54 protein-coding genes (2 of these 54 cut by a window edge) are annotated in these 57116 nt (G+C 64.6%); 18 read left to right on the top strand and 36 right to left on the bottom strand.

The annotated features are described in order from the left end of the window. Positions 1–25 carry the 3' portion of an acid phosphatase gene (locus tag NCS02_RS17210; protein ID WP_250502963.1) on the top strand. It extends 1673 nt beyond the left edge of the window, so only the last 25 of its 1698 coding nucleotides appear in the window; its start codon lies off the left edge, out of view; its stop codon occupies positions 23–25. A 3-nt stretch (positions 26–28) separates the two neighbouring features. Here NCS02_RS17210 and NCS02_RS17205 read toward each other — a convergent pair whose 3' ends face one another. After that, complete coding sequence (locus NCS02_RS17205) at positions 29–421, bottom strand: RidA family protein (RefSeq protein ID WP_008353398.1); 393 nt, start codon at positions 419–421, stop codon at positions 29–31. Between the two features lie 137 nt (positions 422–558). Between NCS02_RS17205 and NCS02_RS17200 the strand changes: the two genes are divergently transcribed. Further along, the gene (locus tag NCS02_RS17200; RefSeq protein ID WP_250523242.1) at positions 559–1455 is read left to right on the top strand and encodes an NAD-dependent epimerase/dehydratase family protein; all 897 of its coding nucleotides are present in this window, start codon (positions 559–561) and stop codon (positions 1453–1455) included. A gap of 58 nt (positions 1456–1513) precedes the next feature. On the opposite strand, the gene NCS02_RS17195 is transcribed toward NCS02_RS17200, so the two are convergent. The 3 genes from NCS02_RS17195 to NCS02_RS17185 form a co-directional block, all read right to left on the bottom strand. After that, a complete protein-coding gene (locus NCS02_RS17195) occupies positions 1514–2623 on the bottom strand; it encodes a malate/lactate/ureidoglycolate dehydrogenase (protein ID WP_008353401.1) in 1110 nt (369 codons plus the stop codon). A 179-nt stretch (positions 2624–2802) separates the two neighbouring features. Then, positions 2803–4272 (bottom strand): M20 family metallopeptidase, encoded by a 1470-nt coding sequence (locus tag NCS02_RS17190; protein WP_034471776.1) that lies wholly within the window; start codon positions 4270–4272, stop codon positions 2803–2805. A 98-nt stretch (positions 4273–4370) separates the two neighbouring features. Next, complete coding sequence (locus NCS02_RS17185) at positions 4371–6821, bottom strand: penicillin acylase family protein (RefSeq protein WP_250502961.1); 2451 nt, start codon at positions 6819–6821, stop codon at positions 4371–4373. Positions 6822–6963: 142 nt separating this feature from the next. Here NCS02_RS17185 and NCS02_RS17180 point away from each other — a divergent pair, with 142 nt between their 5' ends. Continuing rightward, on the top strand, positions 6964–7149 hold the full coding sequence (locus NCS02_RS17180) for an oxidoreductase-like domain-containing protein (protein ID WP_372492483.1): 186 nt from the start codon (positions 6964–6966) through the stop codon (positions 7147–7149). Positions 7150–7241: 92 nt separating this feature from the next. Then, entirely contained in the window at positions 7242–7751 is a 510-nt protein-coding gene (locus NCS02_RS17175) for a DUF1993 domain-containing protein (RefSeq protein WP_008353409.1), read from the top strand. A gap of 18 nt (positions 7752–7769) precedes the next feature. On the opposite strand, the gene NCS02_RS17170 is transcribed toward NCS02_RS17175, so the two are convergent. Next, on the bottom strand, positions 7770–9065 hold the full coding sequence (locus NCS02_RS17170) for a virulence factor family protein (RefSeq protein WP_250435742.1): 1296 nt from the start codon (positions 9063–9065) through the stop codon (positions 7770–7772). Beyond that, on the bottom strand, positions 9062–11656 hold the full coding sequence (gene mprF / locus NCS02_RS17165) for a bifunctional lysylphosphatidylglycerol flippase/synthetase MprF (RefSeq protein WP_250502960.1): 2595 nt from the start codon (positions 11654–11656) through the stop codon (positions 9062–9064). Before mprF ends, NCS02_RS17170 begins: the two co-directional genes overlap by 4 nt. Positions 11657–12067: 411 nt before the next feature. Between mprF and NCS02_RS17160 the strand changes: the two genes are divergently transcribed. Next, a complete protein-coding gene (locus NCS02_RS17160) occupies positions 12068–12424 on the top strand; it encodes a hypothetical protein (RefSeq protein WP_250502959.1) in 357 nt (118 codons plus the stop codon). A gap of 16 nt (positions 12425–12440) precedes the next feature. Here the strand turns inward: NCS02_RS17160 and NCS02_RS17155 are convergent, their stop codons facing one another. Further along, positions 12441–12962, bottom strand: a complete 522-nt coding sequence (locus NCS02_RS17155; RefSeq protein WP_250502958.1) for a hypothetical protein — start codon at positions 12960–12962, stop codon at positions 12441–12443. A gap of 145 nt (positions 12963–13107) precedes the next feature. Then, positions 13108–13803, bottom strand: a complete 696-nt coding sequence (locus tag NCS02_RS17150) for a response regulator transcription factor (protein WP_033536135.1) — start codon at positions 13801–13803, stop codon at positions 13108–13110. A gap of 195 nt (positions 13804–13998) precedes the next feature. On the opposite strand from NCS02_RS17150, the gene NCS02_RS17145 reads away from it, so the two are divergent. Further along, positions 13999–14451 (top strand): response regulator, encoded by a 453-nt coding sequence (locus NCS02_RS17145; RefSeq protein WP_008353416.1) that lies wholly within the window; start codon positions 13999–14001, stop codon positions 14449–14451. Between the two features lie 111 nt (positions 14452–14562). On the opposite strand, the gene NCS02_RS17140 is transcribed toward NCS02_RS17145, so the two are convergent. From NCS02_RS17140 to NCS02_RS17095, 10 genes are all read right to left on the bottom strand, one after another. Then, positions 14563–15498, bottom strand: a complete 936-nt coding sequence (locus NCS02_RS17140) for an aldose epimerase family protein (RefSeq protein ID WP_250502957.1) — start codon at positions 15496–15498, stop codon at positions 14563–14565. Next, a complete protein-coding gene (locus NCS02_RS17135; protein WP_033536134.1) occupies positions 15495–16403 on the bottom strand; it encodes an ABC transporter permease in 909 nt (302 codons plus the stop codon). The genes NCS02_RS17140 and NCS02_RS17135 overlap by 4 nt, the downstream gene beginning before the upstream one ends. Next, positions 16403–17266, bottom strand: coding sequence for an ABC transporter permease (locus tag NCS02_RS17130; protein WP_175979312.1), 864 nt, complete (start codon positions 17264–17266; stop codon positions 16403–16405). Before NCS02_RS17130 ends, NCS02_RS17135 begins: the two co-directional genes overlap by 1 nt. Next, the gene (locus NCS02_RS17125; protein ID WP_008353423.1) at positions 17263–18339 is read right to left on the bottom strand and encodes an ABC transporter ATP-binding protein; all 1077 of its coding nucleotides are present in this window, start codon (positions 18337–18339) and stop codon (positions 17263–17265) included. The genes NCS02_RS17130 and NCS02_RS17125 overlap by 4 nt, the downstream gene beginning before the upstream one ends. An 80-nt stretch (positions 18340–18419) precedes the next feature. Continuing rightward, a complete protein-coding gene (locus tag NCS02_RS17120) occupies positions 18420–19592 on the bottom strand; it encodes an ABC transporter substrate-binding protein (RefSeq protein WP_008353424.1) in 1173 nt (390 codons plus the stop codon). A gap of 313 nt (positions 19593–19905) precedes the next feature. Then, positions 19906–20856, bottom strand: coding sequence for a dihydrodipicolinate synthase family protein (locus tag NCS02_RS17115; RefSeq protein WP_250502956.1), 951 nt, complete (start codon positions 20854–20856; stop codon positions 19906–19908). Between the two features lie 133 nt (positions 20857–20989). Further along, the gene (locus NCS02_RS17110) at positions 20990–21682 is read right to left on the bottom strand and encodes a FadR/GntR family transcriptional regulator (protein ID WP_250502955.1); all 693 of its coding nucleotides are present in this window, start codon (positions 21680–21682) and stop codon (positions 20990–20992) included. A 229-nt stretch (positions 21683–21911) separates the two neighbouring features. Beyond that, positions 21912–22748 (bottom strand): 3-oxoadipate:acetyl-CoA acetyltransferase, encoded by an 837-nt coding sequence (locus NCS02_RS17105; protein WP_250502954.1) that lies wholly within the window; start codon positions 22746–22748, stop codon positions 21912–21914. Between the two features lie 176 nt (positions 22749–22924). Then, positions 22925–23206, bottom strand: a complete 282-nt coding sequence (locus NCS02_RS17100) for a DUF3303 domain-containing protein (protein WP_008353429.1) — start codon at positions 23204–23206, stop codon at positions 22925–22927. A 118-nt stretch (positions 23207–23324) separates the two neighbouring features. After that, positions 23325–23675: a hypothetical protein gene (locus tag NCS02_RS17095; RefSeq protein ID WP_250502953.1), complete on the bottom strand. Its 351-nt coding sequence runs from the start codon at positions 23673–23675 to the stop codon at positions 23325–23327. 259 nt (positions 23676–23934) lie between these two features. Here NCS02_RS17095 and NCS02_RS17090 point away from each other — a divergent pair, with 259 nt between their 5' ends. From NCS02_RS17090 to NCS02_RS17080, 3 genes are read left to right on the top strand one after another with little or no spacing between them, the layout of a single operon-like run. Beyond that, entirely contained in the window at positions 23935–24237 is a 303-nt protein-coding gene (locus tag NCS02_RS17090) for an EF-hand domain-containing protein (RefSeq protein ID WP_008353431.1), read from the top strand. Positions 24238–24249: 12 nt separating this feature from the next. Further along, positions 24250–24963 (top strand): response regulator, encoded by a 714-nt coding sequence (locus NCS02_RS17085; RefSeq protein WP_008353432.1) that lies wholly within the window; start codon positions 24250–24252, stop codon positions 24961–24963. Beyond that, positions 24960–26294, top strand: coding sequence for an ATP-binding protein (locus NCS02_RS17080; RefSeq protein WP_175979309.1), 1335 nt, complete (start codon positions 24960–24962; stop codon positions 26292–26294). The genes NCS02_RS17085 and NCS02_RS17080 overlap by 4 nt, the downstream gene beginning before the upstream one ends. Before the next feature lie 2 nt (positions 26295–26296). On the opposite strand, the gene NCS02_RS17075 is transcribed toward NCS02_RS17080, so the two are convergent. Beyond that, positions 26297–27670, bottom strand: a complete 1374-nt coding sequence (locus NCS02_RS17075; protein ID WP_250502952.1) for a polyhydroxyalkanoate depolymerase — start codon at positions 27668–27670, stop codon at positions 26297–26299. Positions 27671–27844: 174 nt separating this feature from the next. On the opposite strand from NCS02_RS17075, the gene NCS02_RS17070 reads away from it, so the two are divergent. Further along, complete coding sequence (locus NCS02_RS17070) at positions 27845–28498, top strand: glutathione S-transferase family protein (protein WP_250435728.1); 654 nt, start codon at positions 27845–27847, stop codon at positions 28496–28498. 75 nt (positions 28499–28573) lie between these two features. Continuing rightward, positions 28574–29278, top strand: coding sequence for a Crp/Fnr family transcriptional regulator (locus tag NCS02_RS17065; protein ID WP_008353439.1), 705 nt, complete (start codon positions 28574–28576; stop codon positions 29276–29278). Between the two features lies 1 nt (position 29279). Here the strand turns inward: NCS02_RS17065 and NCS02_RS17060 are convergent, their stop codons facing one another. Beyond that, complete coding sequence (locus tag NCS02_RS17060) at positions 29280–30269, bottom strand: zinc-dependent alcohol dehydrogenase family protein (protein WP_250502951.1); 990 nt, start codon at positions 30267–30269, stop codon at positions 29280–29282. Positions 30270–30845: 576 nt separating this feature from the next. On the opposite strand from NCS02_RS17060, the gene NCS02_RS17055 reads away from it, so the two are divergent. Beyond that, positions 30846–31220: a DUF3564 family protein gene (locus tag NCS02_RS17055; protein ID WP_033536165.1), complete on the top strand. Its 375-nt coding sequence runs from the start codon at positions 30846–30848 to the stop codon at positions 31218–31220. 18 nt (positions 31221–31238) lie between these two features. On the opposite strand, the gene NCS02_RS17050 is transcribed toward NCS02_RS17055, so the two are convergent. Continuing rightward, positions 31239–31430, bottom strand: coding sequence for a DUF2964 family protein (locus tag NCS02_RS17050; protein WP_033536164.1), 192 nt, complete (start codon positions 31428–31430; stop codon positions 31239–31241). A 296-nt stretch (positions 31431–31726) separates the two neighbouring features. Here NCS02_RS17050 and phaP point away from each other — a divergent pair, with 296 nt between their 5' ends. Continuing rightward, positions 31727–32149, top strand: coding sequence for a phasin family protein (gene phaP, locus NCS02_RS17045; RefSeq protein ID WP_008353443.1), 423 nt, complete (start codon positions 31727–31729; stop codon positions 32147–32149). 71 nt (positions 32150–32220) lie between these two features. After that, positions 32221–33033, top strand: a complete 813-nt coding sequence (locus NCS02_RS17040) for a class I SAM-dependent methyltransferase (RefSeq protein ID WP_008353444.1) — start codon at positions 32221–32223, stop codon at positions 33031–33033. Between the two features lie 7 nt (positions 33034–33040). Here NCS02_RS17040 and NCS02_RS17035 read toward each other — a convergent pair whose 3' ends face one another. Then, the gene (locus NCS02_RS17035; protein WP_033536133.1) at positions 33041–35185 is read right to left on the bottom strand and encodes a serine/threonine-protein kinase; all 2145 of its coding nucleotides are present in this window, start codon (positions 35183–35185) and stop codon (positions 33041–33043) included. 441 nt (positions 35186–35626) lie between these two features. Here NCS02_RS17035 and NCS02_RS17030 point away from each other — a divergent pair, with 441 nt between their 5' ends. After that, positions 35627–35848 (top strand): hypothetical protein, encoded by a 222-nt coding sequence (locus NCS02_RS17030; protein ID WP_250502950.1) that lies wholly within the window; start codon positions 35627–35629, stop codon positions 35846–35848. A 36-nt stretch (positions 35849–35884) separates the two neighbouring features. Here NCS02_RS17030 and NCS02_RS17025 read toward each other — a convergent pair whose 3' ends face one another. Then, positions 35885–40252, bottom strand: coding sequence for a DEAD/DEAH box helicase (locus NCS02_RS17025; protein ID WP_250523241.1), 4368 nt, complete (start codon positions 40250–40252; stop codon positions 35885–35887). Here NCS02_RS17025 and NCS02_RS17020 point away from each other — a divergent pair. Beyond that, the gene (locus NCS02_RS17020; RefSeq protein WP_250519898.1) at positions 40230–41684 is read left to right on the top strand and encodes a glycosyltransferase family protein; all 1455 of its coding nucleotides are present in this window, start codon (positions 40230–40232) and stop codon (positions 41682–41684) included. The two genes, NCS02_RS17025 and NCS02_RS17020, sit on opposite strands and share 23 nt — an antisense overlap. Positions 41685–41859: 175 nt before the next feature. After that, positions 41860–44259 (top strand): phosphoketolase family protein, encoded by a 2400-nt coding sequence (locus NCS02_RS17015; protein WP_175979301.1) that lies wholly within the window; start codon positions 41860–41862, stop codon positions 44257–44259. A 129-nt stretch (positions 44260–44388) separates the two neighbouring features. On the opposite strand, the gene NCS02_RS17010 is transcribed toward NCS02_RS17015, so the two are convergent. The 8 genes from NCS02_RS17010 to amaB all read right to left on the bottom strand — a co-directional run bounded on the left by NCS02_RS17010 (position 44389) and on the right by amaB (position 52748). Next, positions 44389–45726: an MFS transporter gene (locus tag NCS02_RS17010; RefSeq protein WP_250502947.1), complete on the bottom strand. Its 1338-nt coding sequence runs from the start codon at positions 45724–45726 to the stop codon at positions 44389–44391. A 33-nt stretch (positions 45727–45759) separates the two neighbouring features. Further along, on the bottom strand, positions 45760–46698 hold the full coding sequence (locus tag NCS02_RS17005; protein ID WP_250502946.1) for a hydroxymethylglutaryl-CoA lyase: 939 nt from the start codon (positions 46696–46698) through the stop codon (positions 45760–45762). Further along, entirely contained in the window at positions 46695–47888 is a 1194-nt protein-coding gene (locus tag NCS02_RS17000) for a CaiB/BaiF CoA transferase family protein (protein WP_250502945.1), read from the bottom strand. Before NCS02_RS17000 ends, NCS02_RS17005 begins: the two co-directional genes overlap by 4 nt. Before the next feature lie 125 nt (positions 47889–48013). After that, positions 48014–48931: a LysR family transcriptional regulator gene (locus NCS02_RS16995; RefSeq protein ID WP_250519897.1), complete on the bottom strand. Its 918-nt coding sequence runs from the start codon at positions 48929–48931 to the stop codon at positions 48014–48016. Then, complete coding sequence (locus NCS02_RS16990; RefSeq protein ID WP_250502944.1) at positions 48931–49317, bottom strand: PaaI family thioesterase; 387 nt, start codon at positions 49315–49317, stop codon at positions 48931–48933. Before NCS02_RS16990 ends, NCS02_RS16995 begins: the two co-directional genes overlap by 1 nt. A gap of 296 nt (positions 49318–49613) precedes the next feature. Next, on the bottom strand, positions 49614–49805 hold the full coding sequence (locus tag NCS02_RS16985) for a hypothetical protein (protein ID WP_175979298.1): 192 nt from the start codon (positions 49803–49805) through the stop codon (positions 49614–49616). 263 nt (positions 49806–50068) lie between these two features. Then, entirely contained in the window at positions 50069–51241 is a 1173-nt protein-coding gene (locus tag NCS02_RS16980) for an NAD(P)/FAD-dependent oxidoreductase (RefSeq protein WP_250502943.1), read from the bottom strand. Positions 51242–51248: 7 nt separating this feature from the next. Continuing rightward, the gene (gene amaB, locus NCS02_RS16975; protein ID WP_033536131.1) at positions 51249–52748 is read right to left on the bottom strand and encodes an L-piperidine-6-carboxylate dehydrogenase; all 1500 of its coding nucleotides are present in this window, start codon (positions 52746–52748) and stop codon (positions 51249–51251) included. 198 nt (positions 52749–52946) lie between these two features. On the opposite strand from amaB, the gene NCS02_RS16970 reads away from it, so the two are divergent. Continuing rightward, the gene (locus tag NCS02_RS16970) at positions 52947–53582 is read left to right on the top strand and encodes a helix-turn-helix domain-containing protein (RefSeq protein WP_008353462.1); all 636 of its coding nucleotides are present in this window, start codon (positions 52947–52949) and stop codon (positions 53580–53582) included. Between the two features lie 5 nt (positions 53583–53587). On the opposite strand, the gene NCS02_RS36310 is transcribed toward NCS02_RS16970, so the two are convergent. From NCS02_RS36310 to NCS02_RS16950, 5 genes are all read right to left on the bottom strand, one after another. Then, the gene (locus NCS02_RS36310; protein WP_284502551.1) at positions 53588–53719 is read right to left on the bottom strand and encodes a hypothetical protein; all 132 of its coding nucleotides are present in this window, start codon (positions 53717–53719) and stop codon (positions 53588–53590) included. Between the two features lie 142 nt (positions 53720–53861). Continuing rightward, positions 53862–54683 (bottom strand): IclR family transcriptional regulator, encoded by an 822-nt coding sequence (locus NCS02_RS16965; protein ID WP_175979296.1) that lies wholly within the window; start codon positions 54681–54683, stop codon positions 53862–53864. 58 nt (positions 54684–54741) lie between these two features. Then, entirely contained in the window at positions 54742–55563 is an 822-nt protein-coding gene (locus tag NCS02_RS16960; protein WP_250456726.1) for a sugar phosphate isomerase/epimerase family protein, read from the bottom strand. Between the two features lie 13 nt (positions 55564–55576). Next, positions 55577–56188: an NIPSNAP family protein gene (locus NCS02_RS16955; RefSeq protein ID WP_250502942.1), complete on the bottom strand. Its 612-nt coding sequence runs from the start codon at positions 56186–56188 to the stop codon at positions 55577–55579. Further along, on the bottom strand, positions 56185–57116 hold the 3' portion of the coding sequence (locus NCS02_RS16950) for an FAD-dependent oxidoreductase (protein WP_250502941.1). 808 nt of this gene lie beyond the right edge of the window; the window shows 932 of its 1740 coding nt (coding positions 809–1740); the start codon falls outside the window, past its right edge — the gene reads right to left on this strand; it ends in the stop codon at positions 56185–56187. Before NCS02_RS16950 ends, NCS02_RS16955 begins: the two co-directional genes overlap by 4 nt.

Here is a 57116-nt window from a genome sequence, read left to right as displayed (position 1 = left end):
GACAAAATCGCTCGATCTCGCGTAACGGCTAGACGCGTTCGACCCACGCTCGCGCGGAAATTTCCAGCAGATAGCCGTAGTGCAGCGCGCCGACCGGCACGACGGCGCGTGCCGGTTTCCAGGCGCCGAAGTGACGCGCGTAGATCTCGTTGAACGCTTTCCAGTGTTCGACGCCGACGAGATACACCGTCACCTCGATGCAATCCGCGAGGCTCGCACCCGCGGCTTCGAGCACGGTGCGCAGATTCGAAAGCGTCTGTTCGGCCTGCTCGTCGAACGGGAGATCGCCGGTATGCGTGCCGTCCGCGCGCATCGGCAATTGACCCGAAACGCAGACGAGATTGCCGGCGCGCGTCGCGTGGCTGTAGTGTCCGGCGGGAATCGGCAGGCCCGGAGCGTTGATGAGTTCGATCGGTGGCATCGTCGGTCGCGTTGGGTGGATGGCCTCGGATTATTGATTCCGAGTCAAGTTTCATTTGAGACTATCACCGTTTTTGCGAAAGTCGAAGCGGCTCATACTGTGTTCATCGCAGTTTGAACATTCAACGGAGCAAGAACATGAACGTTTTCATCACGGGCGCGGGCGGTTTCATCGGCGGCTCGATCGCGGCGGGACTCGCGCGGGACGGACATCGCGTGCGCGGCCTCATCCGTCGCGCGGAACAGGCCGACGAACTGAAACGCCTGAACATCGAACCGGTGATCGGCAGTCTCGACGACGCGGCCTTGCTCGCCGCCGAAGCGCACGCGGCCGATGCCGTCATCAACGCGGCGAGCAGCGATCATCGCGGCGCGGTCGAAACGCTGATCGGCGCGCTCGAAGGCACGAACAAGCCGTTTCTGCATACGAGCGGATCGAGCATCGTCGGCGACGCATCGGGCGGCGAGGCATCGCAGAAGATCTATACCGAGGACGACCTGCCGGAGCCGACGCCCGACAAGGCGCCGCGCGTAGCGATCGACAATCTCGTGCTCGACGCCGCCAAGCGTGCCGTGCGCTCGACGGTGCTCTGCAACACGCTGATCTACGGCCACGGCGCGGTGCGCGATACCGCGAGCGTGCAGTTGCCGCGTCTGGAACGACAGGCGCGCAAGAGCGGCATCGTGCGCCATGTGGGGCGTGGCCTCAACATCTGGTCGAACGTGCATATCGACGATGTCGTGACCATCTATCGGCTCGCGCTCGAAAAGTCGCCTGCGGGCACGTTCTACTTCGTCGAAAGCGGCGAGGCGCAATTCCGCGACATGACCGTCGCGATGGCGAAGGCGCTCGATCTGCGCGGGCCGGAAGACTGGCCGCTCGAAGAAGCGATCAAGGAATGGGGCTACGAGATGGCCTCGTACGGCCTCGGCTCGAACAGCCGCGTGCGCAGCAAGCGAACCCGCGAGATTCTGGGCTGGCAGCCGTCGCGCACGTCGGTGGTCGAATGGATCGAGAAGGAATTGACTGCTTGAGTGAATTTAGCGCGGCAAATTGGCTTGACCAATTTGCCGCGCCTACCGCTTCGCGCAATTACTGCAGCGCGGCCGCGAACTTTTCGATTTCCGCTTCCGGCATGCCCGATTTCGTCGCCGAATCGCGGATTTGCTGCCACGTCGTCGGATCGATTGCGATGCCGTTCGCGCCGCGGTCCGCACGACGCGCCTCTTCCGGCTCGCCCGGCGCGTAGATCGCATCGACGCCTTCCGCGCGCGGCGACGCCTTCATCCATTCGAGGAACGCTTCGGCCTCTGCTTGCGCGGCGGGCGCATCGAACGCGTTCGGATCGACGATCACCGAAGTCATGCAGTTGATGATCGCACTCGATTTCTCCAGCGTCTCTTCGTGCGTCGTGTAGCCGCCCGAGAGCGCGCCGCCGAAGATCTCGCACAGCGCGGCCAGGCCCGAACCCTTGTGCAGGCCGAACGCGGTGAGGGAGCCGAACGGCTCCTCGTGCATCACCTTCGGCTCGATCGTCGGCTTGCCCTCATGATCGAGCAACATGCCCGGCGCGACCTTTACGCCCTTGTTGTAGGCGACGCGCGTCTTGCCGTACGCGATGCCCGCCGTCGCGAAATCGAGCACGAGCGGGCTCTTGCCGTCGCGCGGATAGGCTGCGCAGAACGGATTGGTGCCGAAGCGCCGGTCGATGCCGCCGAAGGGCGCGACGAGCGGATCGCCCGCCACGTTCACGAAGTGGAACGATACGAGTCCGGCCTTCGCGCACTGTTCCGCCCAGTGGCCGATACGCCCGATGTGGTGCGCGTTGCGCAAGCCGACCGCGCATACGCCGAGCTTCTTCGCGCGCTCGATGCCGTGCTCCATCGCCTCGTAGGCGACGACCTGACCGAAGCCCTTGCGGCCGTCGACGGTCAGCACCGCGCCCGCATCGCGCACGATTTCGGCGTGCGTGTTGAGCTGCAACTGACCTTCGGAGAGCGACGCGACATAGCGCGGGATCATGCCGACGCCGTGGGAATCGTGGCCCGAAAGGTTCGACATCACGAGGTGATCCGCGACCAGTTCCGCCTCGCGCGGCGCGCTGCCTGCCGACTCCCAGATGGCGCGGACGTACGCGTGCAGCGTGTCGGCGGCGATGCGCCGTTCAGTGGCGGATGGGGTGGACGTGGGGGATGCATTCATTGCGACACTCGTCTCCATAGTTGATGGCTCGCGCTCTGCTTTTCGAGATGCGCGCGGATTATCACTTTACAGACGATCAACTGGCCTTACCACTTTGTTTTTACGAAATCGCTGAAATCGGCCGAAAAAAAGCCCGGACGAACCGGGCTTTCTCCAGACAGAAGTTCGGCCGCCCGGCCTCAGGGCGCTGCCGCGATGACCTCGGCCACCGACGCCGTCAGCTTCTTCGCGTACGGCACGTGCAGGAATTCGTTCGGACCGTGCGCGTTCGATTTCGGACCGAGCACGCCGCACACCATGAATTGCGAGCGCGGGAAGCCTTCCTTGAGCGTATTCATCAGCGGAATCGTGCCGCCCTGCCCGATGTATGCGACATCCGCGCCGAAGTGCCGTTTCGACGCCTCATTCAGCGACGAGCGCAGCCACGGCGCGAGATCCGGCGCATTCCAGCCCGTCGCCGCGCCCGCTTCGGGCTTGAACGTCACCTTGGCGTTGTACGGCGGATCCATTTCGAGCAGCCGCTGCAGGCGGACGATCGCACTGGCAGCGTCGACGAGCGGCGGCAAGCGCAGCGACAGCTTGAACGCCGTGCGCGGCGCAAGTACGTTGCCGGCATCGGCCAGCGGCGGCAGGCCCGACGCGCCCGTCACCGTGAGCGACGGCCGCCAGGTCGAATTGAGCAGTGCCTCGCGCGGATCGGTCGTCGTGGGCAGAACGCTGCCGCCATCGGCGCCGCACGCCCACGGCAGCTTCTTCCAGACATCGTCGCCGAGAATGCGCGCGGTCATTTCGGCTTCGCGCCGGCGCAGCATCGGAATCGGGCAATGAAAACTTTCCGGCAGCAGATTGCCGGTGCTCGAATCTTCGAGGCGCTCGAACAGTTGCCGCAAGATTCGAAATGCCGACGGCGCGATGCCGCCATAGCCGCCCGAGTGAATGCCCTCGTCCAGCACCTGCACTTCGAGATCGCCGGCGACGAGGCCGCGCAGGGACGTCGTGAGCCAGAGCTGATCGTAATTGCCCGCGCCCGAATCGAGACAGATCACGAGGCCGACATCGCCGAGCCGGTCGCGCAAGGCATCGATATACGGCAAAAGATCGTAGCTGCCCGATTCCTCGCACGTCTCGATGATACCCACGCAACGCGGACGCTCGACGCCCTGCGCATCCAGCGCCGCCAGCGCGGTGATGCTCGCGTAGGTCGCGTAGCCGTCGTCGGCGCCGCCGCGGCCGTACAGTTTGTCGTCTTCGAGCTTGGGCGTCCACGGACCGAGATCGCTGCGCCAGCCTTCGAATTCCGGCTGCTTGTCCAAATGGCCATACAGGACGACCGTTTCGGTGCTGCCCGAGCGCGTGGCGGGGGCTTCGAAGAAAATGACCGGCGTGCGCTCCGGCAAGCGGACGATTTCGACCTTCAGGCCTTTGACCGGCTGCGTTCTGATCCAGTCGACGGCGTCCGTGACCACGCGTTCGATGAAGCCGTGACGCGCCCAGTCGCTGTCGAACATCGGGCTTTTCGCGGGCACGGCGATGTAGTCCGTCAGCGCGGGCACGATTTCGTCATTCCATTTGCGATCCACGAAATCCCGCAGCGCGACGGAATCGAGCCGTACCGCTTCGTCGTGATGCGTGCTGTCGCCGATAGTCATGACCGTGTTTCCCTCCGAGGCAAACTTCCATAATAGACGCGATTTGCCCGCGGTTCGACCGCCGCCGCGCCGCGCGCGCACGTTTTCCGCGACTTTTTTCAACGTTTCGGCGCGCCCGGCCCTCCGTCGCGCGTTCCCGAAACGACAACGCGCGTCACCGCCGGATCGGAGTCGATCGACTGTTCGGTGAAGGGAAAGCGCGCCCAGCGTTTCGCCGCGAACGCGCGCGTCGCGTCGCCCGAATGGGGCGATGCCGGATCGTCCGATTCGGAGTGCGACAGCATCGTGTCGGCTTCGACGCCGTTTTCGCCGAAGGTGACGACTTGCACGTAGCTGTCGCCCTGGCCGCTTGAGTCCATCGGATAGCCCTTGGGATCGAGCGGACGCCGCGCGCAGACGATCGTGAAATAGCCCGCTTCGTCGCAGCCGCCGTAAAGCGGCACGCGCGCGCCGTTGCGCGTCGTGTAGAGGATGTCGCCGCGCCGCGAATCGAGCGCGAAGCCGTTCAGCTTCAGCGCGAGCGCCGCGCCGCCCAGCGCCTGACGCAAGTCCTGCACGACGGCAGGATTGTCGATGTTGAAGCCGCCCGGCGTCGCGAGCGGCTTGTTCGGATCGAAGCCGGATTCGTACAGGCGCTCGGGCGCGATCTGCATCGCGCGCTGCCAGAACTCGTCCCACAGGTTCGCGCCGCGCGCGTCGATATCCGCCGTGCCGTTCCACTTGCGCAACACCTCGCAGGCTTCGTGCAGCGGCCCGCCCGCTTCATTCACCGTGCACACGGCGTCGAGCAGCGGCCGGCGGAACAGCCGCTCGGACATCGAGTGCGTCTCGAGCACCGCCGATTCGAGCGCCTCGCGCGTCACGCCGCCGCGTTCGCGCTGCAGACGCGCCGCGAGCAGATGGCCGTAGCGCGTGCGCAGCGATTGTTCGACGCGCGCCGCGCCCGCAATACGCGGATAGCCAGACATCGGCGCATTCGCATTGGTGAGCCAGTAGCTGTCGTTGAAGTTGCCGACGTAGTCGCCGCGCACGGCGCTCGGCAGTTGCTCCAGCGGCAACGCGCCCGGCTGCGCGCTCGTCGCATCGACGCGCCACGCGCACGCGCTTTTCGAGCCGTCGAGGAACGGCACGCCCGGCGCGCGGGCCGCGAACGCGCGTCCGGCGGGCGGCGTGCACGATTGCGCGAGCGCGTCAGGCACGTTCGGGATCGGGCCGATGTCCGCGAACCAGACGCGCACGTCGTCGCGACCGATCGCGAACGTGTTGACCCACGGCATGCCGGCGTAGCGCTTCTGGATCGCCATGAAATCGGCGAGCGAGCGCGCCTGATTCCACGCGAAGAAGTTCTGAAAGGCGCGCGTGTTGTCGGCGTTCACGTCCGCGATCGCGAAGGCGGTTTGCGCGGTCCAGCCGAGGCCTTGCGCCATCGCGGACAGATCGACGACCGGCCCGAAGCGCGTCCTGTACAGCGTGCGCGACACGGACTCATACGTGCCGTCGGCGCGGCGCGCGCGCACGGTGAGCGGCACGGGCGTCATCGCTTCGCTCTGGCCATCGACGAGATAGCGCGTCGGATCGGCGGGATCGAGCGTCAACTGAAAGATGCCGAAACGCCGCGCGCTCGACACCGTATGCGTCCACGCGATGTTTTCGTTGAAGCCGAGGACGATCAGCGGCACGCCGAGAAAGGACACGCCCGCGACGTTCATCTGGCCGGGAATCGTCAGTTGCGCCTGATAGAAACGGTCCGGGCCGCGCCAGAACCAGTGCGGATTGCCGAACAGGATGCTGCGCCGGTCGCGCGTGATCTGCGCGCCGAACGCGAGCGCATTGCTGCCGATGCCCGGATTTTCGCCGATCGGAAACCGCAGCGAATCGAGCGCGGTCCGCGCGGTGTCGGCGTCGGCGTTGTCGCCGCGCGGGGCCGCCGCGCCCGGTTTCGGCGGATGCGCCAACGCGATCGGCGTCACGAAACGCGCCGAGCCGCCCGCGAGATTCGCCGCGATCAGACGCAGGTAGATATCGTCGGCGCTGATCTTGTCGACCCACGGCTTGCCCCGGCACGCCGCATGTGCCTCGGGAAATTTGCCGGCGTTGAGGTCGTCGAGATAGCGGTCGTAGCCGTTCGCGAAGCCGTCGATGAGATCGCGCAATTCGGGCGATTGCGCCGCACGGTAACGCTCGACGGCCGCCTGATCGCCGACCAGACGAAAGAAGAAATCGGCGTCGATGTTGCGCGGCTGACCGAACGTCGCCGCCGACGTCGGGCCTGCATCCGCGCCGAAATACGCCGAGCGCTCGCCGCGATACGTGACGAAGCCATCGGCGAGCGTGCAGAGATTGTCCTGCGCCTGCGCGTAGCCGAAACCGAAGCCGAGGCTGCCCCAATCGGCCGCTCGGATATGCGGAATGCCGTCCTGCGTGCGGCGGATTTCGGCGTGCCAAGCCGTTTGAGCGCCGGACTCCGGCTGCTGGCCGGGCGCCGCGCAGCCGCCAAGCAAAGCGCTCGCGAGCGCAGCGGAGATCGCAAGGCTGACGATCTGATTCATCGCGTGAGTTCCTCGATCCGATCGACGTGATGACGGGGCGCAATCGCCGCCCCGCGCGCAGTATCGCATTGCGCATGACGCGCGCCGCAGCCAAAGTCTAGCCGCCCGCGTCCGCTCAGCGAAGCCGATGCACAATGAAGCGATGAACGATCCATCCCGCCCCGCCGACGATCCTCGCCCGACGCCGCCCGAGCGTCCGCTGCCGGAAGACTGCTGCCGCAGCGGCTGCAATCAGTGCGTGTTCGAGTTGTACAGGGAAGCGCTGGAGCGCTACGAGGCCGACGTGCGCGCGTGGGAAGCGCGGCATGCGCAGGCTTCCCGTTCGTGAGTGACTCCGGCCGATTCGAGCAGGCAACCGGGCGCGGCGCTATGCTTGTGACCCCTGTCGCTGTCGAATCCGAACCTCAAGGAGCGCAACCCATGTCCCTCACGATGTATCGCGCATCGATTCCGGTCTTCATTCGCGGACTCGAAGTCTGTGCGGACCTGCTGAAGAAAGGCGCCGCCTTCGCCGATGAAAAAGGCCTCGCTCACGCCGATGTGATCAACGCGCGCCTCGCGCCCGACATGCTGCCGCTCGCCGCGCAGATCCAGCGCGCGAGCGACACGGCGAAGCTCTCGGCGGCGCGTCTCGCGGGCATCGAGGCGCCGCGCTTCGAGGACAACGAGGACAGCTTTCCGGCGCTGCAGGCGCGCATCGAGAAGACGATCGCGTTCCTGAAGAGCATCGACAAGGCTTCGCTCGCCGGCTGCGAAACGCGCACCGTCACGCTGAAGTTCCCGGATTTCTCGCCTTCGTTCTCAGGCGACGATTATCTGTTCGGCTTCGGCTTGCCGAACTTCTATTTCCACGTCGTCACGACCCACGACATCCTGCGCCATCTCGGCGCGCCGATCGGCAAGCGGGATTATCTCGGCCCGCTCAAGTAAGCCGGTCGCGGCGCTGCGTTATTGCTGCCGCGCCGCGATCTGCTTGCGCCAGCCCGCGAGAATCCGCCGCGCGAGCACATCGTAGTCGCCGCCGAAGTGATGATCGCCCGGCAGCTTCACCACTTCGATGCCCGTCTTCGTCAGCGCGGGACACAGCGTGTCTTCTTCGTTCGCGCCGTAGATGCACTGCACCATCGATGGCGGCAGTTTGTCGAATTCCGGCCGCACCTTCAGCGCCTTGTCGCTCGCCTTCATGCCGAGCCAGCCCGTCACGCGAATCTGGAAGTCGGCGTCGGGCGCGAAGCCCATCAGCGAGATATACGACACCTGCGCGCGGACTGCGTCCGGCAGACGGTTGTACGCGAACGGCATCACGTCCGCGCCGAACGAATAGCCGACGAGCGCGACATGGCTCGTATGCCAGCGCGCGTTGTACGTGCGGATGATTCGCGCCAAATCGTCGGCGGTTTGCTGCGGCGACTTCTCGCTCCAGAAGTAACGCAGCGAGTCGACGCCGATCACCGACACGCCATCGCGTTGCAGCGCCAGCGCCATCGTTTTGTCGAGATCGCGCCAGCCGCCGTCGCCGGAAATCACGATCGCCAGCAAGTCGGTCGGTTGCGCGGCGCGCAGTTCGATCAGCGGGAGATCGGAGACATCGTTCTCGGTCGGACGCCCGGCTTTTTTCAGACGCGGCGCCGTCATCGCGACGAGCGCGTCGGCCTTCGAGCGGTTCGCTTCCAGCACGGCCGTGTATTCGAAGAAGCCCGGCAAACCCTTTGCGTGGATGATGGTCGCATCCGGCGCGCACGGATTGAAACGCGGGTCGAGCATCGGGTCGGCCGCAAGCGAGACCGCGCCCGCGACGGTGTTGTCCGGCGCCTGCTTCAGCGCGCTTTCCGCGACCATCGCGCCCTGCCCGGTGCCGACGAGAATCGGCGAAAAATATCGATTCGACTGAACGGTGCGTTCGAGCTGATGGCTCATGTTTTCCGCATCGCCGACGAGGTTGTGGCAGGACTTCTCGGTCTTGTCGGCGGCGAGGCGCGCGGCATAGCGCGGCGTGTCGACGCCGATGACCATCGCGCCCTTGGCAGCGAGCGCGTCGGCGGCCTGCTGATCGGCCGGCGTCCAGCCGCTCTTCTCGGAAAACAGCACGACGAAGCCGGTCATGTCGCCCGCAGGCTTCGTGAGTTGGACCTGACCGTAACGTCCGCCGGAGATCGACTCGGCGGCATGCGCCATACCCGTCACGGACACACCACAGACGGCGGCCACCACGAGCGCCGCCGCTTTCTTGCAAAGGAATTTCATGAACGCCAGCCGCCCGCGAGGAGCGAAAGATCCGCCAAAGTGAAAAATACGCCGACCGAGCCGGACGCCGCCAGATAGCGCGGCTCCCAGCGCGGCTGGAACTTGCTTTTGAATCCGCGCAGACCGCGGAAGTTGTAGAAACGGCCGCCGAAGCGCCACACCAGTCCGGCCATCCGATGCCACGGCGATGCGAGCGGCGTCGGCTCCATGCCCGACAGCGGCGCAATGCCGAGCGACAGCGACTTGAAACCCGCTTCCTTCAGATGCAGCGCGAGCTTGGTGAAGAGATATTCCATCGCATAGGGTGACGCGGCCGAAACATGGCGCATCACACCGACGGTCGCTTCGGTGTTCATGTCGGTCGTCATGAAAGTGACGAACGCGACCGGCTCGCCCTGCTGGCGCACGAGCAGCACCGACTGCGCCGCGAGGTATTCCTCGTTGAACGCCGCGACCGAGAAGCTCTTCTCGCGCGCCGAGCGGCTGCCGAGCCAGTCGTCGGAGATGGCGCGCAACATCGGCATGCTTGCTCCGATGCGCTCCGGTCCGATGACTTCGGTGTCCAGACCGTCGCGCTCGCCCCGTTTGATCGCATAGCGCAAATGCGAGCGATGCGAGCCCTTCAGATCGAAGTCGGACAGAGCGACATGCGCTTCCTCGCCGAGCTTCATCAGCGTGAGGCCGGCGTCGAGATAGAGCGGCAGCGCATCGGCGCGCACCTGATAGAACGCCGCGCGGCCGTTGTGCGCGTGCGCGAGCTCGACGAACTTGCGGATCAGTTCGGCCCACTCGCGGCGCGGACCGACCGGATCGTGCAGCGCGGCCCACGTGCGGCCGTGTTTCGCGTACATCAGAAAGGCTTCGCGCGACTCGGAGAAGAGGAAGCTCTTGTCACCCATCATCGCGAGGCCGGCGTCGCTGCGTTCCTGCGCGCGCAGGATGCGTGCGGCATCGGCGAGATCCTGCGGCGCGGGCTTCACGAAGCGGCCCGCCGCCGGGCGCAGCAGTTGCCACACCGCGAACGCGGACGCGAACAGCGCCGCCGCGAGCGTCGCGCGCAGCGCACGCGGGGCGCGCTCGTCGAATGCGAACTGCCACCAGAGATCGCGGCTATAAGGCACGTCGCGGAAGGCGAAGAACATGATCCACACGGCGAGCGCCATCACGACGCCGATCGAAATGAGCCACGTCGCGGTGAAACGCTCGGCGAAGAGCGATGAACGGCGATTGAAGCGCTCGCGCGTCAGGACGAGCAGCACGACGAGAAACGCGAGCACGCCCACTTCGACGAACGCGAGACCTTTCGCGAGCGACAGCGCGAGGTTGGCCACCGCGAGAATCAGCGCGAGCCACCAGGCGGCGTCGAGGCGGCGCATGAGACCGCGCGCGACGAACAGCAGCAGCACGCCGAGCACCGAGCCGAGCAGTTGCGAGCTTTCCAGCACCCAAAGCGGCACGATGGTCTGCAACAGCGCGATACGCATCTTGAACGCGGGCGTCGCGCCCGAGATGACGAGCATCGAGCCTGCCGCGAACGTGACGATCGACAGGAACAACGGCGCAAGCTGCGAAACGTGATGCGGGCTCAGAAAATTGAAGCGGCCTTTCAGCGCGCGGCCTTCGAAGGCGGCCATGACGCCGGCCGACAGGATCAGCGGCAAGCCGAAGTAGATCGCGCGATACGCGAGCAGCGCGGCGACGACGTCCGGCGTCTGTGCGCTGCCGCCGAGCGCGAAGACCATCGCCGCCTCGAACACGCCGACGCCGCCCGGCGTATGGCCGATCATGCCGAGCAGCATCGCCGCCGAGAAGACCGTCATGAATTCGCCGAAGCCGACCTGGGGATTCGGCAGGAGCGCCCAGAGCGCGAGTCCGGCGCCGAACACGTCGACGACGGCGAGCGCGGCCTGCGCGACGAAATCGCGGCGCGCCGGCACGGTGAACGACAGCCACTTCCAGCGCGAGTGCAAAGTGCGCGGCTCGCGGCCGCAGACGATGACCATCGCGGCGAAAACGGCGAGCAGCGCCGCGCCGGTCGCGCGCAACGCGGCCGGCGGCAGGTGCATCATGCCGGAGAGCGTCTCCGCGCCGAACACCATGCCGGCGGCGGCCATGAACGCGAGGGACAGCGCGAGCGTGATGCTCGTGAAAATCGTCAGACGGCCGACTTGCGCGGGCGTGACATCGGCCGCGCCGTACACGCGGCAACGCACGGCGCCGCCCGTCAGCGCGCCGAAACCGGTCACGTTGCCGAGCGCCGAACCGACCGTCGCGCCGACCCACAGCAAAGACCGCGGCACCGCGACGCCGATGTGACGCAGCCCCACGGCGTCACGCCCGACGAGCGCGGCGAAGCTGAGCGCGGTGGCGAACAGCGCGGCGAACCACGCTTGCGCCGTCATCATGCGCAGCGAGTGCATGACCGACTTGTAATCGACCGAGCGCGAAAGATGCTGGAAGACGACGAGCAGCAGCACGCAGATGACGACCGTGAGCACGGGCGCGGCGAGCCGCTGAAGATCGACGCCGCCGGACGAACGTCCGATCGGGGAAATGGCGCGAAGCCGGGCGAGCAACTTTGTGCGAGACATGCGTTCTATGAAACTGGCTCACGCTGCGTTTCGTCAGCGAATCGACGACGGCAACGGTACGTCAAGGTTATCGGGGTCCACGCATTGCCGGGACTTCGCGCGGACGGAGAGCGCCATTTCGGCTCCCGCCGCCCGCGCTCGCGCCATACAAAAGGCTTCAACGTGTGAAACGCCTATATAACGGCCATGGTTGACCCGACTTGACCAATATTGGGAAAACTACGGATCGAAAGCTTGCTTTCAGATCTGGCGCGGAGTTCCGGACAGCGCGACCGGCACGAACGAGCGGTCGCCCATGCTTTACGGTTTGTCAGGGAAACGGTTAGGATCGACGGCCGTGAAGCTTGTCGGGCATCGAATAGACGCGGGTCGGTAGCTTAAGCGGATACTACAGAAAAAGGCATCGGAATCATGAGAAAAACCACATCGATCTTGTTCGCCGCCATCGGCGCGTGCGCCCTGAGCGCCTGCGTTTCGACCGACGACGCCCTGCTCAAGACCGTCCCGTTCGGGTCGGGCACGTCGCAGTACAAGCCGTACGAGTTCGTCCGCTGCGTGAAGGAAAAATGGACGCCGATCGCGCCGCGCGTGCGCGAATACTCGCCGAGCTCCGACACGCTGGCCGTCTCCGTGCCCAGCGGCGGCCTGACGAGCCAGTCACTGGTGCTCGTCATCGCGCAGGCGTCGGCGAACGGCACGGGCTACACGATCTACGGCGACATCGCGGCGGCCGGCCGCTACGTCACCGCGACGCACACCTGCGATTAACCCCGGTTTCCGCGCTTCAGGAGGGCTTGCCGTTGCGCATGTCGACGCCGGCGAGATGCGTCCCGACGACACGCCCGATCAGATAACCATCCGACGCGCACGCGTTGACGCGCTCCTTTCCTTCCCACTGGATCTTGTATTGATCGTCCTGGGAATGAACGGCCGATGCGTCGAACTTGCGCTTCGCCTTGCCGCCGTTGCGCACGTCTTCGCTGACGAGCCGGTTCCATGTCAGCGCATAGCCGTAGCGCACGCCGTCGGCGAACGCGTTGTCGTCGCAGACTTGCGATGGCTGCGTCGTCTTGAGCATCAGGTGATAGCCGTTCGCGGTGCCGACCATGATGCGCCTTTCCCCCGGCGGGGCCGGCGCGACGGGCGCCTTGACCGCCGCCTGAGCCGCTTGCGCGGCCGATGCCGCCGATGCCGCCGCGGCCGCGTCCGTGTCGTTCTGCTGCGGAAGCGGCGCACATGCGCCAAGAAGCAGCGCCGCTGTCACCGTGAATGCCGTGCCGGCGCCTTGCATTTTCGTGAACGTCATCCTGCGAATCACCTACGCTGACCCCATCTCAAATTTAGTCCGGGCTCTACCTTACCATCCCCGGGATGATTCATCGGACCGATGAAAAAAAGACGACGCGGACGCCCTTTCGGTGCGCCCGCGTCGAGGAAGAGAAACGGGAGGCTCAGGAGGCCGACGACGTATTGCTCATCGGCATTTCGATCCCGCGCCGCGCCATTTCGACGATTAGAAACGTTCGCCGCGTGACGTGAAAGCGCGCGAGCAGATCGCTCGAATATTCCTTCGCGGTGTTTTCGCTGATGTTCATCTTTCGCGCGATCGCCTTGTTCGACAGCCCTTGCAGCAGATAGCGCAGCGTCTCGGTCAGGCGCGGCGGCAGTTCGAGCGATTCGATCGTCACGCCCGCGTGCGGCGAAACCGGCTTCGGGCTGTGGCCGCCCTTGCCCAGCACCGTATTCGGCAAATAGACGCGCCCGTTCAGGATCGTTTTCAGCGCCTCGCGAAACACGCCCGCGCCCTGCTCGCTGCCCTTCGAGATGAATCCGCACGCGCCGTTCTTGATGCATTCGAGCACCGTGTCGCGGTCATCCTGCGCCGACAGCATGATCGTCTGGACCTCGCGTTCTTCTTCGCGGATCCAGTTGAGCAGATCCATGCCGGTCGCCTGGCCGCGCAAGTGGTAGTCGAGAAACATCAGATCGTAGGTATTGGCGGAAAGCTTGGCTTTCGCCTGCTCGACTCCATCGGCTTCGTCGATTTCGAGCAAAGGCTCGTTCGCCAGGATCAGGCTTTTCATCGCGCTCCTGGTGAGCCCTTCGTCCTCTACTAGCAACACAGTTTTGAAATAGCCATTTTCCATTGCGACGCTCCGAGAACGGTTCCGATATTACGCGCGCCTTGCCCGACTTCCACCCTCCTTTCGCAGGGATACATTCGGCAGTCTCCCAAAATCTCCTGCGTTCCCCTCCCGCGCCGGGTTTAGCGACCGCCACGTTCGGCCGAAACTGAACGCAGTCGAATCACCACGTAACCCAAAACGAGAATGGAGGATGAGATGTCAAGCCGTCTGGCCGCCAGCGAAAGCGAATTCGCATTGTGGCGCATCAAGCGGGCGCGTACCGGAGACGCATCGCGCCGTGTGCTGATCGCCCACAAGGACAAGTCGATCGGCGATTCGCTCGCCGTGCAACTTCGGCTCAAAGGCTTGCAGGTCATCCTTTCGCAGGATCTGAAGTCGGTGCGCGCGCTGGTCAATAGCTGGCATCCGCACGCGCTGCTTCTCGACACGAGCCTTGACAACGAATCCGGCTACGTCTTTCTGCGCACGTTGAGTACGGACGGCGATGTCACCGGCCGCCTGCTCGTCGCGATGAGCAACGTGTGGCCCGCCGATCCGGTGCAGACGCTCAAGGACGCCGGTTTCGACGCCCATTGCCGCCGGCCTTGCGCGACGTGGCGCATCGTCGATCTCGTCGAATCGTTCTTTTCGATGCCGCTCACGCGCTGAGTCGATGGAGGTGCGCCATGAACACGGATATTTGCATCGTCGGGGGCGTGCTGCCCGCGAACGCATCGCGCTGCCGCGCGGTCCGCGAGCGCGCCTGTGTCGAAGCGCGCGTCAGGCGGCGGCGCCGTCGTGCCGGGCCGGGTTCGCGCCGGCTGCCATCGAGAGCGACGCCTGTATTTCACTACCTGGCTCGATGACGGCGATGCCCGTCCCGCGCAAGCCCTGCGCCGCGAGATTGAAGCCGTCGCTCACGTGCGACACCGGTTCGACGCACAGATAACCCGCCCCGGCCGGACAATGCACGACGACGTGACCGAGCGCGTCGTCGGCGATCAATCCGAGCGTGCGGCCGTCGGCGTAATGCAGCGTCGCACGGCCGTCCCAGCCGCTCAGATAGCGCGTGTACCCTTCCGTCTCGCGTTGGTGGAGAAGCGCGGGACGTTCGTCCGTCGGCTCGATCGCGATTTCGGCTTCGTGACGCCAATGCGTCGTCGTATGGAGTTCGGCTTCCAGCGCGACGAAATACGGATGAAAACCGAGGCCGACCGGCATCGGGCTCGACGACCGGTTCGCGACACGCATCGACAGCCGCGCGCCATCCGCATTGGCCTCGATCAGTTGCACGGCCTCGAACGCCCACGGCCAGCCGTGCTCGCCCTCGCCGTGCGTGTAACGCATCACGACGCAATCCGCCTCGTGCAACTCGACGCTCCACGCCGCGTACTGGCCGAATCCATGCAATGCGTGCGTCATGCTTGGAAACGTCGCCAGTTCGACGACGGAACCGTCCGGCGCGGGAAAACGCGCATCGCGCACGCGATTCGAAAACGGCACGAGCGGATAGCTGCCGCCCTTGGGCCACGCATCGCAAGACCAGCTCGCGACTGTCACCGGCGCGAGCCAGTCATGCAATCCGCGCGCATCCCGCGTGGCGAAGCGCGTGATGCGCCCGCCCGCCATCGGCGCGATTTCGATCACATGCGGCCCGCTCGCGATACTCAGGCGCGGTTCCGCGTTCAGCTCTCCAACTGCACGAAATTTCGTCACTGCTTCTGTTCCTTCACGCGCGACACGAGCTGCGTCGGGCTCACGAACTGCAACGCGATCAGCACCCAGATCATCGTGATGGCCATGTAGATCATCGCCATCGCGTCGATGGACTGCGGCGCGCGCACGCCCGTCGAGAACACCGCGTAGTACAGCGCGACGACGAGCGTCTGCGTCGTCGGACCGGCGGTGAAGAACGTCAGCTCGAACATGCCGATGGTCCGCACCAGCACCAGCAAGCCGGCAGCCAGCATGCCCGGCACGAGCAGCGGCAGCAGCACGTAGCGGAAATACTTCGCCGTGTTCGCGCCGAAGATGCGCGCGGCCGATTCCAGATTCGGATCGATCTGCTCGATGAACGGTGTCATCACGAGAATGACGAACGGCAGCGCAGGCACCAGGTTCGCGAGGATCACGCCGGTCAGCGTGCCCGCGAGATGGAACTTGTACATGACCGTCGCCATCGGGATGCCGTAGGTCACGGGCGGCACCATCAGCGGCAGCAGGAAGACGAGCATCGCGAAACGCTTGCCGGGGAATTGCACGCGGGCGAGCGCATACGCGGCGGGCACGCCGAGCGCGATCGACAGCAGCACGACCGCGCCGACCACTTCGAGCGTCACGAGCAGCACGCTCGAAAGCTGGAAGTCGCTCCACGCCTGCGCGTACCAGTGCAGCGTGAAGCCTTGCGGCAGCAGCGTGCCGAACCAGCGCGTCGCCACCGAATTCACGGCGACCGTCGCGATCAGCAGCAGCACGTTGACGAGGAAGAAGGCCATCGTCGTCCAGACGAAGAACTTCCATAGCCTGGCGCGCAGGCTCGCTTGCTGTTTCATCTGTTTGCCCGTGCTTCGAGTCGGGGCGCCGGCCTGCCAGCCGGACGCCGCGCGGTTATCGGTCGTCATTATCCCTTGCCTCCCGTCACCGGACCCGTATAGAAGAAGCGGCGCGCGCCGAGCATGCCGCCGACCACGAGCAACTGCACGAAGCCCATCACGATCGCGATGGTCGATGCGAGCGCGTAGTCGTAGTTTTCGAACGCAGCCTCCGATGCGGCGATCGAGATCACGCGCGTCGGGCCGGCCGGCGCGCCGAGCAGCACCGCCGACGGAAACACCGAGAACGCCTGCACGAACGAGAGACACGCGGTCATCGTGAGGCCGGGCAACAGCAAGGGCAGATAGATCTGACGGAACTGCTGCCACGGATTCGCGCCGAGCGTGGCCGCCGCGCGCGCGAGCGTCGGATCGATGCCGGTCACGTACGAAAGCGTCAGCAGAAACGCGAACGGGAATCCCGACACGATCAGCGAAATCAGCACGCCCCAGTAGTTGTGCGTGAGACGCACTTCATCGCCGTAGAGATGCAGCGCCTGCAACGCCTGCGGGAACCAGCCGTTCGGACTGAAGTACGTGAGCATGCCGTCGGCGATCAGCACGGTGCCGAGCGTCACCGGCACGACGAGCAGCGTCGTCGCGAACTTCTGCCACGGCGACGTGCGGCGCAGCGCGAACGCGACGGGCACCGATACGCCGACGTTGATGATCGTCGCGGGCACGGCGAGCTTGAGCGTGACGATGATCGTCGGCCACATCGACGAATCGGTGAAGAACGTGACGTAGTTCGCCCATATGCCGCCGCCGTTCATCGGATTGAACGACAGCATCAGCCCGTAGGCGAACGGATAGATGAACAGCGCGAGAATGAAGATGAGCGCGGGCGCTACGAGCCAGCCCTTCGGATCGCGCTGCGCGGGAAGCGCGATCATTTTTCTTCTCCGTACACGAGCGTCTTCGAAGGCGCGACGCGCAGCGTGATGCGCTCGCCTTCGCTGCATTCGCCCGCGATGCGCGCCCAGAGCTTGCCGAACGCCGTATCGATGATGATGAGCGAATCGCGTCCGCCGTACTCGACGACTTCGACGTGCGCGTCGAACGCGTTTTCCGTGCCGGGCGCGACGCGCTCCATGTCTTCCGGACGCAGCGCGACCGCAACGCGCTTGCTGTCGAAGCCTTCCATCGGCGTGCCGAGCAGCCTGACGCCGTTCGCGTTCACCGCGACGCAATCGCCCTGCGTGCCTTCGAGCGTCGCCTGCACGACATTGCGAAAGCCCATGAACCGCGCGACGTGCAGGTTCTTCGGACGCGAATAGACTTCCTTCGGCGACGCGACCTGCTGCACGACGCCCTCTTTCATCACGACGATGCGATCGGCCATCGAGAGCGCTTCGTCCTGATCGTGCGTGACGTAGATCGTCGCGCGCTCCAGTTTGCCGTGGATGCGGCGAATCTCGGCGCGCATTTCGATGCGCAACTTGGTGTCGAGGTTAGAGAGCGGCTCGTCCATCAAAACGAGCGGCGGTTCGATGACGATCGCGCGCGCGATCGCCACGCGCTGTTGCTGGCCGCCGGAAAGCTGACCGGGCAGCTTGGCGTCGTGGCCGATCAGTTGCACGAGTTGCAACGCGGCTTTCGCCCGCTTCGTCGCTTCGGCCTTGGATACCCCGCGCATCTTCAATCCGAAACCGACGTTGTCCAGCACCGACATGTGCGGAAAGAGCGCGTAGTTCTGAAAGACCATGCCGAAGCCGCGCTTTTCGGGCGGCAGCACGTCGATACGTTTGTCGTCGAGCCAGATGCCGCCGCCGGTCAACGGCTGCAATCCGGCGATGCAGTTCAGCGCGGTCGACTTGCCGCAGCCCGACGGTCCGAGCAGCGCGATGAACTCGCCGCGCTGGATGTTCAGATCGAGTCCCTTCAACGCCGCGAGTTGCTGACCTTCGGCGTTGGTGAAGCTGCGCGAGACCGAGTCGAGGCGCAACTGCTCAAAAGTGTGCTTCATGACATTTCCTGCGCTTTTTTGTACAAGCGGCGACGCTCCTCGCGAGGAACGTCGCCGTCTCATCACACCGATACGTCGACTTACTTCGTCTTCGCCGCGCCGATTTCGCGGTCCCATTTTTGGAACGCGGCGACCATCGCCTGCGCGTTCAGCGGCAGTACGTGCGGACGGTCGGCGAGGAGCTTCGCGTATTCCGGACGGCCGAACTTCTGGATGACTTCCTGGCTCTTCGCGGGCGCCATCGAGAGCGGCACGTCCTTCACCGCCGGGCCCGGATAGAAATAGCCATCGTCATATGTCAGCGCCTGCTGCGCCGGCTCGAGCATGAAGTTCATCAGCTTGTAGAGCACGTCGAGCTTTTCCTTCGGCACGCCTTTCGGAATCACCATGTAATGGGCGTCGTTGACCCACGTCATGTTGTCGAATGCGCCGACCTTGAATTCCGCCGGCACGATGCCGAGCGCGCGCGGATTGATGTCCCAGCCCGTCACGGTGACGGTCATGTCGCGCGTGCCTTCACCCAGCTCCTTCATCACGGCCGACGTGCCGCCCGGGTAGTACGGAATGCAGTCGTTCAGTTGCTTGAGGAACGCCCAGGTCTTGTCCCAGCCGTTGATCGGGTCCATCGGGTCCTTGTCGCCGAGCACGTACGGCAGGCCCATCAGGAAGGTGCGGCCCGGACCGGAGTTGGCCGGACGCGCGTAGATCAGCTTGTTCGGATGCGCCTTGCACCACGCGAGCAGTTGATCCGGCGTCTTGGGGACATCGGTGACTTTGGCCGGGTTGTATTCGAGCAGCGGACCCGCTGGCATGTACGTCACTTCCAGACCGTAGCCCTGCGCGATGTCCTGCATCTTGCGCGGACCGGGCGCGTACTTGTCGAGCACGCCGGGGAATGCCTTGGCGTTGTCGGGCAGAAGCTTCTCCCACAGACCTTGCTGAATGCCGGCCGCGAGCGCGTCGGTGCCCGTCACGACGAGGTCGATGTCCGAGCGCCCCGCCGCCTGCATCGCCTTGATCTTGCCCGGCAGTTGCGGCGCCGGCGCATTCGTGAACGTGATGCTGGACACGAGGTCCGGATACTTGGCCTTGAACGCCTCGAAGCCCTTTTGCGTCAGTTGCAGATTGCCTGCAACGTCGACGATGTTGATCGACACGGGATCGGCCGCGTGGGCCGCGCTCGTGCCGAAAGCCGCGCTCACGGCGACGCAAATCGCCGCCAGTTTCACTGACAGTCCTGCCTTGAAAGCCATGTTGTCTCCTCACTTCTCTCGCAACCGCTGGTCGGGAAGAGGTCCGGTCGGATCGTCGATGTTGTCGATTGTGTTGATCGCCGGCCTGTTTGTACTTCGTTCTGATTCTTGCGTGTCTATCGTGCGCGTGCGTCCTCGTTGCGGCTTGGATGCTGAAAAATAGCTAACGAGGTTATAGGATGTCAAGCAAATCGCAACCCGCCGATGCTGTTACCGAAACAGCCGAACCGGCTTTTTTCCTCTGCCGATAGCGCTTTGCAAGCCGCCTCGGGATATACCCCGAGCGCTTGTTACCTCCCGCTTTAACCTTTGTTTAACTGGGGTTTCCTGCACGTTTCCCGGAAACGCGGAGGGTTTCATCGAATGCGAGCAGCGCGCGCGCTTCACGTTCGATGGCCGGCAACGCAGCTTCGGGCGACGCGCTCAGCAACGGCAGTATCGGGCCCATGTCGGCGATGCCCGATAAGGTCACGGCGTCGTGCAGAACGCGGATCAGCGAGACTTCGTCGCGAAGGGTTTCGAGCGGCATAAAGTGCTCGTAGATGGAATCGGCCCCGGTGCCGCCTGCTTTTGCCGCGCGCAGCAGCGCCATCACTGCGTGCGGCGCGATGCATCCCGAGCCGGTCGTCCATGACGCGAGACCGAAGTCGCGCGTGTGAACCAGCGCGGGGCGCTCGCCCATGCCCGACACGACCTTCGACGCCGGCACGCTTTCGAGCAAGCGCCGCAGATAGCCGTCGTCCGCTGGATTGGCCCGCTGAATCGCGTATTTCACCGCGAGCAGCGTGCCGTCATCGACGAGGCCGGCAAGCCCGTCCACGTCGATGTAACTCTCGCTCTTGATATAGAGCGTGAACGGCATGCCGGCCACATCGGCAAGACGTCTGAGGCCGTGCGCGACGCCCTCCGGCGTGGTGAAACCCGCGAGCGGCAGGATCATCGCGGTGCGGTAGCCCGTCTGCGCGAGGATGCGCGCCTGATCGAGCATCTTCCCGTAGTCAGGGCCGATGGCCGGAATGACGCGAGTCCGCGGGCCAGCCGACTCGGCCAGCATGTCAAGCAACTCCCGGAACTCGCTGACGGCGACGTGGTACAGATTCGCGTTGCCGCCGTAAAGCAGCGTGGACACGCCGCCGGCCTCGATATGAGCGATCAGCCTGCGGTTGGCTTCGGGATCGAGCGAATAATCCGGGCGACGCGCCAGCGGCGGCACCGCCATGACGGATGCGGAAAACTCGCTGACGACGATGGGATCGGTATTCATGACGCCTCGCTGAATCGACGGAAAAGGTCCGCAGAAGGTAGCAAGGCGGGTAAAAGTTGTCAAACAACTTTGCCGGGAGGGAGCCAGTTTATCGCAAGTTGGCTAAGGTTGTGTGACAACTGTCGGGTCGAAATTATTCACCGAACATGCGCTCGACCGCGTTCTCGAGGTGCGCCTTCATCGCTTGCCCGGCTCGGGCGGAATCGTGCGCGCGGATCGCTTCAAGGATTTCGCGATGCTCTCTCTGAACGAGACGCTGGCGTTCGAGCGTCTTCACGTACGACAGGTTGCGTGACAGGTTCATGCTGACTTCGACCTGTTCTTCGATGAACGACAGCACGGTGATGAAGAACTGATTTTTAGACGCTCGCGCGACCGCGAGATGAAACGCGAAATCGTCTTTCGCGCCGATGCCCTCCTGCGTTTCGACGACGCGTTCGAGCTGGTCCCACGCGTCCTGAATCGCGCGGATGTCTTGCTCCTCGGCCTTGACGGCGGCCAGTTCCGCCGCGCCCGACTCCGTCACCACGCGAAATTCGTAGCAGCGACGAATGTCGGATAGCGTTTCCAGCGGAGCGAAGCGGCGCACGTCGGGATCGGGGCGGCGACCCACGATCGTTCCCGATCCGCGCCGCGTCACGATGATGCCGTCTGCGCGCAACCGCGCGAGCGCCTCGCGCACGGTCGGACGCGAGGTGGCGAATCGTTCCGCGAGCGCGTGTTCGGTGAGGAGCCGGTCGCCCTCCTTGAACTCGCCTTCGATGATGCTGTTGAGGATGTCGCTATAAATCCGGTCGGCGAGGCCGGATGACTTACGCTCGTTCATGTTCGCGCGTGACGTGCTTGTCAGGGTGGAGACCGATTGTAAGGCAGATTTTGTCAGGCAGATTTTTCGCGCGAGGCACCGCAAGCCGCCTGTCCCATGCTCAGTACTTCGCCGCACGCGAAGTGCGAGCCTTGAATGACATTTCGGCATGCGAAGCGATATTGCGCAGCGTAAACAAAAACGCGCCCGCGGTCTCCCGCAAGCGCGCTTCGGCCATCGCCATCGAAATTCAGATCGACAACAGCTTCCTCGCTTCCGTCGCCGTCGCCACCGGCCGACCGTACTCCGCGCATAACGACGCCACCCGGCTCACGAGTTGCGCATTGCTCTTCGCGAGCGTGTCCTTGTCCCAGCGCACGTTGTCTTCGAGTCCCGTTCGGCAATGTCCGCCCAATTGCAACGTCCAATGATTCACTTCGAGCTGATGGCGCCCGATGCCCGCAGCCGTCCACGTGGCATCCGGCAGATTCTTCTTCAACTGCTCGACCTCGAACTCGAGAATCTCGCGTCGCGCGGGCAATGCGTTCTTCACGCCGAGCACGAACTGAACGTGCACAGGCGATTTCAACAAACCCTGATTCACGAGATCGACGGTGCTATAGAGCATCGCCAGATCGAAGATCTCGATCTCGGGCTTCACGTTGTGATCGAGCATCGTCTGCGCGAGCGAGCGCACGAAATCGGGCGGATTCTCGTAGACGATCGTCGGAAAGTTGACCGATCCCGTCGCGAGCGACGCCATGTCAGGCTTCAAGTCCAGCATCGCGCCGCGCTGCTCGAACGAACGCCCGCGCCCGCCCGTCGAGAACTGGATGATGATGTCAGGGCAATGCTTGCGGATGCCTTCCTGCAATTCCGCGAACCTGTGCCGGTCCGAGCTCGATCGCTCATCCTCGTCGCGCACATGCAGATGCACGAGCGTCGCGCCCGCTTCATACGCCTCGTGCGTGCTTTCGATCTGCTCGGCAATCGTGATCGGCACGGCGGGATTGTCTTTCTTGCGCGGCACCGAACCGGTGATCGCAACCGATATGACGCAAGGTTCTTTCGTAGGGGATTGGGTCACGCTTCGCTCCTTGACGGCGCCATGCTTGAAACAACTTCGCGGAGATCGTATATGGCGCTCAAATTTGAACTAACTAGTACATTTGTGATGTTGAGGCATTCTCCGTGCCGCTGCAAGCCACGCAAACCCTAAGCTCTCGACGCGCGTTCGTACGACGAATCGGGCCGCTTGCCCCGCTACTGTCGCTGCGCATACTCGGCGAGCATTTTTCCGACCTGCTCGTCCGTGATCGCCGGCTTGATGTCGAACATGAACAAATCGGCCCATTCGTGCGCCCATTGCGCGAGCGGCTCGACGTTGTCGCATTCGCACACGGCGATACCCCAGATCGAACCGATCGCATGCCAGCGGCCCAGCAGATGAATGCCGTCGGGCGGCGCGCCGCGAGTTTGCAGGAATCGCTCGGCCGCGAGTCGTTCGGCCTCGGGTTGCGCAGTCCAGTTGACGATGAATAGCATGGCTCGATCCTCCTGTTGGAACGCCATGAAACGGCGCGACGCGCCGGGCTCGCCGCCGCATCGGCAGTTGCGCCCATGCGGTTCATCCAGTATAGGAGGCGGCCGTGGATCGCATTGATCAATGCATGACGACGACGGGCGTCGCGAGCACCGGCTGCGCGTAAGTCACTCTGACGGCAGGCGCAACTCCATACGGCGTCACGATGACGGCAGGCTGCGGCGGCGGAGGCGGCGGCGCGGCGACCACCACCGGCGCGAACGCCGGCTCGACGACGATCGTGCGCGCGGGCACGTAGTAATACGGCGGCCTCGGCGGCGGCGCGTAGCAGTACACGGGACGCGGCGGCGGCGCGTAAACGACGGCGGGCGCGACGTAGGAAACCTGCGCGCTCGTTCCAGCCGATGCGGTCTTCGCGCAGGTCAGGCTGATGGCGGCAACGGCGGAAACGCTGAGCAAACGGCAATTCATGTTGAAGTCCTCATGCATCGGGAGACGTTGAATACGGCAGCAACAAAGAAATGCAACTGCCGGCGATGAGAACGATAGCGAAGCCCTGCCCGATGCGTGAGTCGTAACTTATGTCGCGGGATGTCGGCGCGAATGCGCGGCATCGAACGCGAAATACGGCGACATGATTCGTAGCATCCCCAAGATTGCGTTCGCGGCGCGGCTCAATAGAATGGCATCACCGTCGACGTTCATCCGTAGCGAATCAGGGGAGAGAGCCATGCGAAAGATTCTTGTCATCCTTGCGGCATGCGCGGCGTGCGCCACGTCGGGCGCGGCGTTCGCGCAGACCGCTACGCAGCCGATGGGCGCGAGCCCGCGCCTCGAACACGTGCTCGGCCAGTTGCAGACGCGCTTTTCGAGCGCCAACACCACGCACGACGGCAAGCTCACGCGCGAGCAGGCATCCACGGGCATGCCGATGGTCGCCAAGCACTTCGACGAAATCGACACGCAGAAGAACGGCTACGTCACGCTGCCGCAAATCGAAGCCTTCATGCACGAGCACGCCGCGCAACGCTGACCCGGAGCCTCCATGGAAACCCTGCCGAAGATCATCGTGCTTGACGACGAAGCCGAGTTGCGCAACATGCTGCAGCGATTTCTGAGTTCGCAGGGTTTCGAAGTACGCGTCGTCGAAAATGGCAAGCGGCTCGACCGCTATTTGCAGCGCGAGCCTTACGACCTGCTGGTGCTCGACTGGATGATGGAGCCCGAAGACGGCCTTTCGGTCTGCAAGCGCCTGCGCGCCGAAGGCCAGACGCTGCCGATCCTGATGCTCACCGCGAAAGGCGATCCGGTCGACAAGGTCGTCGGCCTCGAAACCGGCGCCGACGATTACCTTGCCAAGCCCTTTCTGCCGCAGGAACTCGTCGCTCGCGTGCGTGCGTTGCTGCGCCGCCAGAAGATTGCGGCGGGCGACCCGACGCATACGCAGCAGCGCATCCGTTTCGGCGATTTCCGCCTCGATCTCGCGAAGCAAAAGCTGTATCGCGGCGGCGAGCCGTTCGAGATTCATTCCGCGCAGATGCAGTTGCTCACGGCGCTCGGCTCGTCGCCGAACCGCGCGGTCAGCCGCGACAACCTCATCGCCCGCACGCGCGGCCGCGATCACGACGCGCTCGATCGCAGCATCGACGTGCAGGTGTTGCGGCTGCGTCAGATCGTCGAGGAAGATCCGGGCAAGCCGCGCTTCATCAAGACCGTGTGGGGCGTCGGCTACATGCTGCTCGCGGAAATCGAATCGTGAAGTGGGCGCCGCGCTCGCTCTTCGCGCGCAACATCCTGCTGCTGGTCGCGCTCGTCGCGGTGAGCCAGGTGTGCGCGATCGCCGTGCTGCTCCATTTCATCCAGACGCCGCGCATCGAGCGCGCGGCGGCGACCTTCGCGAGCTATATTGTCACGCTCGATACGCTCCTGAAAACTTCGCCGCCCGAAGCCGCGCAAAGCGTCGCCGTGAACCTCGACCTTCGCGCCGAACTGCCCGCCGGCGCGCGCGACATGGCGCCGGGATCGCGCTTGCGCTTCTATCAAACGTATCAGCGCCGGACGTTCATCGAGAGCCTGCGCGCGCATCTGCCCGCCGACATGCTCGTGCGCTGGCAAGGCGCAGAAGCGTCCGACGACGGTCAGCAGCGCTTGTGGATCCGCGCGCATCTGGCGGGCGAGCCGCGCTGGCTGGCGCTGCCGGTGCCCGAAGCCGCGCACGACGACGGCCTCGCGACCGCCCTTTTCCTTTCGCTCGGACTCGGCGCGCTCGCGTTCGCGACGGCGTACTTGATCCAGCGCCATCTGAACCGTCCGCTCGCGCATCTCGCCGATGCCGCTCGGCTCGTGTCCGCGGGCGGCGAGCCGGGCGTCCTGCCGACCGACGGTCCGACGGAAATCGCCCAGGTCAGCGGCGCCTTCAATCGCATGACGGCCGCGCTGAAGGAAGCCGACGCCACGCGCGCGCTGATGCTCGCGGGCATTTCGCACGACATTCGCACGCCGATGACCAAGCTGCGCCTCGCCATGGCGATGTCCGCCGTGCCATCGACGGACGCGGCTTTCGCGGCATCGGCGGAAGGCTATCTCGACACCATCGATACGATTCTTCAGCAGTTCATGGACTACGCGGGCAGCGGCGCGAAGGAAACGCCCGTCGTCGGCGATCTCAACGCGCTGATCGCCAATCTGGCCGCCGATTTCGCCGGACTGGGGCACGAGTTCGCGCTCGATCTCGGCGAGATCGAACCGTTCCCGTTCAGGCCGATCAGCATGATGCGGATGCTCATGAACCTGATGCAGAACGCAGTGCTCTACGGCGTAGTCGGCCTGGAAGTGCGGACGTGGACAGATCGCGAGGCGAACACGGCCTGCGTCGTGATCGCGGATCGCGGAAAAGGCCTCGGCGGTCAGGATCCGGAAGCGCTGAAGCAGCCGTTCAAGCGCGGCGGCGGCGAAGGCCAGCCGAAGGGCACGGGCCTCGGACTTGCAATCGTCGAGCGCATCGCGCGGCTGCACGGCGGAACGCTCGAACTGCGCGCGCGCGACGGCGGCGGCGCGGAGTCGCGCATCGTTCTGCCGCTCTCGAGCTAGCGTTATTCGGGATCGGCGATCGCCTGTTTGTCATCGCCCTCGTTCGCCGTCTGCGCCTGATCCTCGGCGACCGTGGATTCGCGTGCGAGCGGCGCGATTGCGTGCAAGGGCACCATCGGCTGCGTGCGCGCATTCACACCGGCGGGACTGGGCTCGTTGTCGTGGATCAATGCGCGGATGCGCGGATAAATCTGCTGCTCCCAGCGCTTGCCGTTGAACACGCCGTAGTGGCCGACGCCCGTCTGAACATGATGCGCCTTCAGATACGGCCGCAGCTTGTCGCACAGATCCTGCGCCGCGAGCGTCTGGCCGACGGCGCAGATATCGTCGCGCTCGCCCTCGACGGTGAAAAGCGCGGTGCGCCGGATCGCCGACGGATCGACCTTGCGGCCGCGCACTTCGAGCTGCTTCAGCGGCAGTGCGTGCCGCTGAAACACGGTGTCGACGGTTTCCAGATAGAACTCCGCGGTGAGGTCCATCGTCGCGAAGTATTCCTCGTAGAAAACGCGGATCGCATCGGCCTTCGCGACGTCGCCCTTCGCGCGTTGATGATGCATCTCCTCGAACGATTCGATGTGACGCGCGAGATTCATCGACATGAACGCGCCCAGCTGTACGAAGCCCGGATAAACGCGCCGCATCGCGCCCGCGAAACCGAACGGCACCATGCTGATGAGATTGCGCTCGAACCAGTCGATCGGCTTGCTTTTCGCGAGTTCGTTCACGCGCGTCGGGTTCACGCGCGTATCGATGGGACCGGCCATCAGCGTCATGCTCGCCGGCTCGGCGGGATGCCGGTCCTCGGCCATCAGCGCAACCGCCGAGAGCGCCGCGACGGTCGGCTGGCAGACGGCGAGCAGATGCGCGCCCGGCCCGATCGTCTCGATGAAATCGATGATGTGCTGCACGTATTCGTCGAAACCGAAGCGGCCGTGCATCAGCGAGACGTCGCGCGGATTGCGCCAGTCGGTGATATAGACGTCGTGATCGGCGAGCATCGTCTGCACGGTGCCGCGCAAGAGGGTCGCGAAGTGGCCGGACATCGGCGCGATGACGAGCACGCGCGGCTGCACGATGGACGCATCGTCCTTGCGAAAATGCAGCAGATCGCAGAACGGCGTCGATGCCGCGACTTCTTCCACGACGCGCATCGTTTTGCCTTCGGCTTGCACCGGCGCGATATCGAATGGCGGCCGCGCGTGCGTCAGGCCCGTGAGCGCGACCTGTTCGCAGAGCGCCGCCATACCGCGGGCCTGCGGCGTCTCGCCGATATCCTTCCAGACGCGCAGCGCGCCTTCGACGAGCGTAGCGGCGTGGCGGATCGGCAGCATCGAATCGGACCAGGCCTGATAGCCCGCATAGGTGAACGGATTCATGGCGACGAAAGGAGGCAATAGCCATGCCAATCGATGGCTACATGGGCCTTCATATGTCACGCGATTGGCATAGGCTTTGCACGGATGCCATTCACGAGCGCGTTTTGCCGCGCTTCGGTGCTTGGGCGCACCGCGCTCGATCCGTCTTGGTGCACGACGCGCGAGGAACGACTCATGGCGAACGCCACGCTCACCATTAGCAGCAAGAACTATTCGTCCTGGTCGCTGCGCGGCTGGCTGCTCACGAAGTTCAGCGGACTGCCGTTCGAGGAAGTCGTGATGCCCGCCGACGATCCCGGCGCGCGCGCCGAACTGCTTTTGCTGTCGCCATCGATACTCGTGCCGTGTCTCTTTCACGATGGCATCAAGGTCTGGGACACGCTCGCCATCGCGGAATATCTGAATGAAGTATGCCCCGATGCCGGCCTGTTGCCGAAGGAGCGCGCCGAACGCGCGCATTGCCGCGCGATTTGCGGCGAGATGCACTCGGGTTTTGCCGCACTGCGCTCCGCCCTGCCGATGAACCTGAAGGCGCACTTTCCGGGCTTCAAGGTATGGGCGCGCGCGCAGACCGACATCGAGCGGATCGTGACGATCTGGCATGAATGTCTCGCGCGGTATGGTGGTCCGTATCTGTTCGGCGAACGTACGTGCGCGGACGCGATGTTCGCGCCGGTCGTCACGCGCTTCGTCACCTACGATGTCAAGCTCGACGCCGATATCGTCGCGTACGGCGAGCGCATTCTCGCGATGCCGGAAATGCGCCGCTGGATCGCCGATGCGCAACAGGAAGCCGAGGAAATCGACGAACTCGATATCGAGTTCTGAAACGGTCGCGCGAGTCAGGCCGATTTTCTTTTCCTCCATTCGTGAACCATACTGGTCTTGAAGGAGGAAGTCGCAATGGAACCTTCAATCGATGCGGGCGCTTCGACCCGGCGCGCGCCGACGTTGCACGTCCGCTTTTCGGACACCGACGCGATCCCGTTTCCGACGCGCACCGTCGAGCGTGGCGATGCGTTGTATTGCGCGGGGGAGCCGTTGCGCAGCCTGTATACGGTGCAAAGCGGTTGCTTCAAGACCGTTGCGACATTCCCCAGCAGCGACGATGACAGCGCGCCGCACACGCAGGTCACGGGCTTTCACTTCGAAAACGAAACGCTCGGTCTCGACGGCATATGCACGAACCGGCACGAAAGCGACGCCGTCGCGCTCGAAGCGAGCGTCGTGCGGATCATGCCGGTCGGCATTCTCGAACCGCTGTGTCGCGAATACGCGGGGATGCAGCACGAACTGCTCGCGATCATGAGCGCGGAGATCGTGCGCGCATCGCGTCTCGCGCTGATGCTCGGCACCATGCCCGCGCGCGAACGCGTCGCGGCGTTCCTGCTCGATTTCGCCGAACGCCTCGACGCGGGCGCAACGTCATCCGGCGGACATCCGGTCGATCTTCTCTTGCCAATGACGCGCGCGGATATCGGCAGCTATCTCGGGCTCGAACTCGAAACCGTGAGCCGCACGCTCTCGAAGCTGCAGCGCGAAGGCGCGATCGGGCTCAACGGGCGTCAGGTCCGCATCGTCGATCGCGCGATGCTCGAACATCACTGATTCACGCGCGGACCGTCAGCACCGCCGCGCCCGTCAGCTTGCCGTCGCGCAGATCGGCGAGCGCGCGGTTCGCTTCGTCGAGCGGATAAGGCGTCGTGTGCAGATCCAAATGAAACTGCGCGGCGATCCCCATGAACGCGCGGCCGTCCTCGCGCGTGAGATTCGCCACCGATATGACGCGCCGCTCGCCCCAGAGCAGCGCATACGGAAACGAAGGAATGTCGCTCATGTGGATGCCGCCGCACACCACGGCGCCGCCCTTCGCGACCGCCTTGAGCGCCGCGGGCACGAGCGCGCCGGCGGGCGCGAAGATCAGCGCGGCGTCGAGTTCATCGGGCGGCGTCTCGTCGCTGCCGCCCGCCCAATGCGCCTTCAGGGCGAGCGCGAGACGTTGCGCCGCGATATCGCCCGGACGCGTGAACGCATAGACCGCGCGCCCCTGATGCTTCGCCACCTGCGCGACGATATGCGCGGCCGCGCCGAAGCCATAGATGCCGATGCGCTGCGCGTCGCCGGCCACCGCGAGCGTGCGATAGCCGATCAGTCCCGCGCACAGCAGCGGCGCGGCTTCCACGTCCGAATACCGTTGCGGCAGATGCAGGCAGTAGCGCGCATCGGCGACGACGCGTTGCGCGTAACCGCCGTCGATCGTATAGCCGGTGAAATCCGGCGCATCGCAGAGATTCTCGCGGCCGGCGATGCAGTAGCGGCAACGGCCGCAGGTATGGCCCAGCCACGGCACGCCCACGCGATCGCCGGGCGCGAAGTTCGTCACGCCCGCGCCGAGCCGCGCGACCGTTCCCACGATCTCGTGGCCCGGTATCACGGGCCGCTTCGGATGCGCGAGCTCGCCGTCGACTACATGGAGATCGGTGCGGCACACGCCGCACGCATGGACGTCGATGAGCAGTTCACCTGCGCGCGGCACCGGATCGGGCAGATCGCGCAACTGCAGGAAAGGACCGTTGCCGTCGAAGACCATTGCGCGCATGAATTCATCTCCATCGATATTGCAGCGCAGCGTGTTGTCCGTCGCAGCAGCAAACGAACGGCACGCACGCGCGATGCGCTGGGGCGCGCGAAGCCGCCTTGGTGCACCGATGCACGCTCGCCGGGCATTCTGGTTACACCACATCACGCGATGATGCGGCGCACGCATCGCGCATCGGTTGCTCGCGCGTGCGGCGATTTGCCTCCGATGACTGTCGCTGAACGGTCAGATTGTCGTACTAAACTTGACTCATGCAGTCACGAAGCGAACATGTGTCGGCGACACATTTCGGCATCGGACTTGCTTGTTTGGTTCGGACATCATCGCTGTTGCGGCGCGGCAAGTTCGCGATCCGAAGCGTGCCTTACGAACGCATCGGCGATGGAACCCATTACATGCGGCGCGATTAAACTTATCTGCGGCGTCCAGTTCGAACCTCTCATCGCGGTCTGAGAAGATCGCGTCGCAACGCCTCAACAATACGCGCGGCGCAAGCCGCCATTCAACCGAGGACGCTCATGGCCGGCGAAAGCGCCGAGCGTCTTCGTCCATCGAATTTGCTTCATGGAGGATGACATGCGTATCACGGTCAAGCTGGATGGCTTCGAAGGCGCTCAATCGGCGGCCTACGCCATCCTGTGGCTCGACAAGGAAACCCGCCGATGGTCGCGCGAGGGTCATCAGTCCGTCGATGTGCCGGACTGGGGCGGCTTGCGCACAGGTTCGAACGGCACGATGATTTGCGGCCAGCAAGTGGGCGATCCCATCTGCGTTCTGGAGCGCCTCGATGTCGACGCGCCGGATGGCCCATGCGAGGGTCTCGCGGGACGCGTCCTCTGGTATGCCGACGGCGCCGGCATGAAGAGCACCGGACGCTGGCACGTCCAGTGCATCGATCGCGAGCAGATCAAGGCGGAGCACGGCGTATTCGCCGACGAGGAGAGAATCTGATCGGCACGCGCTCAATCGTCAGGGCTCGTCGCTCGGGAACGGTGTCAGCATCACGACGAACGACGCAGCCCCGATGAGTATCGCGAGCACGCCGTAGTACATCACCGACGTCTCGTCGAAGAGCAGGCCGCGCAGCGCCGCATTGATGCCGCCCAGCGTCACGAACACCGCGCCCAAAGCCGCCACGATGCGCCCTTCACCCCTGATCATGATGTTCTCCCGACCGTCGGGCGCACCGATACCGCGCCGCGATAATTCAATGGTCGCTTGCTCGGCGCGGCACGAATTGACCTGCATCAACCTCAACCGAACGTCGCGCGCGCCGGGAGGCGACCGCTCGTTCTGGTGTTTTCCCTTGCCCCATTTCCACGGCTTATATTGGTAGTATCAGGTGCTGGCTGCGCGTTGGCATGGCTTCGCGCACACGGCGCATGCTGCCCGGGCCATCCTCGCCTTTGCCCGCAAGAATGGCTCGCATTCGACCGACAAAACCCTGGGGAGGCACGATGAACCAAAATTTCAGCGATCCGTTCAGCCAGTTTGCAGCCATGTTCCAGCAGTACCAGCTTCCTGGGTTCGACGTCACCGCGATCATGGAATCGCGCCGCAAGGACGTCGAAGCGCTCGCGGCGACCAATCGCGTCGCGTTCGGCGGCATGGAGGCGCTGCGCGACAAACAACTCGAAATCCTGCGCCGGACCTTGAGCGATCTCGAAGGCATCGCAAAACAATTCGCCACGACCTCGACGCAACCGCCGTTCAACGCCAACGAAGTCGTGCAACGCGCGCTGCACAACGCGCTCGCGGACATGCAGGACATCGCGCGCACGACCCAGCAGACTCAGGCCGAAGCCTATGCGCTCGTCAGCAAACGCATGGAAGACGCCCTGAACGAACTCAAAGCTTCTATCGAGAAGCCCAAGACCTAGCCTCGCGCGGTCCTGACGAGGCCCGGCCTCCGGCAACGACGAGCCGCGCGTGCGGCGAGCGGAGGTGCGTCATGCAATTCGACGAATTCGCAGCGTTCGAGAAGGACGGCTGGGAGCATGTGGTCCCGTCGTACGAGGACTATTTTGGAAGGCTGACCGTTCAGGCGCATCCCGCGCTGCTCGATGCGCTTTCGGTCGCGCCGGGCATCCGCATGCTCGATGTCGCCGCCGGGCCGGGCAATCTCGCCGCGGCGGCGATCGAGCGTGGCGCGACTGCGGCGGCCGTCGATTTTTCCGCGTCGATGATCGCGCACGCGCGGCAGTTTCATCCCGAGATCGAGTTTCATCTCGCGGGCGCGGAGCAGTTGCCGTTCGGCGACGAAAGCTTCGACGCCGTCGGCATCAACTTCGGCATGCTGCATTTTCCCGAGCCCGAGCGCGCGCTCGACGAAGCGGCGCGCGTGCTCCGCCAGGGCGGACGCATTGCGTTCACCGCGTGGGCTGCACCCGAACGCGCGGTCGGCTTCGGCATGGTGCTCGACGCGGTCCGGCTGCATGGGACGCTCGATGTCGGACTGCCGCCCTCGCCGCCCTTCTTTCGCTTCAGCGATCCCGACGAATGTGTGCGCGTGCTCACCGAAGCCGGCTTTGCCGACGCGCGCGCCGTCGAAGTCGAGCAAACGTGGCATCTCGTGCTGCCCGAAACGCCGCTCGACGCCTTGATGCACGGCGGCGTGCGAATGGCGGCGCTGCTGCGCGCGCAATCGAAAAGCGCGCTTGCCGCAATCGCGCAGGAAGTGCACGCCCGCGTGACGGCGTACGCGCGGCACGGCGAGCTGCTCGTGCCGATGCCCTGTGTGCTGGCGTCCGCCACGAAACCCTGAGCCGGCGCTACTTTTTGGCTTGCGTCGTGATCTGGAAGATATCGACGGCGACGCGCTCGCGGCCGTATTTGCCCGCGAGCGCCGAGAGCCGCTTGTCGACGGCGCGCAGATATTCGGACTTCGCTTCGCTGTCGGGGCGCGGCGAGTCGAAGAGCGGCGCGGGCGTGACTGTCAGCACGATCATCTCCGAACCGAACGGCTTGCCGACGACCCAATCGCCCATTGTGCCGATGGTCGCCGTGTAGTTTGCGGGCGCCTGGTTGTCGCGCGAGCGCGCGTTCGGCAACAGATGCACGACGCTGCCATCGAGCATGAAATAGTCGACGTTGACGTAGGACTCGAACGCGGGCGTCATCAGATCGACGATGAGCGGGTCGCCTTCGGTGAGGCTCGTCGCGCGCGAGCGCGTGTGCACCGATGCCGGTCGCCCCGACTGGCGGTTGGCCGTCCAGAACGGGCCGTACACCTTGAGCAGATCGCATTTGTCGTCGGCGACCGGCTGCACGCCGAAGTTCGTCGTCTTCACGCCTGGCACGCGGCCGAGCGCTTCCTTCAGTCGCGCGAGACCGTATTTCTGCGATACGAAGCCCTGCACGTCGACGGTCTGATCATGCACCGACGCCACCAGCGCCGAGCACGGCACGCTCCCGAGCACGGGCGTGACGGCGGCCATCGTGAGTTCGGGAACGGGCGTCGCGGGCACGGCGGGCGTGACCGCCACCGCCGCCGAAGCGGGGGGCGCGCCGGGCGAATGCGGTGTCACCGTTCCCGCGGCGCTGCCTTCTGCCGGCGCGGGCGGCGCTTCGTGCGCAACTTCCTCGCCGCCCCTCGACTGATCGTAGAAGTAATATCCCGCGCCCGCCGCCAGCAGGGCCACGAGCGCCGCCGCGCCGATCGCAAACTTCGGCACGCCGCCTTTTTTTCCCTTGCGGCCCGCGGGCGACGCGGCATTTTCGTCGGCGATATCTTCGAGAAATTGCGTGACGCTCGGCGTCCTCGCTTCGCGTTCGAATGCGAGCGCGGCCTTCAGCGCTTTCCACTGCTTGTTGCCGAGATGCTCGGGACGCTGCGGCTTCATGCCCGCGCTTCTCGCCTGCAACGCGGGCACGCGATCGAACGGATGCTTGCCCGTCAGCAATTCGTAGGTGATGCAGCCGAGCGCGTAAATGTCGTCGCGCGGATCGGGCTCGCGATGCTCCAGCATCTCCGGGCTCGCGTACGCGGGCGTGAGCGCGCCGAGGCTGCCGGGATCGAACACGGTCGCCTCGGTTTCCTCCTCGGGCCGCTGGATCACGCGCGAAATGCCGAAGTCGATCACCTTCACTTCCGACGTGTCCGTGAGAAACACGTTGGCCGGTTTGAAATCGCAGTGCACGAAGCCGCGTTCGTGCGCGTAGGCGAGCGCGTTGGCCATGCCCTTGAAGATCGGAAAGACCTCGGAGAACGGCATGCCCTTGAAGTTCGGGTTCCGAAGCAGACGCGAGAGGGGCTGGCCAGACAGATATTCCATCGTCAGATAGACGACCTGACCGTCGCGGTCGAAGTCGTACACGGTGACGATATTCCGATGCGCGAGCTGCTGCGCCTTGCGCGCCTCGCGCTGCAACGCGATCAGCGATTTCGGATTGCCGCGGAACTGGAGATTGAGCACCTTGATCGCGACATACGGCCGCCGGTCCGACGCTTCGAGCTTGCGCAGATCGAGCGCCTTGTACACGGTCCCCATTCCGCCGATGCCGAGACATTCTTCCAGCACGAAGCGGCTGTTGAGCGTGTCGCCGACGCCTTTCATCTGCTGATCGTGATCGACCATCACTTGCGTCGCCTGACTCCCGGTGCCGCCGCTCGGATCGCGCGAAGGCGGCGGCGCGAAACCCGGCGACGTTTGCAGACGCGTCTCGTCGCGGCTCGCGGGCCCGGTAGGGGAATCGGCTTCGGGACGCATGCGCGCCGCATGCTCGATGCGGCGGCGGATGGCCGCATAGATGTCGGGGGGCAACGGCCGCGCCGCGTGCTCCTCGTCGAGGATCTCCATGAGCCGCCTTGCCGGAGTCTGTTCGGTCGCCAGTGCGCCGTCCACTCCCGCAAAGAACTCGTCGCGCGACCCGCCGTCGCCCCGATAAGTACGAATCGCTTGCGCAAAACTTGTCATCTGTGCGACGCGACGCGGCTCCAATCGATCGAGAACTACTTGTCGTAACAAAACCCCGGTGATCGTTCGATACTAGCCTTCACATGGAGCTTTCGCAAATGGCGTTTTCGATCATGAGCGGCATCGCGCACATGTCGTTCGGAGACCGACACATCGATGACGAGTGTTGGCGTCACGCCATCGAAATACGCTTGGCACGAACTCGCCGCGTGGCGAAAAGGACCGAAAAATCAACGCACTGGACAGTTCATGCCGCTCGCACGCGGCGTTGGCACGCGATTCGCATTGGTCTTCACGAACGTCTTTGCGGCAGAAGGCACGCGCCTTGTGCCGCCATTGGCGTTCACGCGCGATCGGTGTTGCGGATCACGGAGTCGCTCCGGCACATCGAAGACGATTGTCTATACTCGATTGGGACTCCCCACTCTGGAGGAAGCATCCATGGCCGTCATCAAAATCAGGGATCTCGCCGACAGCGTCGAACTCGACAGGCAGGCGATGCATACGATCGTCGGCGGCGCGCGCGATGGCGTGCGTCCATTGTTTCGCATCCGGCCGGCATCGGCGACAAATCGCGTCGTCGGTTATCCGGGCGTGCCGGTGAAGGACGTGCCCGCTACGCAGGCCGGTCCGTTCAACACGAGATTCGTCTCGAAGAAATAACGTCGATAGCGGCGAGGGATCGCGTCCTTCGCCGCTTCAATGGCGCGTCGGCATGCTCGCGCCCGTCACTCCGCTGCCGATGGAACTGCCGAGCGAACGCGCCGTGCGCTTGACGAGCGCGAGACGCATGCGCTCGCGCCCTTCTCCATCGAAATCGCCGAAATAGCGCGTCTTGCCCGCGACCACCGCGCCGACCGGCACGCCGTCGAGATACAGCACGCGATTGGCCGCGAGCGCCGGCACTTTTTCTCCCGGCAGCAAGGTGCCGACGAGATTGAGCGGATCGACCGCCGACAGCACCACGAACACGCCGTCCTTCGGCCGCTTGCGCATGTCGCGCAGCAGCGGCACGGCTTCGGGCAGCGCGAATTGCTCGCCCGCGAGCCCGGCGACGAAGCGCCCGCCGCGAATCTCGCCGCGCGCTTCCAGCCGGTGATAGACGCGCAGCAGATCGCGCCACGGCGGCAGCCATTGCGCCTCGCGCTCCAGAAGACGCCAGAACACGACACCGTAGCGCCGCAAAAGCGTCAGCGCGATGTGTTCGAGATCGCCGTCTTCGCGCGCGTCGTCCGGTTTCGCGCGGCGCAGGAGCGCCCAGCGGCCCGCGTCGTCCATTCCGCCGATGAAGAGGCCACCGCGCCTCGGACGCCGCGCGAACGCGTTGCGCTTCGCCGCCGGAGCGAGCAGCGCGCGCAGGCCCGCGAAACTGTCGGCATTGACGAGTCCGAGCGCGACCAGTTCGCCGAGCGCGTCTTCGAGTTCGGTGCGCAGAAGGCGCACGTCGGAGAGCAGTTCGTCGAAGAACATCGCGCCGTGCGCTTTCAGCGCGTCGAACACGCGTTCGGCACGCGACGACAGTTGCGGCGCTTCGTCGGGACGCATGAGCGCGTTCCATGCATCGAGGTGACGGCGCGGCAGCAGCACGATCGGCGTGCCGCGCACCGGACCGCCCGATGCGCGCGAGCGTCCTGCCGGACGCGTCCACACGAGCTTGCCCGCGCGGCACAGATCGTCGAGCCACATGCCCGAATAATCGGCGATGCGCGCCGGCAGTATTTCTTCCTCCCACGCGACGGCGGGCGCCTCGAAACCTTCGAGCTGTTCGAGCACGGCGCCGAGCGCGTCGCGGCCCTCGCCGCGCGAATCGGGCGCGACGCGCTGCCATTCGAGCAGAAAGCGCATGAAATCCTGCCGCTCGACCGGCTCGATTTCGCGACGCAGCCGCCGCACCGTATAGCGATGAATCCGCGCGAGCAAATGCCGCTCGCACCACTCTTCGACCTGCGCGCCCGGCGCGAACCGTCCGCGCATCACGTAGCCCTGCGCTTCGAGCCGCGTCAGGGCGAGCGCGATCGCCGACGCGGGCAGCGCGAGCGGACGCGCGATCTCCGGCACCGTCAGCGGCCCGAATCCCGACAGACGCGCGCGCACGATTTCGACGAGCGCGTCGTCGGTTGTCCACGCATCGTCGAAACCGGGCGGCGGCTGCAGCGACGGATGCATCGGCGCATGCTCGTAGACGGCGCGCACACACGCGAGACGTTCGACGGGCGTCCACAGCGCGTCGTGCTCCGCGATCTGCAGACGCGTCGCTCGGCCGGAGCGCGCGAGCGCATCCAGCCACGCGATCCATTGCGGGTCGCGTTGCGCTTCGGATTCGGCGATGCAGGCGAGCGTCGAAAGCGCCTCGTGCATTTCATCGGCGCTCGTGACTTCGGGCCAGGCTTCGTCGCGCACGCTCGCGATGGCGTCGGGATCGAGCGCGCCGAGATCGTCCGCCGAATGCGGATCGCTCCATCGGCGCGCGAGCACGGCCTGCGTGCGGCGTTCCTCGAGCGGCGCATCGTCGAGAAACGCATACGGCCGCGCCGACAGAATCTCGGCCGCGAGCGGCGACGGCGCGGGCAATTCGCGCGTGACGAGCCGCACATCGCCTGCTTCGATGCGCCGCAGGAGCGCGAGCCACGCGTCGGCATCCATCGCGTCGTGGAGGCAATCGTCGATCGTCTGCTCGACGAGCGGATGCGTCGGCACGTCGCGCTCGCCCGAGATGTTTTCCGCGCACGCGACCTGATCCGGGAACACCGCCGCGAGCAGATCCTCGCTTTTCATGCGCTGCAACTGCGGCGCGACCTTGCGCCCGCCGGTATAGCGCGGCAGCGCAAGCGAGTTGGTCGCGTTCCAGCGCCAGCGCACGCCAAAGAGCGGCGCGTCGAGCAGCGCCTGGATCAGCACGTGCTCCGCAGTCGCCGATTTCAGATAGCGCCAGACGTCATCGAGCGCAAAGCTGTGGCTGCCCGTCAGCGACAGCACGATCGCGTCCTCGGTCGCGGCCGCCTGCAGCTCGAAGTTGAACGTGCGGCAGAAGCGCTTTCTCAGCGCGAGTCCCCACGCACGATTCACGCGGCTGCCGAACGGCGCGTGGATGACGAGCTGCGTGCCGCCGGATTCGTCGAAGAAGCGCTCCATGACGAGCGTGTCCTGCGTCGGCAGCACGGTCAGCGCGGCGCGCGAACGCGCCAGATAATCGACGATCTGCCGCGCGGCTTCGATGTCGATGCCACTTTCTTGTGCAAGCCGCGCGACCGTCGCTTCGACGCCGCCATCGAGCCATGCGTCGACATCGGCGCGCAGACGCGAAATCGCATGAGAAAGCTCGTCGCTGCGGCCCGGCGCTTCGCCGAGCCAAAACGGGATGTTCGGCGGCTGGCCGTTCGCGTTTTCGACGCGCACGCGCCCGCCTTCCACGCGCACGATCCGGTACGACGTATTGCCGAGCTGAAAGATGTCGCCCGCGAGACTCTCGACGGCGAAATCCTCGTTCACCGTGCCGATCTGCAAGCCTTGCGGTTCGAGGATCACGGCGAAATCGGCGTTGTCAGGTATCGCGCCGCCCGAGGTCACGGCCGTCAGCTTGCCGCCGCGACGGCCGCGCAGCGTGCGCGAGACCGCATCGCGATGCGCGTACGCCGCGCGCACGCCCTGCCGTCCGGTATAGCCCTCCGCGAGCGTGCGCAGCACGGCCTCGTAATGCGCCCGATCGAGCGTCGCGTACGGATACGCGCGCGTGATGCGCTCGAACAGTGCGTCCTCGCCCCACTCGCGGCACGCGACTTCGGCGGTGATCTGCTGCGCGAGCACGTCGAGCGGCGCGTGCGGGATCGTCAGGGCATCGAGTTCGCCGCGCCGCACGCAATCGAGGAGCGCCGCGCATTCGATCAGATCGTCGCGCGAGGTCGGGAAAAGCCGTCCTTTCGGCACGCCGCCGACGTGATGCCCGGAGCGCCCGACACGCTGCAAGAATGCGCCGATCGAGCCGGGCGAGCCGATCTGGCAGACGAGATCGACATCGCCGATATCGATGCCCAGTTCCAACGACGCCGTCGCGATCAGCACGCGCAGTTCGCCGCGCTTCAGACGCTGCTCCGCGTCCAGCCGATGCTCGCGCGCAAGACTGCCGTGATGTGCGGCCACGGCTTCCTTGCCGAGGCGCTCGGTCAGATGCCGCGCCGCGCGCTCGGCCATGCGCCGCGTGTTGACGAAGACGAGCGTCGTCCGATGCAGCCCGGCAAGCTCCGCGAGACGGTCGTAGACGCGCTCCCACATGTCGTTGGACATGATCGCTTCGAGCGGCATCGGCGGGAGGTCGAGCGCGAGATCGCGCGCTCGAACATGTCCGACATCGACGATCTCGCAGGGCTGGTTATCACCGACGAGAAACTTCGCGACGAGTTCGATCGGCTTTTGCGTCGCCGACAAGCCGACGCGCACGGGCCGCTGCCCGCCCGCTTCCTCGCACAGCGCGTCGAGGCGCGCGAGCGACAGGCTCAGGTGCGAACCGCGCTTGCTGCCCGCGACCGCATGAATCTCATCGACGATCACCGTGCGCGTGGTCGAAAGCATCGCGCGGCCGGAATCGGACGACAGCAGCACGTAGAGCGATTCCGGCGTCGTAACGAGGATATGCGGCGGGCGCTTCCTGACGGCGTTGCGCTCTTGCTGCGTCGTGTCGCCGGTACGGACGGCCGCGCGAATCTCGGGCGCCGCCACGCCGGATTCGCGCAAGGTCTGCGCGATGCCCGCGAGCGGCTCCTCCAGATTGACGTGGATGTCGTTCGACAGCGCCTTCAGCGGCGACACGTATACGACGCGCGTCTCGTCCGGCAGCGTCCCGCCGCGCGCGACGCCGTCACGAACCAGTTCGTCGATGGCGGCGAGAAACGCGGTAAGCGTCTTGCCGGAGCCGGTCGGCGCGGCGACGAGCGCCGAGCGGCGCGCGTGGACGAGCGGCCACGCGCGCGCCTGCGCCGCGGTCGGCGCGGGAAAGCGGGCGCCGAACCACGCGGCGACGGCGGGATGAAAGCCGTGCAGCGCGTCGGCGATGGAAGCGGATTTTCGGATCATTCGGACATTCTATGGGCGCTTGAGAAACGGCGTATTACTGGCGCTTTTCGGACAGTTCCCATGCGACCCGGAACGCTTTACAGCGATGCTAGGCGGTTCGCCCAAGCAATCCGTTCAAACGCTTTCCGCCTCTCATGATCGTCCTAAGCCTTCTGTCCGACCACGCGCCCGGCGCGCTCGCCAACCATCGCCACTACGCACGGGAATTCGGCTATCGCCACATCGAGATCGACTTGTCCGATTTGTCGGGAAGCAACAAGCACCTGCAATGGGTCTACAAGTACGAAGCGTTGCTGCGTCATTTGAGCCGCGCCGCGCCGAACGAAATCCTCATGCTGCTGAGCGAGAACGCCGCGATACTGCGGCCCGTCGCATTGCCCGATCTCATGGCGGGGCGCGACTGGCTCCTGACTTGCGCCGAAGGCATATCCCGCAGACGGATATCCTCATCTTCCGCAATACAGAACCGGTGCGCCGCAAGCTCGCGGATCTCGTCGGCCGCTGCCGGCTCGGCGTCGCGTTGCCGGAAAACGAAGGCGAAATGCTGCATGACTTCACGATTTGCCCGCAACAGTTCCGCGTCGGCGACGTGTACGTTGTGCTTCCGGCCGCGGTCAATCTCGAATGCGTCTGGGCGACGTGGAACAGCTTCTCCACCTGCTTTCGCGACGAGAAACATCATCGGCGGCTTCGTGCGGCAGCGTTTGAACACATCAACGAATGCAGGACGCGCGCAACGCCGTTTCTCTCGCTCGCCAATTCGGGCGTGCATGAAACCGAAACGCAAAGCGTCTATCAACCGAACCACGCGATCGCGATCGTCATGCTCTATACGCCGAATATCGCGCAGTACGGGCGCATCGCCGAGGCCAACATCAGGCAATATTGCAAACGCCACGGTTACACGCTTTACGTGCATCGCGATGTTCCGCCGCGATTGAACGACGGAAAGACGTCGGCGAACTGGCACAAGGCCGCGTTGCTGCACGCGTACTTGCCGCATCATCAATGGGTGTTCTGGCTCGATGCCGATGTGCTCATCAACGACATGAACCGCCGTCTCGAACCGCTCACGCGCGAACGCGACACCGTGTTGGCACGCGATATCGGAACGTGGGCGTTCAACTCCGGCATCATGGGCTTTCAGCGCAATCAGCAGAACTACGACGCTCTCGCGCGCGTGATCGAAAGGTGCCGGAACCTGGACGACAGATCCCACATCTATGCGAACCAGGGCGATCAGTATTACTTCATCGATGTCTTCCACTCGCTGCCGGACTTCGATTCGACGCGCATTTACGATTTCATCGAACTGAACACGCCCTGGGTCTATCGCCGCCCGGACAGCTTCATGGTTCATTACATCGGCATGTGGGAAGATAACCGCGCGCTTATCATGGACTACGACCTCCGCCACGCCGCGATGGAATGACGCGCTCGCCACCATCGTTGCCGCGCCGCCGGTAAGATGTACCGGACGGCGCCGCGCGTGCCCTGCAACCAAACCGCCACAATCACAGCCGATCATTAACCAGCGCGCAGGATTCGATCTGCGCAAGCCGCACGCACGACGCTCGACCAATCCTCTCACTCATCAGGAGAACCAATTGAACGACGACGTCACTGGCACGACCGCCCTCGAGACGCCTCTCGATCCCGATCTTCTCGCGAAGATCGACGCCTACTGGCGGGCCTGCAATTATCTTTCGGTCGGCATGATTTACCTGCGCGCGAATCCGCTGCTGCGCGAGCCGCTCGAGCGCGAACACATCAAGCGGCGTCTGCTCGGACACTGGGGCTCCGATCCCGGCCAGTCGTTCGTCTGGGTGCATCTGAACCGGCTCATCAAGCGCGATGATCTGAACGTCCTGTTCGTCTCCGGTCCCGGCCATGGCGCGCCCGCGACGCTCGCGAACTCGTGGCTCGAAGGCCATTACTCGGAGATTTACCCCGATCGCAGTTTCGACGAGCGCGGCATGCTCAAGCTCTTTCGCGCGTTTTCGTCGCCGGGCGGCATCGGCTCGCATTGCACGCCGGAAACGCCGGGATCGATTCACGAAGGCGGCGAGCTCGGTTACAGCCTGTCGCATTCGTTCGGCGCGGCGTTCGACAATCCCGATCTGATCGTCGCGGCGGTCGTGGGCGACGGCGAAGCGGAAACCGGCCCGCTCGCCACATCATGGCATTCGAACAAGTTTCTCAATCCCGCGACCGACGGCGCCGTGCTGCCGATTCTCCACCTGAACGGCTACAAGATCGCCAATCCGACGATCCTCGCGCGCATTCCGCACGACGAGCTCGAAGACCTGTTCAGGGGCTACGGCTACGCGCCGCATTTCGTCGAAGGCGACGATCCGGAAACGATGCATCAGCGCATGGCCGCGACCTTGGAACGCTGCATCGCCGATATCCGCGCGATTCAGGCGAACGCGCGCGCCAATCCTGAGAACGTGACGCGCCCGCGCTGGCCGATGATCGTGTTGCGCACGCCTAAAGGCTGGACCGGACCGAAGGAAGTCGACGGCCGGAAGGTCGAGGATTACTGGCGCTCGCATCAGGTGCCGATCGCGGATGCCGTAAGCAATCCCCGCAGTCTCGCGCAACTGGAAGCGTGGCTGCGCAGCTACAAGCCCGAGGAACTGTTCGATGAAGACGGCCGTCTGATCGAACCGCTGCGCGCGCTCGCACCCGAAGGCACGCGCCGCATCAGCGCGAATCCGCACGCGAACGGCGGCGCGCTGCGGCAATCGCTCGACATGCCCGATATCCGCGACTACGCGTTCGAGTTCAAACGCGCCGCAAGCGTCTACACGTCGCCGACGGCCGTGCTCGCCACGTTCCTGCGCGAAGTGATCCGCCGCAACATGACGAGCTTCCGTCTCTTTGGCCCGGACGAGACCGCGAGCAACAAGCTCGACGGCGTGTACGAAGTATCGGGCAAGCGCTGGATCGCACAGACGCTGCCCGAAGACGAAGACGGCGGCGCGCTGTCCGTCGACGGACGCGTCATGGAGATGCTGTCGGAGCACACGCTCGAAGGCTGGTTCGAAGGTTACGTGCTCACCGGGCGTCACGGTCTTTTCGCGACCTACGAAGCGTTCGTGCACGTCATCGATTCGATGTTCAACCAACACGCGAAGTGGCTCGAAAAAGCAAAAACCGAAGTCGGCTGGCGCGCGCCGGTGCCGTCGATCAACCTGCTCATCACGTCGCTCGTGTGGCGGCAGGATCACAACGGCTTCACGCATCAGGATCCCGGCTTTCTCGATGTCGTCACGAACAAGAGCCCGAACGTCGTGCGTATCTATCTGCCGCCCGATGCGAACTGCCTGTTGAGCGTCGCGGATCACTGTCTGCGCACGCACGACTACGTGAATGTGATCGTCGCGGACAAGCAGCCGCATCTGCAATATCTGAACATGCAGGACGCCATCGTGCATTGCGCGAAGGGCATCGGCATCTGGGACTGGGCGTCGACGGATCAGGGCGCGGAGCCGGATGTCGTGATCGCGTGCGCGGGCGATATCGCGACGATGGAAGCGCTCGCCGCCGTCGAAATCCTGAAGGCGCATTGCACCGATCTGAAGATCCGCTTCGTCAACGTCGTCGATCTCTTCAGGCTGCTGCCGGACACCGAGCATCCGCACGGCTTGTCGCATCGCGATTTCGATTCGATCTTCACGCGCGACAAACCCGTGATCTTCAACTTCCACTCGTACGCGTCGCTCGTGCACAAGCTCACGTACAACCGCACGAATCACGCGAACATGCACGTTCACGGCTATCGCGAGCGCGGCAACATCAACACGCCGTTCGAACTCGCGATCATCAACGGCGTGGATCGCTATACGCTCGCGATCGACGTGATCGACCGCGTGCCGCGCATCGCGGGCAGCAGCGCGCATACGAAGGAATGGCTCAAGAACCAGATCATCGAGAGCGTGCGGTACGCGCATGAGGAAGGCATCGATCGCGACGAGATCCGCGAGTGGACGTGGAAGGATTGATGCGAGACTGAATGCGGCATGCAAGATGCCATCTGGCCTGATGAATGCAAAACGCCAGATGCAAAATGCAAAAAGCGCCCGGGGACATGCAGTCCGCCGGGCGCTTTCCCGTTCGCAGAAGCCTTGGCGTCAGGCTTTGCGCTCCGAATGATCCTTCTGCCTGAGCGTCTGCGGCAAGCCGAAGAGCAGCAACAGCGCGCACAGCACGCTCATCGCGCCGATCGCATACAGCGCGGGCGTCGTGCTGCCCATCGTGTCGCGGATGCGGCCGACCATCACCGGGCTCACGATGCCGCCCAGTTGCCCCAGCGTGTTGATCAGCGCAATCCCGCCCGCCGCGCCCGCGCCGGTCAAGAGCTTCGGCGGCAGCGCCCAGAACGCCGGAATCGAGGCGATCACACCCGCGCCCATCACGCCGAGCGCGGCGATGAGCAGCGTCGTCTGCTTGTCGAAGATGCCCGCCGCGAAGAAGCCGGCAGCCGCCATCACGAGCAGCCTCGCGACGAACTTGCGGCGCTCGCCCGACCGGTCGGACATGCGGCCGACCACGACCATGCAGATCGCGCCGCAGATATATGGGACGGCCGTGAGCAAGCCGATGATCGTCGGATTCTGCGTGCCCGCCGCCCGGATCAGATGCGGCGCCCAGAAGTTGAGACCGTACGATGCGATCTGAATCAGGAAGTAGATCAGGCCGAGCATCAGGAAGCCGGGCGTCCTGATCGCGCCGAACAGCGAATGGCCGGTGTCGGTATGCTGACTTTGCGTCGAGATCTGGCTCTTCAGATACGTCTTCTCGTCGCTCGTGAGCCACGCGGCGTCATCGACGCGATCTTTCAGCACCTTCAGCACGAGAATGCCGAGCAGCACGCACGGCAGGCCGCCGAGCAGGAACAGCCAGTGCCATCCCGCGATGCCCGCGACGCCATTCAGATGCCCGAGCACGAGCCCCGACAGCGGCGCACCGAAAAGCCCCGAGAAGGCCGACGCGAGAAACAGCATCGACGTGATGCGCCCGCGATAGCTCGCCGGAAACCACAGCGTCAGGTAATACAGCACGCCCGGCGCGAAGCCCGCTTCCATCGCGCCGATGATGAAGCGCAGTCCGTAGAACTGCCATTCCGTCTGCACGAAGACCATGAGCGCGGTCGCGATGCCCCACGAAATCATGATGCGCGCGATCCAGCGGCGCGCGCCGACCTTGTAGAGCAGCATGTTGCTCGGCACTTCGAAGAGCACATAGCCGATCACGAAAAGACTCGCGCCGAGACCGTATGCGGTGTCCGACAGGCCGAGCGAACTCTGCATCTGAAACTTCGCGAAGCTGATATTGATGCGGTCGAAAAACGCGAAGAAATAGCACAGCATGATGAGCGGCATGAGCCGCAATGCCACCTTGCGGATGATGTGCGAGGTGTTGCCGACAATGTGCGGCTCATCGGCCGCGTGGACGCTTAGATCGCTCATGTTTTGTCTCCAGTGTTGTTTTGGTCTTTTGAATTAGATCGCTTGCACGTAATCGGGCGCCGGATGCAGATCGCAATTGCGTCCCGCCTTCGCGACTTGTCCCGACACTTCGTGTCCGACGAGCGCGGGCAACGTGCGCGACAGCGCAATCAGCCTTGGCAGATCGATGCCCGTCGGAATGCTCATCTCATCGCACATGTTCACGAGGTCTTCGGTGCAGATGTTTCCCGAAGCGCCCGGCGCGAACGGACAGCCGCCGAGACCGCCGAGCGCGGCGTCGAAACGGCGCGCGCCGGTGTCGTAGGCAGCGAGGACGTTGGCGAGGCCGAGGCCGCGCGTATTGTGAAAGTGCAGCGTCAGATCGGCGGCGGGGACGTGTTCGAGCACGCGTGCGACCAGCCGCGCGACCTGACGCGGATTCGCCATGCCGGTGGTATCCGCGAGCGTGATGCCGTCGATGCCCATTTCGCGATACGTCCGCGCGATCGACACGACGCGCTCTTCGTCGATGCGCCCCTCGAACGGGCAGCCGAACGCGGTGGCGACGGTCGCGTTCAGCGAAGCCTTGCCAGAGGCGAGCCGAACGACATCGCCGAAACCGGCCAGCGACGACTCGCAACTCATACGCATGTTCGCGCGATTGTGCGTCTCGCTCGCGGACATCACGAGGTTCAGTTCATCGGCGCCCGCGGCGAGCGCGCGCTCGGCGCCCTTTGCATTCGGCACGAGCGCGACGTAGATCACGCCTCGCCCGCGCCGGATGCCGTTGAAGACCGCGTCGCCATCGCGCAGCGCGGGAATCGCTTTCGGCGACACGAACGAGCCCGCCTCGATGCGGGAGAAGCCGCACGCCGACAATGCGTCGATCAGCGCGATCTTGTCTTCGGTCTCGACCCACTGCTTTTCGATCTGCAGACCGTCGCGCGGCGCGACCTCCTGCACGATCAACGGTTCTTTGTATTCGTAATTCATTGCACCGCTCCTTCGGCACGCAGCCGTTCCACTTCATCCGCGGCGAAGCCGAGCGATTCGAGCACCGATTGCGTATGCTCGCCGAGCGCCGGGCCTTGCCAGTGCACTTCGCCCGGCGTATCGGAGAGCTTCGGCACGATGCCCGGCATCTTCACTGATGCGCCGCCCGGCAGTTCTGCCTTCAGCAGCATGTCGCGCGCTTGGTAATGCGCGTCGTTGACGATGTCCGCGACGGAGTAGATGCGACCCGACGGCACTTCCTCGCGTTCGAGCGTCGCCAGGACATCGTCCATCGAATGATGCGAGGTCCACGCGGTGATCGCTTCGTCGAGCATTGCGCTGTGACGCACGCGGCCGTCGTTGCGGGCAAGCGCGGGATCGTCCGCGAGATCGGGACGGCCGATCACCTTCATGAGCCGCCTGTAGATCGGGTCGCTGTTGCCCGCGATCACAACGAAGCCGCCATCCTCCGTGCGATACGTGTTCGACGGCGCAATGCCCGGCAGCGCCCCGCCGCTGCGCTCGCGCACATGGCCGAGCAGATCGTATTCGGGCACGAGGCTTTCCATCAGATTGAACACGCTTTCGACGAGCGAGACATCGACCACCTGGCCGTCGCCCTTGCCGGTCTTCACGCGCAGCACCGACATCAGCGCGCCGATCACGCCGTGCAGCGAAGCGAGCGAATCGCCGAGACTCACGCCGACGCGCGCCGGCAGCCCTTCTGCGTCGCCCGTCGTGTAACGGATGCCGCCCATCGCCTCGCCGATCGCGCCGAAGCCCGGCCGGTCGCGGTACGGACCCGTCTGGCCGTAGCCGGAGATGCGGACCATCGTGAGCTTCGGGTTTATTGCATGCAAAACGTCCCAGCCGAGACCGAGTTTTTCGAGCGCGCCGGGCCGCATGTTTTCGATGACGATGTCGGCATCGGCGGCGAGACGCTTGATCACGTCCGCGCCTTCGGGCGACTTGAGATTCACGCACACCGACTTCTTGTTGCGCGATTGCAGATACCACCAGAGCGAAGTGCCCTCGTGCAGCTTGCGCCATTTGCGCAGGGGATCGCCGGTATTCGGCGCTTCGATCTTGATGACTTCCGCGCCGAATTCGGCCAGCATGCGCGCCGCGAACGGCGCGGCGATCAGCGTGCCGATTTCGATGACGCGAATGCCCTGAAGAGGTCCGCTCATGCCGCTGTCTCCTGATGATGTGCTTTTCGATGGAGACAAGCTTATTGGCGAACGCTCGGGGGCGTCCAACCGCATTTCGGCAAGCATCGTTCGTCAAACGCGAACGCTCGCCGGTTTTTTGAATGCTAAATGCCTGCTTCGACGGTCCGCAGATGATCGAACAGCAGCCGGCTCACGGGCGATAGCGCATCCGAATCGCGCACGACGATCACGAGGCTGCGCGCTGCCCAGTCGTCGTCGAGCGCGACGGCCGCGAGTCCGAGCTGACGACCCATCGCTTCGAAGACCTGCATCGGCAGCACGCCGACGCCCATGCCCGCCTGCACCATGCGGCACACCGCGTCGAAACCGGGAACGTGGATGCGCAACCGCAGTGCGCGCCCCGCCTGACGCGCCGCGAGATGCGTGCGCTGGTTGATGGAACTCGCCGAATGCAGCCCGATGTGATCGAAGTCGAGCGTCTGCGCGAATGCGATGCTCGCGCGCTTCGCCAGCGGATGATCGCCGGGCATGACGAGCGCGAGCCGGTCGTGCCGGTAATGCGCGGTTGCGAGGCCGCGCGTGTCGGCGTCGCCGGAACAGATGCCCAGGTCGACGAGACTGTCCGCGACGCCTTCCACGATGCCGCCGCTCGGGCGCTCCTCGAGATCGATCTTGATCTGCTCGTGCACGGACGAAAACGCGCGCAAGTCTTCCGGCAGGAATTCGACGATCGCCGAGAGATTCGCCATCATCCGCACGTAGCCGCGGACGCCGCTCGCATGTTCCGCGAGTTCGATGCCGATGTTCTCGACATCGCGCAGCACGCGCCGCGCGTGATGAAGCAGCGTTTCGCCCGCCGGCGTCAGCGCCATGCCGCGCGCCTTGCGTTCGAACAGCGCGGCGCCGACGGCCTGCTCCAGTTCGAGCAGACGCTTGCTCGCCGCCGACACCGCGATCGCCTCGCGTTCCGCCGCGCGCGTGAGCGTGCCTTCCTCGAACACCGCGAGAAAGAGTTGCAGCGTCGTGAGATCGAGACGCCGAAGGAGATTGCGGGTAGCCATCAGCGCGCGTATTTGAAGGTGCCTTGCGCGCTCGCGATCATCACGCGATCGTCGACCCACGCTTCGCCGCGTGCAAAATAGACGGAGCGTCCCTGACGTTCGAGAAAGCCTTTTGCGACGACCTTGTCGCCGATGCCGCGATCGAGATAGTTCACGGTCAGCGAAAGAGTGAAGCCGTGCACAGGCGCGGCGCCGGTCGGAAAGAGACCGGCGTAGCCGCAAGCGGCGTCGAGCAGCGTGGCGATCGCGCCGCCTTGCAGGATGCGCTGCCGGCTCAGATGCCCGGCGTGTATCGGCATCGTGAATTCGGCGTAGCCCGCGCGCCATTCCGTGAGCGTCGCGCCGAGCGCTTCGAGAAACGGATTGTCCAGATCCAGGTTCGCCACCTTTGCTCCTGATTGCCTGCGTTGCGGCGATTGTGCCATCGGCGGCCAGGCGCTGCCGGGCGGCACGAACCTGTTTTCCGGACATCCAGAATGGAAAAACCCGCACGCGGCGGGTTCGATTTACGCAGTTCCGATTTACAAACTCACCGGACCGCGTTCTGCTTGGCAACGCACACAAAAATTCGCTATATGCGTTTCATGAAGGTCCGTCATGAATCGCATGGCGCATCTTTGTGCGCGTAAATATGCGTCGTGACAAAGCGTCTCACGAACGCAACACACTGCATTAAAGGGCGTCAGTTATATCCGCGAATGACGCAGGAGTTTTTTTCCTCATCGGTCTTGCCGAAACGTCCGCAAATCTCTGCGATATATTCGGGTTCGGCCGATACCTGACTCGAACGATGCGACACCGGAACGCTCGTGTCGTGCGGCAGCTCGCCGTCGTCGATCCAGGCGTAGAAATGCGCGCTCGTATTGGCTTCCATGTTTTGTCTCCTATCTATGAAGCGCGAAAAAAGCGTTTTGACAGATTCAGAATGCACTCATCGAAAGCGGCTGGCCCTAGTGGATTTCATTAATGGACGAAGCCCGCCAGCCTGACGATGATGATAAGAATGCCCGTTCGCAACGCAAATCCGAACCGGTTCCAATCCGCCTGTCTGTTTCGTAGCGAAAAAAATGCCCGGTGCATGGCCGGGCAGACTTCAATCATCGATTATGGAAAGCGGCGTTGGCAGTCTTCTATCAGTTATACGACATTCTTTTCGACGATCGGCCGGCCTTCCAGCACGCGAGTCCAGTCGAGCGGCGATAAATCGAGCGTTTCGTAACGCCCGCGCAAAATCAGTTCGCTGACGCCGCGCCCTGTTGCCGGGCCTTGTTGCAGGCCGTGTCCGCTGAACCCGTTCGCGAAGATGCAATTATCGACATCCGGATGATGGCCGATGATCGCGTTCTGATCGAGCACGTTGTATTCGTAATAGCCGGACCAGCAACGCTCGACGCGCAGCGCCTCGAACGCCGGCACGCGATGCGCGAGCGTCGGCCAGATCACGTCGTCGAAGAGCGCGTGATCGACTTCGTCGAGCGGCAGGTCGTCGGGATCGTTGTCCGCCGAGGGCGACGTGCCGCAAATATACGTGCGCCCTTCAGGACGGAAATAGACGCCCGTGGGATCGATCAGCAACGGCGCGCGCTCGAGCGTCGCCGGCGACGACACATTGAAGATGCTGCGCCGACGCGCGAACACCGGAATGTCGATGCCGAGCATCGCCGCGACCGGACGCGACCACGCACCCGCCGCGTTCACGACGACATCGCATGGATACGTTTCGCCGTTGGCCGCGCGCACGGCGTTCGCACGCCGTCCTTCGCGTTCGATGCCGACGACTTCCGTGGTCACGTAACGCGCGCCGAGCGCCTGCGCCTTGCGACGCAGCGCCTGCACGAGACCGTAGCCGTCGAACCAGCCTTCGCCGCTCTCGCCGAACGCGCCCGCCGCGAGATCGTCCGTGTTGAGCCACGGAAAACGCGCGCGCAGTTGCGCGGCGTCGAGCAGGCTGATGTCCGCGCCGAGCGCTCGCTGCAACGCGTGGTTTTCGCGCAGCGTCGACGCACCCGCCGCCGTCGCGAGAAAGAGATAACCGCCTTCGTGCAGATCGATCGACGGACGCTCGCCGTTCACTTCGAGCCGCTCGCCGATCGAACGCAGGAAGTCGATGCCGAAGAGCGACATGCGTACCGAAAGCGGCGTCGAGAACTGCTGCCGGATCGAGGCCGCCGACAGCGCCGACGACGAACGCGCGTAAGTCGGGTCGCGCTCGATCACGGTGACTTGCACGGTCGGGTCCGATGCGCGCAGAAAGTACGCGACAGAGCTGCCGATCACGCCGCCACCTACGATGACAACGCTCGAACTCACGTTGGCCTCAGCTCAGATTGAAGTCGATGCCCTGCGCGAGCGGCAATTCCGACGAGTAGTTGATCGTGTTGGTCGCGCGGCGCATGTAGGCTTTCCAAGCATCCGAGCCCGATTCGCGGCCGCCGCCGGTTTCCTTCTCGCCGCCGAATGCACCGCCGATCTCCGCGCCGCTCGGCCCGATGTTCACGTTCGCGATGCCGCAGTCGCTGCCCGATGCGGACAGAAAGCGCTCGGCCTCGCGCAGATCGGTGGTGAACGCGCACGACGACAATCCGTGCGCGGCGGCGTTGTTCGCGGCGATGGCTTCGTCGAAATCCGTGTAGCGCATCACGTAGAGAATCGGCGCGAAGGTCTCCTTCAGCACGACCTCCGTCTGCGACGGCATTTCGACCAGCGCCGGGCGCACGTAGTAGCCGTTTTCGTGGCCCTTCACGGTCACGCGCTCGCCGCCCGTCACCTTGCCGCCTTCGCCCTTCGCCTGTTCAAGCGCGTCCTGCATGCGCGCGAACGCCTGCACGTCGATGAGCGGGCCCATCAGCACGCCCTGCTCCAACGGATTGCCGACGGGCACTTTGGCGTAGAGATCTTTCAGACGCGCGACGGTTTCGTCGTAAATGCTTTCGTGCACGAAAAGACGCCGCAGCGACGTACAGCGCTGCCCTGCCGTGCCGACCGCCGAGAACAGGATGCCGCGCAGCGCGAGATCGCGATTGGCCGTCTGCGACACGATGCCCGCGTTGTTGCCGCCGAGTTCGAGGATCGAGCGGCCGAAGCGTTCCGCGACCGCGACGCCGACCTTGCGGCCCATTTCCGTGCTGCCCGTCGCGCTGACGATGTCCGAGCGCTTGTCCGCGACGAGCGCCGCGCCGACCTCGCGCCCGCCGATGACGACCGACGCGAGGCCCGCAGGCGCCGCGCCGAATTCATCGATGGCATCGCGCAGGATGCGGTCGACGGCGAGCGCGGTGAGCGGCGTTTTCTCCGATGGCTTCCACACGACCGCGTTGCCGCACACGAGGGCGAGCGCCGCGTTCCACGACCACACCGCGACCGGGAAATTGAACGCCGAGATGATCGTGCACACGCCGAACGGATGCCACGTCTCCGCCATGCGATGACCCGGCCGCTCCGACGCGATCGTCAGGCCGTACAACTGGCGCGAGAGACCGACGGCGAAATCGCAGATGTCGATCATTTCCTGAACTTCGCCCAAGCCTTCCTGGAGAATCTTGCCCGCTTCGAGCGACACGAGCCGGCCGAGCGCCTCCTTCTTCTCGCGCAGCCGATTGCCGAGCAGGCGCACGAGTTCGCCGCGGCGCGGCGCGGGCACGTTGCGCCACGAGGCGAACGCGGTGCGGGCGGCGGCGAGCGCGGCGTCGACGTCGGCGGTGGTGTTCTGCTTCACGCGGCCGATGACTTCGCCCGTGATCGGGGAAGTGACGGCGATATCGCCATCGGTGACGAGGCTCGCGATGCCGAGGTCGGAAAGAATCGATTGTGCATTCACGATGAAAGTCCTTGCGAAGCGGGTTCGTTCGTCGGAGCAAAAGTTTCTGATAAGAAACTTTCGGAAGTCAGGAGACTATACGCGCTGCCGATGGCGCTCACAACAGCCGTCAATATTAGGGTTGTCACCAGATGCGGGCCGTTCGCCGCCGTTTTGCGCGATGTTATTATCGGAAACAAAGCGCTCCCACACGTTCCCATGTCCAGCCCCGGCACTAAGAATTCGCCCGAACAATCCGCCTCCGATCTCGGTGCCCGCGTGAAACGCGCGCGGCTCGCGCACGACCTGACGCTCGAAACCGCGAGCCGGATGTGCGGCGTGTCGCGCTCGGCGCTGTCGAAAATCGAGAACGGGCTGATGTCGCCGACCTTCGACGTGCTTCAGAAAATCGTGCGCGGCCTGCAGATCGATCTCGCCGAACTCTTCGGCACCGCGCCCGCGCCGAATGCGAGCGGCCGGCGCGCGCTCACGCGCCGCAACGAAGGACAGCGCCACGCGTATCGCGGCTATCAGATGGAATTGCTCGCCACCGAACTCGCGCACAAGGCGATGCTGCCGTTTCGCATCCGCATTTCGGCGCACACGCTCGATGCGTTCGACGACTGGGGCCGTCACGAAGGCGAGGAGTTTCTTTACGTGATCAGCGGCAGCGTGTGCCTCTATTCCGAACTCTACGCGCCGACGCATCTGCATGCCGGCGACAGCATCTACTTCGACAGCCGCACCGGCCACGCGGCGATTTCGACGAGCGACGAAGACGCCGAAGTGCTGTGGATGGCCACAGGCGGCGTGCCGGCGCCCTCATCCGCGCGCGATGCCGTGGACGCCGGCTGACGCGTTCATCGCAGGAAAAGACGCATCGGCATTTCGTTCGGGCCGACGGTGAAGGTGCAGACCTCGTGGATATCGGCGGGATTCGTCGCGAGTTGCGCGGTGAAGTTCGCCGTCAGCATCGACACGACGAGACGCATTTCCACCGCCGCCAGACAGTGGCAAATTCGGACACGATCGGATCGAGTGGAGTAGGCATTTCAAATTCTCGTTTCATGATGAAAACGATGATAATGCGGGCGTTTTCCCCGCGTCACCTCGTCCATTCGGGCTAATCCAGCATCAGCCTGCACTGACAGCCTTCCCCTCCACCTTCGCCGCCGACCGCTTGAAATAGGGCGAACTCAACGTCGCCGCGCCCATGTCCGACGCCGCTTCCAGCAGCGCGGGCGCGAGCTCCTTCAGACGCGCCTCCGGCAAACGGCTCGTCGGCCCGGCGAGGCTCACGACGCCCACGACGACGCCCGTCACCGGATGATGAATCGGCGCGGCCATCGACGTCATGCCGGCCTCGTACGTCTCGCTCGCGATGCCGTAGCCGCGTTTGCGCGCCGCCTGCAGATCGGCGAGAAACTGCTGGATCGTCTTCGGCGCCTTCGGTCCGCCCGAGCCGGGCTTGCCGAGCCCGCCCTGCTTCGACACGAGTTCGAGCGCCTCCTCATCGGAAAGCGACGACAGCCACGCCTGTCCGCTCGCCGTGCAATGCAAGGGCGGCTGGCTGCCCATGTCCGGGTCGTAGCGCAGCCCCGACTTCGCGCCCTGCGCCTTGCCGACGAACGTAATGTGATCGTCCTCGACGACGCCCAGCCGCGCCAGTTCGCCGGATTGCGCCGCGAGCCGGTCGAGCACGGGCTGCGACACGTCGAGTACGCCGCCCGTCGACAGATAGATGAGCGCGAGCGACACGAGCTTGAGCGCGAGCATGTATTCGCCGTGATCCTCGTCCTGCCGCACGTACCCTTCGTCGATCAGCATCGCGAGCAGGCGATGCGTGCCGCTGCGAGGAATATTGAGCGTGTCGGCGATGGCGGCGAGTTGCATCCGCCCGCCGTTTTTCGCCAGCAATTCGATGATCGACAACGCCCGCTCCAGATTTCCCGCCATCTTTCAGTCTCTCGAAGTTCCGATGATTCGGAATGAGAACATGATTCCACCTCGGAATTCAACCGGCGTATGTTTCCTCCAGCCATGCAATCGTCGCCTCGCGCAGACGTTTCGCACGCGTGAGCGCGCTCGCCGATTTCGCCCATTCGTTCATCGGCACTTCGAGCGAGAGCGGAAGATCGTCGGGCAACGCGCGCAAAATGCCCGCGAGATCGAGGCCGCCCTCGCCCGGAATCATCCGCTCGGCGCGCGCCTGATACAGCAACGTTTCGAGATCGCTCGGGCGCTCGGCGGGCGCGTCGCAGAACTGCACGTAACCGAACCATTCGCGCGGCAATTCGCGCAGCGTTCGCGTCGACGATCCCGTGCGGTCGAAATGGATCGGATCGACGATGAGGCCCGTATTCGCGCGCTGCGCCGCTTTCACAATGCGCGCGCCCTGCACGATGTCTTTCGCGTCGGTCCAGGGCATCGGTTCGAGCGACGGCGACAGGCCATACGGCTTCGCGAGATCGCACAGCGCGGCGAGCCGCTCGGCCGTGCGGACCTCGTCAGGATCGTTGCCCGCGACGAGCACGTAGCGCGCGCCCAGCTCGGCGGCGGTTGCGAGCATCGGTTCGTAATCGGCGACGTTCGTGTCGGGCTTGAGGCGCAGGATTTCGGCATCCAGCACGCCGATGCCGGTATCGCGCAAAGCCGCGAGCGTCTCGCGTTTCAGCGGCGTCGCGCCGACGATCTCGTGGCGCACTTCCGTATCGGTCGCGGGCACGAGGCGCAGGCCGACGAAGTCGTAGCCCGCCTGCGCGGCGCACTCGACCATCTGCGGCGGCGTCAGTTCGAGGATCGTCAGCGCGGACAGAGATAGCTTGCGTCGTGACATCGACAATCTCCGGTTAGCGCAGCGGCGAGAACGGCGCGGGCACGTAGATGGTCGATTCCATCGTCGTCAGATGCGCCGGTCCGCCCTTCGGCGGCCAGATGCCGTCCTTCACGGCTTCCGCGCGAATCCGCGAGCGCTCGTCCACGCTCTTGTACGGCCAGATGTTGAGAAAGCGCGGCACGGTGCCGTCGAGCGCGTACATCGCGCCGATGAGCGGCGAGCGTTTCGTGCGCTCGGGCACGGCGTTCTGCCATGCGTCGATCGTGTGTTGCAGGCTCGCGAGCTTCGTGCCGTAGACGCGCATCTCGTAGATGCCGCCGTGCACGGCCGGCTCGATCGGCGGCAGGAAGGGAAAAAGCGCGTAGCTGTTCATTTCGACATCGGCGATGAACTCGCCGCAGCCGAACGGGTTGCCTTCGAGCAGCAAGCGCCGGCGTTCCCCGATCAGCGCCGCTTCGGATTCGAAGCCGCGCAGCACCATGACCTTGCCGAGCGCGCCGATATCCGAATACCAGCAGCCGAGCAGCTTCGAGCCGGACGCATCGCCGCTTGCCTTGATGTTTTCGAAGACCTGCGCGTTCGCGCCGATCTTCACCGTCAACGTGACCGTGTCGTACAGAGTCATTGCAGAGTCCTTGCCTGATTGAAGTTGGAGAGATTCGTGATGCTGTCCTCGCGCGCCGGTTCGGCCAGTTCGAGGCCCGCGAGATAGCCGAAGGTCATCGCTGGGCCGAGCGTGATGCCGCCTGCGGGATAGTGGCCGCCCATCATGCTCGCGGCGTCGTTGCCGACCGCGTAGAGGCCGGGAATCGGCGCGCGCATGTCGTCGAGAACACGCGAGCGCGCATCCGTCGATAAACCCGCGAACGTGCCGAGGCTGCCCGGCACGATCTTCACCGCGTGAAAAGGCCCATCGACGATCGGCGCGAGACACGGATTCGGCTTGTGCGATGCATCGCCCTGAACGCGGTTATACGGCGTCGAGCCTTTGTGGAACTGCGGATCGAAGCCGTCTTTCGCGTAGCCGTTGTACGTGGCGACCGTATCGGCGAGGCCGCGCACATCGATGCCGCATTGCTGCGCCAGCGCTTCGAGCGTCGGCGCGGACTTGAGATATCCCGAGCGTTCGTAAGGCCGCAGCGGAAACGGAAACGGCTTCGCGAAACCGAGGCCGTATCGGCGCTGAAACCGGTGATCGCAGACGAGCCACGCGCACGTCTCTTCGCCCGGCGACGTCGTGCCGATGAGCGCGGAGATGAAGTCGTAATACGACGACGCCTCGTTCGTGAAGCGCCTGCCCGCGCGCGTGACGGCGATCAGACCCGGCTTCGCGCGCTCGATCAGATGCGGAAACGCGACTTCGCGTCCCGTGGATTTCGGCACGAGCGACACCGGCGCCCACGCGGCGGGCGCTTCGAGCGACGCGTCGAAATGCGCGCCCGCCGCTTCGCCCAGGCGAATGCCATCGCCGGTATTGCTCTTGGGCGCGGCGGACCAGTGCGGCATCACGGGAAACGTTTCGGTCTGCCGCTTCGCGTCGTGCGGATAACCGC

The organism is Caballeronia sp. NCF2 (assembly GCF_023631205.1).
In the GTDB taxonomy this organism is placed as follows: domain Bacteria; phylum Pseudomonadota; class Gammaproteobacteria; order Burkholderiales; family Burkholderiaceae; genus Caballeronia; species Caballeronia zhejiangensis.
This window is presented reverse-complemented; position numbering and strand designations above follow the sequence as displayed.

Coding starts and splice junctions, on each gene's coding strand:
- NCS02_RS17205 (WP_008353398.1), bottom strand. CDS start 421: ATGCCACCGATCGAACTCATCAACGCTCCGGGCCTGCCGATTCCCGCC.
- NCS02_RS17200 (WP_250523242.1), top strand. CDS start 559: ATGAACGTTTTCATCACGGGCGCGGGCGGTTTCATCGGCGGCTCGATC.
- NCS02_RS17195 (WP_008353401.1), bottom strand. CDS start 2,623: ATGAATGCATCCCCCACGTCCACCCCATCCGCCACTGAACGGCGCATC.
- NCS02_RS17190 (WP_034471776.1), bottom strand. CDS start 4,272: ATGACTATCGGCGACAGCACGCATCACGACGAAGCGGTACGGCTCGAT.
- NCS02_RS17185 (WP_250502961.1), bottom strand. CDS start 6,821: ATGAATCAGATCGTCAGCCTTGCGATCTCCGCTGCGCTCGCGAGCGCT.
- NCS02_RS17180 (WP_372492483.1), top strand. CDS start 6,964: ATGAACGATCCATCCCGCCCCGCCGACGATCCTCGCCCGACGCCGCCC.
- NCS02_RS17175 (WP_008353409.1), top strand. CDS start 7,242: ATGTCCCTCACGATGTATCGCGCATCGATTCCGGTCTTCATTCGCGGA.
- NCS02_RS17170 (WP_250435742.1), bottom strand. CDS start 9,065: ATGAAATTCCTTTGCAAGAAAGCGGCGGCGCTCGTGGTGGCCGCCGTC.
- mprF (WP_250502960.1), bottom strand. CDS start 11,656: ATGTCTCGCACAAAGTTGCTCGCCCGGCTTCGCGCCATTTCCCCGATC.
- NCS02_RS17160 (WP_250502959.1), top strand. CDS start 12,068: ATGAGAAAAACCACATCGATCTTGTTCGCCGCCATCGGCGCGTGCGCC.
- NCS02_RS17155 (WP_250502958.1), bottom strand. CDS start 12,962: ATGACGTTCACGAAAATGCAAGGCGCCGGCACGGCATTCACGGTGACA.
- NCS02_RS17150 (WP_033536135.1), bottom strand. CDS start 13,803: ATGGAAAATGGCTATTTCAAAACTGTGTTGCTAGTAGAGGACGAAGGG.
- NCS02_RS17145 (WP_008353416.1), top strand. CDS start 13,999: ATGTCAAGCCGTCTGGCCGCCAGCGAAAGCGAATTCGCATTGTGGCGC.
- NCS02_RS17135 (WP_033536134.1), bottom strand. CDS start 16,403: ATGACGACCGATAACCGCGCGGCGTCCGGCTGGCAGGCCGGCGCCCCG.
- NCS02_RS17130 (WP_175979312.1), bottom strand. CDS start 17,266: ATGATCGCGCTTCCCGCGCAGCGCGATCCGAAGGGCTGGCTCGTAGCG.
- NCS02_RS17125 (WP_008353423.1), bottom strand. CDS start 18,339: ATGAAGCACACTTTTGAGCAGTTGCGCCTCGACTCGGTCTCGCGCAGC.
- NCS02_RS17120 (WP_008353424.1), bottom strand. CDS start 19,592: ATGGCTTTCAAGGCAGGACTGTCAGTGAAACTGGCGGCGATTTGCGTC.
- NCS02_RS17115 (WP_250502956.1), bottom strand. CDS start 20,856: ATGAATACCGATCCCATCGTCGTCAGCGAGTTTTCCGCATCCGTCATG.
- NCS02_RS17110 (WP_250502955.1), bottom strand. CDS start 21,682: ATGAACGAGCGTAAGTCATCCGGCCTCGCCGACCGGATTTATAGCGAC.
- NCS02_RS17100 (WP_008353429.1), bottom strand. CDS start 23,206: ATGCTATTCATCGTCAACTGGACTGCGCAACCCGAGGCCGAACGACTC.
- NCS02_RS17095 (WP_250502953.1), bottom strand. CDS start 23,675: ATGAATTGCCGTTTGCTCAGCGTTTCCGCCGTTGCCGCCATCAGCCTG.
- NCS02_RS17090 (WP_008353431.1), top strand. CDS start 23,935: ATGCGAAAGATTCTTGTCATCCTTGCGGCATGCGCGGCGTGCGCCACG.
- NCS02_RS17085 (WP_008353432.1), top strand. CDS start 24,250: ATGGAAACCCTGCCGAAGATCATCGTGCTTGACGACGAAGCCGAGTTG.
- NCS02_RS17075 (WP_250502952.1), bottom strand. CDS start 27,670: ATGAATCCGTTCACCTATGCGGGCTATCAGGCCTGGTCCGATTCGATG.
- NCS02_RS17070 (WP_250435728.1), top strand. CDS start 27,845: ATGGCGAACGCCACGCTCACCATTAGCAGCAAGAACTATTCGTCCTGG.
- NCS02_RS17065 (WP_008353439.1), top strand. CDS start 28,574: ATGGAACCTTCAATCGATGCGGGCGCTTCGACCCGGCGCGCGCCGACG.
- NCS02_RS17060 (WP_250502951.1), bottom strand. CDS start 30,269: ATGCGCGCAATGGTCTTCGACGGCAACGGTCCTTTCCTGCAGTTGCGC.
- NCS02_RS17055 (WP_033536165.1), top strand. CDS start 30,846: ATGCGTATCACGGTCAAGCTGGATGGCTTCGAAGGCGCTCAATCGGCG.
- NCS02_RS17050 (WP_033536164.1), bottom strand. CDS start 31,430: ATGATCAGGGGTGAAGGGCGCATCGTGGCGGCTTTGGGCGCGGTGTTC.
- phaP (WP_008353443.1), top strand. CDS start 31,727: ATGAACCAAAATTTCAGCGATCCGTTCAGCCAGTTTGCAGCCATGTTC.
- NCS02_RS17040 (WP_008353444.1), top strand. CDS start 32,221: ATGCAATTCGACGAATTCGCAGCGTTCGAGAAGGACGGCTGGGAGCAT.
- NCS02_RS17035 (WP_033536133.1), bottom strand. CDS start 35,185: ATGACAAGTTTTGCGCAAGCGATTCGTACTTATCGGGGCGACGGCGGG.
- NCS02_RS17030 (WP_250502950.1), top strand. CDS start 35,627: ATGGCCGTCATCAAAATCAGGGATCTCGCCGACAGCGTCGAACTCGAC.
- NCS02_RS17020 (WP_250519898.1), top strand. CDS start 40,230: ATGGAAGCGGATTTTCGGATCATTCGGACATTCTATGGGCGCTTGAGA.
- NCS02_RS17025 (WP_250523241.1), bottom strand. CDS start 40,252: ATGATCCGAAAATCCGCTTCCATCGCCGACGCGCTGCACGGCTTTCAT.
- NCS02_RS17010 (WP_250502947.1), bottom strand. CDS start 45,726: ATGAGCGATCTAAGCGTCCACGCGGCCGATGAGCCGCACATTGTCGGC.
- NCS02_RS17005 (WP_250502946.1), bottom strand. CDS start 46,698: ATGAATTACGAATACAAAGAACCGTTGATCGTGCAGGAGGTCGCGCCG.
- NCS02_RS17000 (WP_250502945.1), bottom strand. CDS start 47,888: ATGAGCGGACCTCTTCAGGGCATTCGCGTCATCGAAATCGGCACGCTG.
- NCS02_RS16995 (WP_250519897.1), bottom strand. CDS start 48,931: ATGGCTACCCGCAATCTCCTTCGGCGTCTCGATCTCACGACGCTGCAA.
- NCS02_RS16985 (WP_175979298.1), bottom strand. CDS start 49,805: ATGGAAGCCAATACGAGCGCGCATTTCTACGCCTGGATCGACGACGGC.
- NCS02_RS16970 (WP_008353462.1), top strand. CDS start 52,947: ATGTCCAGCCCCGGCACTAAGAATTCGCCCGAACAATCCGCCTCCGAT.
- NCS02_RS36310 (WP_284502551.1), bottom strand. CDS start 53,719: ATGCGTCTCGTCGTGTCGATGCTGACGGCGAACTTCACCGCGCAACTC.
- NCS02_RS16965 (WP_175979296.1), bottom strand. CDS start 54,683: ATGGCGGGAAATCTGGAGCGGGCGTTGTCGATCATCGAATTGCTGGCG.
- NCS02_RS16960 (WP_250456726.1), bottom strand. CDS start 55,563: ATGTCACGACGCAAGCTATCTCTGTCCGCGCTGACGATCCTCGAACTG.
- NCS02_RS16955 (WP_250502942.1), bottom strand. CDS start 56,188: ATGACTCTGTACGACACGGTCACGTTGACGGTGAAGATCGGCGCGAAC.